Genomic DNA, 55,792 nt, shown 5'->3' on the forward strand with positions numbered 1-55,792 from the left:
GCGAACACGCGGCGTCCCTGCTGCTGCATCACCGCATCCGCCAGTGCCGACTCGAGCTCGCGCACGCGCACGCGCAGCTCGCGGTTCTCGTCGCTCATCTCGAGGATGCGGCGGATGCCCTCGAGCGAGACGCCCTCGCTCGAGAGCAGCTGCACCTGCTTGAGCCGCCCGATGTCGCGCATCGAGTAGCGGCGCGTGTTGCCGGCCGTGCGGGCGGGCTCGACGAGGCCGAGCCGGTCGTACTGGCGCAGCGTCTGCGCGTGCAGGCCGGCGAGCTCGGCGGCCGCCGCGATCGAGAAGATCGGCGACGTCTCGTCGAGGCCCCACGGCTGCGCGCGCATCAGGACGCCTTCGCCTTCGCGAGCAGCTCGGCGCGCGGCGACTCGTTCGGGCCCGCCGCGACGAAGGCCTCGAGGTGCTCGACCTGCGCCTTCGTGAGGTGGCTCGGCACCGCGACCTGGATGGTCGCGAGCAGATCGCCCGTGCCCTGCTTGCCCGCGACGCCGCGCCCCTTGACGCGCAGCACGCGCCCCGAGGGGGTGCCGGGCGCGACCTTGAGCCGCACGGGGCTGCCGCCGAGCGTCGGCACCTCGATCGTCGCGCCGAGCGCCGCCTCGGCGAACGTCACGGGCACGTCGACGCGCAGGTTGAGGCCGTCCATCGTGAACACCGGGTGCGGGCGCACCTGCACCGTGAGGATGAGGTCGCCCGGCTCGCCGCCGGAGGGCGACGGGTCGCCCTTGCCGCGCAGCTTGATCTTCTGGCCGTCGTGGACGCCCGCCGGCACCTTGACGGTCATCGTCTTGCCGCCGACCGTGAGCTTGAGCGTGTCGCCCTGCACCGCCGACGTGAAGTCGAGCGCCGCGCGCGCGGTGACGTCGCGGCCCTTCGCGGGCCGGCGGGCGCCGAAGCCCCCGCCGAACCCGCCCTGGCCGCCGAACATGCCGCCGAGCAGGTCCTCGAAGTCGCCTTGCGAGTACTGCACGCGCGGGCCGCCGCCACCGCCGCCGAAGCCGCCGAAGATGTCCTCGAAGCCGCCCGAGCCGCCGGGCGCGAAGCGCGGCCGGCCGCCCGCCATCGCGCGCACGGCGTCGTACTCCTGGCGCTGCTTCGGGTCCGAGAGCACGGCGTGCGCCTCGGAGATCTCCTTGAACCTCGCCTCGGCGGATGCGTCCCCCGGGTTGGAGTCGGGGTGGTACTGCCGAGCGAGCTTCCGGTAGGTCTTCTTGAGGTCGGCCTCGGAGACGTCCTTGGGCACGCCGAGCACGGCGTAGAAGTCCTTGTCGAACCAGTCGTTGCTAGCCATGCTCCACCTCCCTCGGTCGCTCGCGGCCCGCGCCGCTCCCCGCTTGCGCCGGCATCACTCCGCCGGGACGAACACCGCGACCTTGGCCGCGCGCAGCACGCGCTCGCCCACGCGGTAGCCCGCCTGCACGACGTCGGCGACGACCATCTCGGTCACCTCCGGGTTCGGCAGCTGGGCGACGGCCTCGTGCTTGTCGATGTCGAACGCCTCCCCGACCTCGCCGAGCTTGACGACGCCGAGCTGCTCGAACGAGGCGCGCAGCTTCTGCGCCACGATCGCGAGCGGGCCCTCGGCCAGATCGCCGTGCTTGTCGGCGAGGTCGAGGTCGTCGAGCGCCGGCAGCATCGTCGTGATGACGGATGCGACGGTCGCGTCGCGGTCGCCCGCGCGCTCCCGCTCGGTGCGGTTGCGGTAGTTGACGTAGTCGGCCTTGAGCCGCGCGAGCTCGTCCTGCTGCTGCTCGGACTTCGCCTGCAGCGCCGCGCGCTCGGCCTCGATCGCCGCGGCCTCGCCCTCGAGCAGGGCGCGGTCGGCCTCGCTCAGGTCGTCGGCCGGCGTGCCCTCGGCCGGAGCGGCCGCGGAAGCGTCGTCCGCCGACGCATCCGCGCCCGGTGACGGGGCGGCCCCGGAGGCGGCAGCGTCGGCTGCCGACTCGCGGGGCTCTCCCGTCACGGGGTCGATGCGGCGCTTGTCGTGCACCTTGGGCTCCTCGCGGCCCTCGGTCTCGTCGCGCTTGTCGTCCTCGTGACCCGTCATGGCTACTTCTTCTCGTCCTCGTCGTCGACGACCTCGGCGTCGACGACGTCGTCGTCCTCCGCCGGGGCGGCCTGCGGCTCGTCACCCGACGCATCCGACTGCGCCTGGGCCTGCGACTGCGCGTAGATCGCCTCGCCGAGCTTCGACTGCGACTGCTGCAGCTTCTCGACCGCGGTCCTGACCGCCTCGTCGTCGTCGCCCGCGAGCGCCGACTTCACGGCGTCGACATCGGCCTGCACGTCGTTCTTGACGTCGTCGGGCAGCTGCTCGGCGTTGTCGGTCAGCACCTTCTCGACCGAGTAGACGAGCGTCTCGCCGGTGTTGCGCAGCTCGGCGGCCTCGCGGCGCGCCTTGTCGGCCGCGGCGTTCGCCTCGGCGTCCTTCACCATGCGGTCGATGTCCTCCTTCGAGAGGCTCGAGCCGCCCGTGATGGTCATCGACTGCTCCTTGCCCGTGCCCTTGTCCTTCGCGGACACGTGCACGATGCCGTTCGCGTCGATGTCGAAGGTGACCTCGATCTGCGGCACGCCGCGCGGCGCCGGCGCGATGCCGGTGAGCTCGAACGTGCCGAGCGGCTTGTTGTCGCGCGTGAAGTCGCGCTCGCCCTGGAAGACCTGGATCGCGACCGAGGGCTGGTTGTCCTCGGCGGTCGTGAAGGTCTCGGAGCGCTTCGTCGGGATGGCGGTGTTGCGCTCGATGAGCTTCGTCATCATGCCGCCCTTGGTCTCGATGCCGAGCGAGAGCGGGGTGACGTCGATGAGCAGCACGTCCTTGCGCTCGCCGCGCAGCACGCCGGCCTGCAGGGCGGCGCCGACTGCGACGACCTCATCCGGGTTGACGCCCTTGTTGGGCTCCTTGCCGCCCGTGAGCTGCTTGACGAGCTCGGTGACGGCGGGCATGCGGGTCGAGCCGCCGACGAGCACGACGTGCGCGATGTCGCCGACCTGGATGCCGGCCTCGCGGATGACGTCCTCGAACGGCTTGCGGGTGCGCTCGAGCAGGTCCTTCGTCATGTTCTCGAACTGGGCGCGCGTGAGCGTCTCCTCGAGGTTGGCGGGGCCGTTCTCGGTGAGCGAGAAGTAGGGCAGCTGGATGCTCGTGGTCGACGACGACGAGAGCTCCTTCTTGGCCTGCTCGGCAGCCTCCTTGAGGCGGCGCATCGCGATCTTGTCGTTCGAGACGTCGACGCCCGACTGCTCCTTGAAGCGCTGCTTGAGCCACTCGACGACGCGGTCGTCCCAGTCGTCGCCGCCGAGGCGGTTGTCGCCCGCGGTCGCGCGCACCTGGATGGTGGAGAAGTCGTCGTCCTTGCCCACCTCGAGGAGGGACACGTCGAACGTGCCGCCACCGAGGTCGAAGACGAGGATGAGCTCGTCCTCCTTGCCCTTGTCGAGGCCGTACGCGAGCGCGGCGGCCGTGGGCTCGTTGATGATGCGGAGCACGTTGAGGCCCGCGATCTCGCCGGCCTCCTTCGTCGCCTGGCGCTCGGCGTCGTTGAAGTACGCGGGCACGGTGACGACCGCATCCGTCACCTTCTCGCCGAGGTAGGTCTCGGCGTCGCGCTTGAGCTTGCCGAGGATGCGGGCCGAGATCTCCTGGGGCGTGTACTGCTTGCCGTCGATCTCCTGCTTCCAGTCGGTGCCCATGTGGCGCTTGACCGACGTGATGGTGCGATCGACGTTCGTGACCGCCTGGCGCTTGGCCGGCTCGCCGACGAGGGTCTCGCCCTCCTTGACGAACGCGACGACCGAGGGGGTCGTGCGGAAGCCCTCGGCGTTCGCGATGACGGTGGGCTCGCCGCCGTCGAGGAACGCGACGACGGAGTTGGTGGTGCCGAGGTCGATGCCGACTGCTCGTGCCATGTGCTTGCCTCCTGTTCGCAGCTCGCGCTGCGCTCATTGCCTGATTCCGGCAGACGAGCCCGCCGACGTGCGTGGCGGTGGGTCCGTCTCCCGGAACCCCGGCTGCGACCGCGCCCGGCGGGCGCTGCTGACTTGAGTCGCGATGGCTCAAGTTTCTCACCTTGAGTCGAAGCGTGTCAACTTTCGCGGCTGTGCATCGGCCGAGAGTCTCGCCGGTAGCGTTGACGCCCGTGGCGAGAGGCAATCGACGGCTCCACCGCGAGAGCACCCGGCACACCCTGGCCTCGCTCATCGCGGGCTCCTTCGCCGCGCTCGCGGTGCTCGGCATGAGCGCGCTCGGCGGCGTCGACCTCTCGCTGCGCTCGTCGCTCGCAAGCGTGCTCACGATCGCGTTCGGCGCCTACGGCCCGGCGTTCCTGTTGCTCTCGCACCTCGCCTTCCGCTCCCTCTCGGGCGACCGGCTGCGCGCGCGGCTGCGCCGCTCGGAGGAGCTGAGCGCGCTCGTGCGCGTGCTCTACGGCGGCGGCCCGACCTCGTGGGCGGTGCTCATCGTCGTGGTGGGCGTCATCTCGGTCGTGCTGCTCGCGACGAGCGGCGACTCGGTCGACCTCTGGCTCATCGCCTCGTGCGTGCTCGGCGTCGCCGGCACGTGGGTGCTGCTCGTCGCGGTCTTCGCGGTCGAGCACATGCGCGGCTGGGCCGAGCGCGACGGGCTCGAGTTCCCCGGCGAGGACGAGCGCGACTTCGGCGACTTCGTCTACCTCTCGGTGCAGCTCTCGGCGACGTTCTCGTCGGCCGACGTCGCGCTCACCAACCGGCCGGCGCGGCGCCTCGTCATGGTGCAGTCGATCGTCGGCTTCGCCTACAGCACCGTCATCATCGCGGTCTTCGCGTCGCTGCTCATCTCGCTCGCGGCCTGACGCGCTCTCCACAGCGGTGGGCGGATGCGTCCCCGTCGGCACCCGCGACGGCGCACCATGCGCGCATGCCGCGCCCCCGCACCGCTGCCCGAACCGCTCGCGAGCGGCGCCTTCTCGACCGCCGAGGCGCTCCGGCTCGGCGTCTCGCGCCGCTGGCTCCGCGCGAGCGATCTCGCCCGCCCCTTCCACGGCGTGCGAGCCGGATCCGCACCCGACTCGGTGCTCGAAATGGCCCGCGCCTTCGCGCCGCGCATGCGGGACGGGCACGCCTTCGCGGGTCTCACGGCGGCCCGCTTGTGGGGGCTGCCGGTCGAGTCGACATGGCGCGCCGACGAGCCGCTCGTCATCGGCGTGCCGGACGGCATGGCGCGCACTCGAGCGACGGGGGTGCGGTTGCTCCGCTTCGCCACGTCGAGGCTCAGCGTCGGCGAGATCGACGGGCTGCCGACGCTCGGGCCGATCGGCGCCTTCGTGACGATGGGGCGCAGCGCCGAGCACGAGCAGCTCGTGCAGCTCGCTGACGCGCTCGTCACGCCCTCGGAGCGCTACCGCGACCTGCGCTTCGAGCGGCCGTACGCGACGCTCGGGGAGCTCTCGGCGGCGGTCGAGCAGTACAGGCGCGGCCCCGGCGCCGCCGCGCTGCTCGCCGCGATCGCGGCTGCGAGGGTCGGCGTCGACTCGCCGCGCGAGTCGCGCTCGCGCCTCGTGATCGTCGCGGCGGGGCTGCCGGAGCCTGTCGTGCAGCACCGGGTCTGGCACGAGGGCCGGCTCGTCGCCGAGCTCGACCTCGCCTACCCCGAGCTGCGGATCGCGATCGAGTACGAGGGCGAGCACCACCGCACCGACGCGGAGCAGTGGGCGAAGGACATCCGGCGTCAGGAGGAGCTCGAGGCGCTCGGCTGGCTCGTGATCCGCGTGACGAAGGCCGACCTGCGCGACGGCGGACGACCGCTCGTCGCCCGGGTGCGCGCCGCTCGCGCGCGCCGCCTCGGCGCCGCATGACGTCGGGTGGTACCGATCTGCCGCCCGAGCCCGACTCCAGGCGACGAATCGGTACCACCCTCGCGACAGGGTGGTACCGGATGGCCGCTCGAGCCCGGCTCCAGGCGACGGATCGGTACCACCCGCCCCGGTGACCGTGGCGCGACACCTCCCGTTCGCCCGGCTCGCCTACGCTCGGCCCCATGAGCGTGTCGCAGGAGCCCGCGGAGGCATCCGTCACCCCCAAGCCGTCGCCCGACGACCTCGTGCAGCCGTCGCAAGCGGGCGTCGCGCCCGTCTCGCGCCGCGAGCTCGGCCGCCGGGCCCGCGCCTGGGCGCTGTGGGACTGGGGCTCCGCGTCGTTCAACGCGGTCGTCACGACGTTCATCTTCAGCACCTACCTGGCCTCGAGCCTCTTCGTCGACGCCGACGTCGCCGAGGCCGGGGGCGCGCCGCTCACGCGCGCGCTCGCCGACAACGCCTCGATCGTCGCGTGGGCCGTCGCGATCGCCGGCGTGCTCGTCGCGCTGCTCGCGCCGATCGTCGGGCAGCGCTCCGACGGCGGCGGCCGCCGCAAGCTGTGGGTCGCGGTCAACACGGGCCTCACGATCCTCGCGATGATCGGGATGTTCTTCGTCACCCCGGTGCCGGGCGGCATCTGGCTCGGCGCCGCGCTGCTCGCGGCGGGCAACCTCTTCTTCGAGTTCGCGAGCGTCAACTACAACGCGATGCTCCACCAGGTCTCGACGAAGCAGGCGCTCGGGCGCACCTCGGGCTTCGGCTGGGGCATGGGCTACGTCGGCGGCATCGTGCTGCTCGGCCTGCTGCTCGTGCTGTTCATCTTCGACATGGGCGGCGAGGGCAACGGCGTCCTGAGCGTGCCCGCGGGTCGCGAGGGCGCCGGCCTCGACGTGCGGCTCGCGGTGCTCGCGAGCGCCGGGTGGTTCCTCGCGTTCGCGATCCCGCTGCTCGTGCGCGTGCCGGAGGTGCCGCCGACCGGCGCCGCGCCCAAGCGCGTCGGGATCCTCGCGTCGTACCGCATCCTCTTCCGCACGATCGGGCGCATCGGCCGCCGCGCGCCCAAGACGCTGCTGTTCCTGCTCGCCTCCGCCGTCTTCCGCGACGGGCTCTCGGGGGTGTTCACCTTCGGCGCGATCATCGCCGCGCAGGTGTTCGGCTTCAGCTCGACGGAGGTCATCCTCTTCGCGATCGCCGCGAACGTCACGGCGGGCATCGGCACGTTCGTCGGCGGCTGGGCCGACGACCGCTTCGGGCCCAAGCTCGTCATCATCGTCTCGCTCGCGGTGCTCGTCGTCTCGGGCTCGGCGGTCATCTTCGTCGACGGCAAGGGCATGTTCTGGCTCTGCGGGCTCGCGCTCGCGACCTTCGTCGGCCCGGTGCAGTCGGCATCGCGCAGCTTCATGGCGCGCATCACGCCCGAGGGGCGCGAGGGCGAGATGTTCGGCCTCTACGCGACGACCGGGCGCTCGGTCTCGTTCCTCACCGCGACCCTCTTCGGCGTCTTCGTCTCGATGACGGGCGACACCCGCTTCGGCATCCTCGGGATCATCCTCGTGCTGCTCGCCGGCCTGCTGCTCGTGCTGCCCGTGCACCCGAAGCCCACGACCATCGACGACCGCGACTGACGCGCCGTCCCCGCGGGGCGGGGAGTAGTCCCCATCGCGGGCTCAGAGTTGAGTGATTATCGTCAGAGGCGTCCCCGTTCCCCGACCCGGAAGCCCCATGGACGTCAAGGTCAACTACGCGATGCTCGAGCGCCTCGAGACGCGCGTCGCCGAGATCATCGAGGAGTTCGAGCAGGCCTCCTCCCGCCGCGCCGATCTCGTCCAGGCCGTCGGCCGCCCCGACGGGCACGGCGAGCTGCAGTCGCGCGTGCACGACTTCGAGAGCCAGTGGGACGACCGCCGCAAGCAGCTGCGCGAGGGGCTCGACGCCGTGCTCGAGAGCGCGACGAAGCTGCGCGAGGGATGGCAGACCGGCGACAAGGAGCTCGCCGACGGCATGCAGAGCAAGGAGCAGTGAGTGGCGGCGATGGAGCAGTCCCCGAAGCACCGTGACATCCACGTGCTCGAGGGCGACGCGATGGACATCTACGAGCGCGGCAGCGACATCGCGAGCCTCGGCGTCAAGATGACCCTCGCCGCCTCGACGATGGAGCAGCTCGTCGACAACGGCGCCGAGCAGGAGGGCCTGTGGGTCGACAAGCTCACGGAGGCCTCGAAGGAGGTCTACCAGGAGCTCGACCGCGCCGGCAGCCACTACATGCGCGTCGGCCCGTACGTCCGCGACTACGGCTCCGCGCTCTCGACGGCGCAGTCGAAGATGCGAGGCGTCGTGCCCGAGTGCGAGCGCCTCTGGACCATCTACGAGACGAAGCTCGAGGCCTACCAGGACGCGCTCGCGGCGCCGGTCGCCTACCCGACGGGCGAGGACGCCGACGATCCGACCGCTCGCTCGCAGGCGGAGTCGGCCAAGACCACCGCCGTCGAGACGGCGCGGGAGGCGAAGGACCTCGCCTACCGGAACTGGAAGGCGGAGGCGAAGGACTACGACACCGCGTACGACGCGTGGTGGGAGGAGTTCGAGGCCGCGTGCAACGGCATCGAGACCGCGAACGGCAAGGGCCTCGAGGACAGCTGGCTCGACAACCTCGACGGCCTCGTCGAGTTCGTGCAGACCGTGCTCTCGGTCGCCGGGCTCGTGCTCGCCGCCCTCGCGCTCATCGTCGGCGGCCCGATCGTCGGGCTCCTGGCGCTCATCGTCGGCGTCGTCGCGCTCGGCCTGACGATCTACCAGTTCGCGCGCGGCGACGCGAGCGGCTGGGACCTCGGCTTCGCGATCGTCGGCGTGCTGCCGATCGGCTCGCTCGGCGACTTCGCCTCCGGCGGCTTCAAGACCGGCATGAAGAGCTGGGTGGGCATGTCGGGCGGCATGTCGTTCGGCGACGACGCGGCGCGCTGGAGCCTGTCGGCGACCGGTTCCGGGTTGAACCCGAAGGCCTGGGTCGCCAACATGCGCGGCCTCGCGCCCGAGGCCGGGTACCTGGCCGGCGAGAGCTTCGAGATCGTCGGGGAGTTCCTGTCGACGCACGGCGACGACACGTGGGAGGCGCTCGGCAGCATCGACCACCTGCCGTGGACCCTGGCGCACATCGGCGACACGATGGGCAACTACTTCGGTGTCCTCCCGGGCGTCGTACGCGACACCGTCGGCCTCTTCACCGGCATCCCCGGCACGTACGAGCAGCTGCGCTGGCCGACGTATTGACCCCGATAGCCTGGCCGCGGAGGTGGCCGGATGAGTGATCTGCGCACGCTGCTGCGCGGCGACGGGGCGGTGCCCGCGTTCCGCATGCTGCTGCCGCAGGGGTGGGTCTCGTACCGGCCCGACGAGCAGTCGCAGGAGGAGCTGCTCGGCGCCGCGGCGAAGCGCCTCGCGACCGCCGGCCGGCCGGATCTGCTCGTGCAGCTGCGCCGGCACGCCGCGACCGCCTTCAGCCAGCTGCGCGAGCAGCGCGCGATCCTCGTGATGATGCCCGGGGAGGACACGCCCCAGTCGCTCTTCCTGCCCGCGACGATCACCGCCGTCGAGCGCGTCAGCACGCCCGACGCGCCCGTGCGCGAGGTCGTCGTCGACGCCATCCGGCGCAAGGGCGCGAAGCCGCTCGACGACAGGGGCGTCATCGTCCGCTGGCTCGAGCGCCGCGACGTCGAGCTCGACGGCGAGTCGAGCGCGACGACGTCGATCATCTACGTGATGGCCGTGCCCGGCACCGGGCGGCGCCGTGCCCTGCAGCTCACCGCCGTCATCACGCATCCGACCGACCTGCCCGCCGACGACGACGTGCTCGAGCAGTGGATCGCGCTCATCGACGCGCACGTCGCGACCTTCGCCTGGGAGCCCTGATGCACGGCATCGAAGTCGACTTCGACCCGACGCTCACCGTCGAGGTGCCGCGCGAGGAGCCGGCCCCCGGCTGGGCGCAGGCCGAGCTCGAGCGCCTCGGCGCCCACGATCCGGGGCTGCTCGACGACCGCGAGGGCGTCGTGCGCTGGCTCGACGCCGTGCGCGGCGGCGTCGCCCCGACCGCGACCTACACGCTCGCGGTGCGGTCGCCGCTCGTGAGCGCGCTCGCGGTGCTGCGCTTCGACGTGATCGAGGGAGCGCTGCCCGACGACGCGCAGCGCACGATCCTCGAGCCGCCCGCCACGCTGCCGCCACGCCATGACGTCGTCGAGCTCGCGGGCCTCGGCGAGGCGCTGCGCATGCAGGTGCTCGCCGAGCGCGCGGGCGAGCCGTACTCGCTCGTGCAGTGGCTCGCGGTGCGCGAGGGCGGCTCGGCGATCGTCTCGCTCGGCCCCCTCCCTCCCCAGGGCATCGAGGCGTTCCGGCCCTACGCCGAGGCCGTCGTCGGCAGCGCTCGCCCCGTCGGGCTCGACCTCGACGGCGTGCCGTGGCTCGAGCAGCCCTCGCGGCTCGTCGAGGTCGTGCCGCCCGTCGAGAGCTGGAACGCGTGAGCGCCGCTGGCTACGCCGCCCACCGCTCGAGCTTCGCGGCCGACGACTGGTGGCGGATGGAGGCGGCAGCGTTCCGCGGCGAGGACCGCGTGCGCGACGCGCTCGCGATGACGGCGCCGCGCCACCTCGCGCTCATGCTGCGGGGCGAGCGCCGCGGCGCGCCCGCCTGGCAGCGCGCCCTCAGCATCCCGAAGGTCGCGCTCATCATCGGCGGGCTCGCCCTCACGTTCGTCTGGGGACTGCCCGTCTTCGCGTGGATCTTCCTCGGCGAGGGCGGCGGGCTCGCGGTCGGCAGCTTCGGCATCATCGCGACCGTCTCGACGCTGCTCGGCATCCCCGCCCTCGTCGACGAGCTGCGCTCGCGCGGCGACGACCGCGGCGGCGCGGGCGTCTGGGTCGTGCGCGGCGTGCCCGCGGTGCTCGGCGCGATCGGCGCCGTCGCGTGGCTCTCCTCCGGCGCCGAGGTCGACGACTCGCTCGTCGGCTCCGGCATCCCCGTCTCGGGCGCGTGGGTCATCCCCATGCTCGCCGACGCCCTGCTGAGCGTCGCGCTCGTCGTGCTCGCCCGCCGCGGCTCGCGCTCGGCGCCGACGCTGCGCAGCGATCGCTCCGTCGCCCGCCTCGCCGAAGCCGTCGAGGCGCTGCCCGCGGCGCGCCGCGAGGAGATCGCGAGCGATCTGCTCGCGGCGATCGACACCCTCGAGCGGGCCGGCGCGATCGAGACGGCCGAGGCGCGCCGCGCGCGCGCCGCGCGGCTCGGCGAGCTCGCCGCCACGATGGCGCCGGAGCGCGCGTCGGCCTGAGCCGAGTCGGCCGGGCCGAGTAGATCGTGCCGCTCGCCTCTTGGCCTCAGTGACCGGTCGTCCCGGCCGGCCTCGGACGATGCCCCGCGAGGGGCGCGAAGGAGTGATCAGCATGAGTGGACAGTTCGCAGGCAAGACCGCCGTCGTGACGGGCGGCGGCTCCGGCATCGGCAAGGTCGTCGCCGTCGGGCTCGCGGCCGAGGGCGCCAACGTCGTCGTGAACGACCTGAAGCTCGAGGTCGCCCAGTCGGTCGTCGACGAGATCACCGCCGCCGGCGGCACCGCCGTCGCCATCGCCGGCGACGTCGGCGACCCCGACGACGTCAAGGCCGCCGTCGACAAGGCGGTCGAGGAGTACGGCGCGCTCCACCTCGCCTTCAACAACGCTGGCATCGGCGGCCCGCAGGGCCTCGCGGAGGACATCGACATCGAGGGCTACCAGCAGCTCATGGACGTCAACCTCCACTCCGTCTTCTACGGCCTGCACTTCCAGCTGCCGCAGATCGTCGCCGCGGGCGGCGGCGCGGTCGTCAACACGTCGTCGATCCTCGGCGTCACGGGCGACGCGAACGCGCTCCCCTACGTCGCCGCGAAGCACGGCGTCGCGGGCATGACGAAGGCGGCCGCGCTCAGCTACGCCGACAAGGGCGTGCGCATCAACTCGGTGCACCCGGGCTACATCGACACCCCGCTGCTGAGCGGGCTGCCGAAGGACCTCTACGACGGCCTCGTGAGCAAGCACCCCATCGGCCGCCTCGGGCAGGCCGAGGAGGTCGCCGAGCTCGTGCTCTTCCTGCTCTCGGACAAGGCGAGCTACATCACCGGCTCGCAGCACCTCGTCGACGGCGGCTACACCGCGCAGTAGCGCGGCCCGGCGCGCAGCGCCGCAGGCTCCGGGCCGGTCCGCGATCGCGGGCCGGCCCGCCTCGTGCAAGGCGGCGGATGCGCGAGGATGACCGCATGGAGCCGCGCGGGCCGAGCGAGCGGACGAAGGCGATCACGAGCCTCGAGCTGCTGCTCGACGACGACGCCGAGGCGGCCGTGCGCCGCGACTGGGAGGCGCTCGCCGCAGCCGGCCTCTCGAGCCTCGCGGGGCACACCGCGGCGAGCAACCGCCCGCACGTGACGCTCGCGGCGCGCTCGAGCCCCGTGCCGCATCCGCTCTCGATCGACGCTGACCTGCCGATCCCGATCGAGCTCGGGCCCCCGCTGCTGCTCGGCTCCGGCGAGCGGCGCGTGCTCGCGCGCGCCGTCGTGCCGTCGGCGGCGCTCCTCGTGCTGCACGCCGCGGTGCTGCGAGCGGCGGGCGAGGGCGACGACCCGCCGCACCTGCTGCCGGACCGCTGGATGCCGCACGTCACCCTCGCCCGCCGGTTGCGCACCGCCGACCTCGCGCCGGCGCTCGCGCTGCTCGGGCCGGCGATCGAGGGCACCGGGGTCGCGGTGCGGCGATGGGATGCGTCGACCCGGGTCGTGACGCTCGTCGCGCCCTGACGCGGGGCCGGAGCCGGGCCCGACCTACTCGCTCATCGCGCTCGGCTCCCACGTGCTCGCGCGCATGCGCCGCGCGGGCGCGAGCCCCGTCGGCATGTCGACCGAGGAGGCCGAGGCGCGGCTCCGCGCGACGCTCGAGCGGGTCGCCGTGTGGCCGGTGGCCGACGACTGGCGGGCCGCGATCGACGCCGAGCTCTCGGGGGCCGATCGCGCGGGCTCCGACCCCGACGCGTGGCGCGCGGCCGCGGCGGCCGCCGCTCGCGGCCGGCTGCCCGTGCGGCTGCACGTGCACACGCTGCGCCGGCTCGCCGAGGAGCTGCTGCTCGCGGGCCAGCGCGGCGAGGCCGAGACGGCGCTCCGCGACGCGCTCGCGATCGCCGAGCGCGCGGGGTTCGCGCACGCGACGCGGCTGCTCGAGGCGCTCGCGCAGCGCTCGCGGCTCGTGCTCCCGAGCGGTCGAGCCCGAGGCACGCATCCGCCCCTCCTGACCGCTCGCCGGCGCAGATCGTCGTGCGCTGACGGGCCGCTCCGCCCCGTCGCGGCTCACAGGCGGCGGGCCGGATGCGCGCGCCGAGCCGCGCTCAGACGAGCGGGTCGGTGGGCCGGATGCGCTCGGCCTCGAGCGCGGGATGCCCGAGCACTCGGCCGATGAGGTGCGCGCTGCCGCCGACGAGCGTCACGTCGAGGTCGACGTCGGTCGCGACGAACCACGCGGGGGCGCCGGGCGGCTCGGCGGGCCAGAGCGCGTTCGGCGTGCGGCCCTCGCCGCCGACGCCGGGTCGCCAGCCGAGGCCGGCCGCGCGCTCCCACGCCGGGTCGGCGAAGGCCTCGAGCCGACCCCGCAGCAGCACGTGGTCGCGCCCCGGGAGCTGCAGGAGCGCGCGCTCGGCCATCGCCGCGCGGACCTCGGGGTCGATCGACGCCTCGAACGCGGCTCGGTGCTCGGCCTCGAGCGCGCGCTCCTGCTGGGCGGTCAGGGGCGGCTCGCCCGGGCCGGGGAAGAACATCCAGCCGATGCCGCTCTGGTCGAGGCCGCTGCCCTCCCACACCGCCGCGAGCACCTCGGCGTCGCCGTGCTCGTCGACGAGCAGCGCCGCGAGGTGCGCGAGCGTGCCGACCGGGATGTCGCCGAGGTGCGGCTCGGTGATGCTGCGGCCGTCGGGCAGGTCGAGCGCTCCCGAGCCGAAGCGCGCCTCCCACGCGGTGAATGGCGACTCGCCCTGGCGCTCGCCCACGAGCGCCGCCGCCTCGTCCCACCGCAGGTCGCGAGCGTCGAGCTCGGGCCCGCCCCACGCATCCGTCCTCCCCGTCGGGGTCTGGAGCGTCGCGGGGTGCAGGATGCGCGCGTAGGCGTCGAAGATCGGCGGGACGATGACCGCGAGGGTGCTCTCCCACGACAGGGCGTCCGCGAGCCACGCCGCGACCGACACGTCGCGCTCGACCCGCAGCGGACCGGCCATCAGCGGCGGCTCACGGCTCCGCCTGCTCGACCTCGGCCGGCACGGCCGGCACGTCGCCGGCGCCGATCGGCGACTCGATGCGCGTGCGGTGGAACGACTGCGCCGAGCGCGACGCGGTCGGGCCGCGCTGGCCCTGGTAGCGGTTGAGGTTGCCGCCCTTGCCGTAGGGCGTCTCGGCGGGCGACGAGAGCTGGAAGTAGCAGACCTGGCCGATCTTCATGCCCGGCCACAGCTTGATCGGCAGCGTCGAGACGTTCGAGAGCTCGAGCGTCACGTGGCCCGAGAAGCCCGGGTCGATGAAGCCCGCCGTCGAGTGCGTCAGGAGGCCCAGGCGGCCGAGCGACGACTTGCCCTCGAGCCGCGCCGCGACGTCGTCGGGCAGCGTCACGCGCTCGTAGGTCGCGCCGAGCACGAACTCGCCCGGGTGGAGGATGAACGGCTCGTCGGGGCCGACCTCGACGAGCCGCGTGAGCTCGGGCTGGTCCTCGGCCGGGTCGATGAACGGGTACTTGTGGTTGTCGAAGAGCCGGAACGCCCGGTCGAGCCGCACGTCGACGCTCGAGGGCTGCACCATCTGCAGGTCGAGGGGGTCGAGGCCGAGGTCGCCCGATGCGAGCCGGGCGCGGATGTCGCGATCGCTGAGCAGCACGAGCCCGAGCGTATCGCCCGCGCCGCGCCGGGTCGGCGCGTGCGCTTCCCAGCAGAAGGGAGCACGATGGGGTGAAGGAGGTCGCCATGGCCGTGCACCGGGGTCGCCGGCTCGAGGACTGGGTCGAGCTCGCCGCAGCCGCCGTCGAGCGAGCCCGTCGCTCGCTCGGCGACGAGGAGGTCTCGCGGCGCGTCGAGCGCTCGGTCTCCGACGAGGACTACGAGACGACCGTGCGCGTGCTGCGCACCATGGGCCGCGACCTGCAGGCGACGAGCCCCGACCTCTCGGCGCTCGACGCGCGCCTGCGCGGCCACGTCGAGCCGCACCCGCACGTGCCCGAGGCGCCGGAGGACGCCGGGCGCGCCGAGCACGAGGCGGCGGATGCGTCGCGCGCGCGACGCGGGACGACCGGCTTCCCGCGCGAGGACGACGACGCATCCGACCGGAACCCCGAGCCGACGCTCGACGACCTGCCCGTGCGCGAGCGCGGCGGCAAGACCCCCGCCGAGATCGCGAAGGAGCTGCTGCGGCTGCGGAACCCGATCCTGCCGCACCCGCGCACGCGGCCCGGGCCGCGCTGAGGCGCTACGCGCCGCGGCAGCGGTCGCGGCGTTCGCCGAGCATCGCGAACCCTGCGCTGCGGTAGGTCGCGACCGCCGCGCCGTTCGAGATCGGGGTCGCCACGAGCGCGGCGCTCGAGCCGAGCTCGCGGAGCGCCGCGGCGCCCGCGACCGTGATCGCCCGACCGATGCCTCGACCTCTCTGGGCTGGGTGCACCGCGAGCGGCTCGATGAGCCCCGGCCGACCGGGGCCGGCCGACCACACCGTGATGGCGGCGGCCGCCTCGCCCCGCTCGTCGACGGCCAGGAGGCAGCGGGCGTCGGCGTAGAGGGGGCCCGAGGCCATCGCGTGCCAGCGCTCGACGGTGAAGCTCGCGCGCGCGAAGCCCTCGCGGTGCACCGCGGTGCGCTCGGGGGCGAGCTCCGGTCCGACAACGACGACGCGCAGGCCGTGCGGCTCGACCTGCGCCTCGAGGTCGCGGCGCAGGAGCGCCCACGGCTCGCCCTCGCCCCAGCCGAGCGCGCCGAGCTCGTCGAGCACGCACGCGCCGACGGGGGCCTCGACCGCGGCATCCGCGCGATCGGGCAGCACGCCGCGCGACGGATCGGCCGCGTCGGCCGCGATCGCGCGCGCGAGCGGCGCATCGCCCTGCAGCTCGGGGTCGATCGCGACGCGAAGCACCTCGCCGTCGAGCATGCCGACCGCCGCGAGCGCGCCGTCCCGCCGCCACGAGCGGAGCGCCGCGGCGGTCGCCGCCACGCCGAAGCGCCAGAGCCAGCCGACGTCGCCGGGGTGCAGCTGCAGCGGCGCGTCGTCGCGCTGCCAGCGGCGGAGCGCTTCGAGCGCCTCCGGCAGCGCGGCCTCGGTGGGGGTCTCGAGCTCGATCGCCATGCCCCCATCCCATCGCATGCGGGCAGGCGGGCTCGAGTCGACCCCTCCTCGCCGAGTCGACCCGCCGCAGCGGCGAGCGCGCGCCGGCGGTCAGCGCGACCAGGCGCCGCGCGCGAAGCAGTAGACGCCGTAGAGCATGAGGCCGAGCGCGATCGCGACGAGCAGGATGACGCCGCCCGGCACCGTCGTGAGCGACTGCAGCGCCCCGTCGAGGCCGCCCGCCTCCTCGGGGTCGCGCTGGAAGGCGGCGGTGACGAACAGCACGCCGACGATCGCGACCGCGCCGCCCTTCGCGATGTAGCCGGCGGTGCCGAGCACGTCGACGGCCTTCCGGTAGCGAGCGGGCGGCGACACGTCCTCGCGGAACTCGCGCTTCGCGCCCCGGACGACGAAGGCGACGCCGACCGCGACGATCGCGAGCCCGAGGAGCCCCACGAGCCACGGCCCGAAGGGCGTCGCGAGCAGCTGCGCCGAGACGGACTGCGCGCCCTGCTCGCTGTCGCTGCCACCGCCGAGCGCGAAGCTCAGGGCGGTCACCGACACGGCCGCGTAGGCGACCGCCCGACCGCCCGGCCGCACGGCCTCCTTCCAGCCGCTGCGCGACTCGGCGATCGCGGTGACGGCGGAGTGCACGGCGAGCGCCGCGAGCGCGATGCCGACGAACCAGATCGCGACCGCGCCGAGCGGGGTCTGCTGCAGCGCCCGCATCGCGCCCGACTGGTCGGCCGAGCCGCCCGCGCCGAACGCGATCCCGAGCGCGATGCCGCCGATGATGAGGTGCACGATGCCGTTCGCGACCTGGCCGACGCCCTGCGCGATCGAGGCGGCGGGGTGGCGCTTGGCCCGCCCGGCCGCATCCTGCGCCTTGTCGCCGGCGCGGCCCGCGGCGCCGAACGCCTTGGAGCGGTGGATGCGCGAGGTGTCTCCGTCTGCCATGGGGGCACCGTACGTGGCTGGGCTACCGTTTCCCTGGAGAGAGCGAAGGAGCGCAGCATGGCGATCGAGACGACCGACGACACCGCGACCCGCTGGTACGGCGCGGAGGGCGACCCCGTGGTGGTGCTCGCCCACGACTGGAACGGCCGGCTGCCGTGGATCGACGCGTTCGGCCGGCGCCTCGCGGACGAGGGCTTCCGCGTCGCCGTGCCCGACTTCTACGCGGGCCGCTCGACGCGCGAGGACGACGAGGCGGGCGAGCTGCTGCAGGAGCGCTACGCCGACCTCGAGGGCGCGCTGCACATCCTGAGCGAGACGATCGGCGAGGCGCGCGCGGGCGGCAGCCGTCGCGCGGGCGTCGTGGGCTTCTCGATGGGCTCGACGATCGCGCTCATGTACGCGGCGCAGCAGCCGACGCTCGACGCGATCGTCGCCTACTACGGCGCCCCCTTCCCCGGCATCGAGTCGGGCCCGCGCGTGCCGGTGCTCTTCCAGCTCGCCGAGAGCGACGACTGGAGCGGCCGCGAGGCGCCCGAGGACTACCGCGCGCGGCTCGAGGCCGAGGGCTACGACGACGTGCACGTGCGCTCGTACCCGGACTCGATCCACGGGTTCCAGAACGCCGATGTGTCGAAGTACAGCCGGGATGCGTCGGAGGCGGCGTGGGCGGAGACGAAGCAGTTCCTCCGCTCGCGCCTCAGCCGCGAGCCCTGACCCGAGCGCGAGGCAGCGCGGGATCGGCTTGAGCCGATCCTGCGCTGATCGATGCTCACGATGTCCTAGCCGTCGCGGCCCGCGCGCGGCAGGATGTGCCCATGACAGGGGCGCAACGGCCCGCGATCCGCACGCCCGACCAGCGGATCCGCGTGTTCGTGAGCTCGACGCTGCGCGAGCTCGCCGACGAGCGCCGCGCGGCGCGGGCCGCGATCGAGCGGCTGCGGCTTGCGCCCGTCATGTTCGAGCTCGGCGCGCGACCGCACCCGCCGCGCGCGCTCTACCGCTCCTACCTCGCGCAGAGCGACGTCTTCGTCGGGATCTACGGCGACAGCTACGGCTGGGTCGCGCCCGAGGAGCAGATCTCCGGGCTCGAGGACGAGTACCGCCTCGCGCCCGCGTCGATGCCGAAGCTCATCTACATCCGCGAGTCCGAGTCGCGCGAGCCGCGGCTGCGCGAGCTCATCGCGCGCATCCAGGCCGACGACACGGTCGCCTACCTCCCGTTCCGCACCGCCGAGCAGCTCGAGGAGCAGGTCGCGAACGACCTCGCGACGCTCCTCGCCGAGCGCTTCGACGAATCGCGCATGGCGCCGGAGGGCGGCGGGCCGGACGAGATCCCGCCCACCCCCGCCTCGCGCATCCCCGTCCCCTACTCCGCCACGATCGGCCGCGAGCGCGAGGTCGCCGAGGTGCTCGCGCTGCTCGAGCGCGGCGGCGACCCGATCGTGAGCCTCATCGGCCCCGGCGGCATCGGCAAGAGCCGGCTCGCGGCCGAGGTCGCGCGGGCCGCGGAGCACGTCTTCCCCGACGGTCGCTACTTCGTGCCGCTCGAGGGCGTGCTCGAGCCCGGGCTGCTGCTGCCGACGATCGCGTACGTGCTCGGCATCCGCGACACGGGCGAGGCGGCGCTCGAGGAGCGCATCGCGCGCGCGCTCGCCGACCGGCGGGTGCTGCTCGTGCTCGACAACTTCGAGCAGATCGTCGAGGCGGCGCCGATGCTCGCGCGCCTCTACGCCGGCGCGCCCGCGACGGCGCTGCTCGTGACGAGCCGCGTCGTGCTGCGCGTGCGGGGCGAGCGCGTCGTCGAGGTCGGCGCGCTGCCGGTGCCCGACGAGGCGGCGCGCGGCGGCGCGGCGCGCGTGGGCCGGGCCGCGGCGTGCGCGCTCTTCGTCGACCGGGCGCAGGCCGTCAAGCCCGGCTTCGAGCTCACCGACGCGAACGCGGCCGCGGTCGCCGACATCTGCCGCCGGCTCGACGGGCTGCCACTCGCGATCGAGCTCGCGGCGGCGAAGGTGCGGCTGCTCACGCCGCACGGCATCGCCGAGCGGCTCGAGCAGTCGCTGCCGCTCCTGACGGGCGCGCAGCGCGACCTGCCCGACCGGCACCGCACGATGCGCGCGACGATCGACTGGAGCGTGAGCCTGCTGCCCGACTGGCAGCGGGCGCTGCTCGAGGACCTCGGGGTCTTCGCGCGCCAGTTCTCGCTCGACGCGGTCGAGGCGCTCGGTGCGGGACGGCCGTGGGAGGGGCAGGCGATGGACGGCATCGCCGCGCTCATCGACGGCTCGCTCGTGCGGCAGACCGAGATCGGCGGCGACTCGGTGCTCTCGCTGCTCGCGATCGTGCGCGAGTACGCGCTCGGGCAGCTCAAGGCGAAGGGCGAGGCGGGGCGGATGCGCGCGGCGCACGCCGACTACTACAGCGCCCTCGTCGAGCGGGTCGCGCCGGGGCTGCGCGGGGCCGAGCAGGGTGCCGCGGTCGTGCAGCTCGGTGCGGAGCTGCCGAACCTGCGCGCCGCCGTGCGGCACCTCGTGCACACCGACCGGCTCGACGACGCGGGCGACTTCGCGTGGCGGCTGCTCATCTACTGGTGGGTCGCGGGCTTCTTCGGCGAGGTGCGGGTGTGGATGCTCGAGCTGCTCGGCAAGGAGCAGCCGATCACGCCGCACACGCGCGCGGTGGCGTGGTTCTTCGCCCTCTGGAGCGAGATGTGGCAGCGGCCGAACGAGGGCGTCGTCGCGGGCCTCGCCGAGTGCGTGCGGCTCTTCCGCGAGAGCGGCGACGACGACGCCGCGGCGATGGCGACGGCCGCGCGCGCGACCGCGCGCCTGCAGCTGCCGATGCCCGACCTCGCGACCGCCGAGCGCGAGCTCGCGGAGGCGGTCGAGCAGCTGCGCCGGCTCGGCAACACGTGGGCGGAGGCGATCACCGAGGTCTCGCGCGGCCGGCTCGCGTGGCTGCGCGGCGACACCGAGGAGGCGCAAGCGCGCTTCGATCGCGCGACCCAGGTCGCGGAGGCGGGCGGCGACCTCTTCACGCTCTCGGTCGCCGGCAACCACCAGGCGCGGCTGCAGCTCGTGCGCGGCGAGATCGACCAGGCGGAGGCCGGCTGCATCCGCACGCTGCTCGTCTCGGTGCGGCTGCACTTCGAGGAGGGCGTCGCCTACGGCCTCGAGGGGCTGTGCGCGGTCGCGGCGGCGCGCGGCGACGCCGAGCGGGCGGGTGCGCTCGCGGCCGCCGCCGACGGCATCCGCCACCGCATCGGCGTCTTCGACGCGGAGGCGTTCACGGTACACGTGCCGCAACTCGACGCCATCCGCGCCGCCGATCCCGACGGCATGGCGGCGGGCGAGCGGCGCGGGGCGGAGCTGAGCGTCGCCGAGGCGATCGAGCTCGCGCTCCCGGACGGCGAGCGCGAGCGGATCGCCCCGGAGCTGGCCCGCTGGTGAGCGGCGGCGCACCGGGCATCCGCACTCCCGACCAGCGGCTGCGCGTCTTCGTGTCGTCGACCCTGCGCGAGCTCGAGGCGGAGCGGCGCGCGGTGCGCGGCGCGATCGAGCGGCTGCGGCTCGCGCCCGTCATGTTCGAGCTCGGCGCCCGACCGCACCCGCCGCGCGAGCTCTACCGCGCCTACCTCGAGCAGAGCGACGTCTTCGTCGGCATCTACGGCGAGCGCTACGGCTGGATCGCCCCGGGCTCCGACGTGTCGGGCCTCGAGGACGAGTACCGGCTCGCGCCGCCCGGCATGCCGCGGCTCATCTACCTCCGCGAGGGCGCCGATCGCGAGCCGAGGCTCGACGAGCTCATCGGCCGCATCGAGCGGGACGACGCCGCCTCCTACCGCGGGTACTCGACGCCGACCGAGCTCGCGGAGCTCGTCGAGGCGGATCTCGCGACGCTCCTCGCCGAGCGGTTCGACGCGTCCCGCGCCCCCGCACCCCGCGGTGAACGCGTCGACCTGCTCGCCGCGCGCATCCCCTCGCCCTACACCCGGCTCGTGGGACGCGACCGGGAGGTCGCCGAGCTCGTCGCGCTGCTCGACGACCGCGACACCCGGCTCATCACGCTCGCGGGGCCGGGCGGCATCGGCAAGAGCAGGCTCGCGATCGCGGTCGCCGAAGCGGCCGCGCCGCGCTTCCCCGACGGCACCGCCTTCGTCGCGCTCGAGAACGTGCTCGAGCCGAGCCTGCTGCTGCCGACGATCGGCTACGCGATCGGCGTGCGCGACGCGGGCGAGCTGCCGCTCGAGGAGCGGCTCGCGATCGCGCTCGAGGGGCGGCGCATGCTGCTCGTGCTCGACAACTTCGAGCAGCTCGGCGCGGCGGCGCCGGTGCTCGTGCGGCTGTTCACGATCGCCCCGCTCGTCACGCTGTTCGTGACGAGCCGCGCGGTGCTGCGCGTGCGCGGCGAGCGCGTCTTCGAGGTGCCGCCGCTGCCGACGCACGACCCGGCCGCGCCCGAGTCGACGGCCCGCGCCCGCGAGGCGCCGGCGGTCGAGCTGTTCGTCGAGCGGGCGCGAGCCGTGAAGCCCGACTTCGAGGCCTCGAGCGCAAGCCTCGACACCATCGTCGACATCTGCCGAGCGCTCGACGGGCTGCCGCTCGCGATCGAGCTCGCCGCCGCGCGCATGCGCGTGCTGACCCCGGCAGCGATCCTGCAGCGGCTCGATCGGCAGCTGCCGCTGCTCGTCGACGCGTCGCGCGACCTGCCGCCGAGGCAGCGCACGCTCCGCGCGACGATCGACTGGTCGACCGGGCTGCTGACCGAGGCCGAGCGACGGGTGCTGCGCGACCTCGCGGTGTTCTCGCCCGGCTTCTCGCTCCCCTCGATCGAGGCGTTCGCCGAGCTCCGGGGGTGGGAGGTCGATATCTACGCCGCGCTCGAGACGCTCGTCGACAGCTCGCTCCTCGAGCAGTCGGACGTCGACGGGGAGGCCGTGTTCGGCATGCTCGCGACGGTGCGCGAGCACGGCGTCGAGCGGCTGCGGCTCGACGGCGAGGAGCCATCGGCGCGAGCCGCGCACGCGGCCGTCTACGTCGACCTCGCGCGGCGCGAGGGGCGCGGCCTCGGCGTCACGGGCCAGCGCCATGCCGTCTCGAGGCTCAACCTCGAGCGCGGCAACCTGCGCGCCGCGGTGCGGCAGCTCGTCGCGCTCGGCGACGCCGACACGGCCGCCGACGTCGCGTGGCGGCTCTTCCTCTACTGGTGGATCGGCGGCTACCTCGTCGAGGTGGCGCTGTGGATGGAGGAGGTGCTCGCTCGACCCGACGACGAGGTCGCGCGACGCACGCGCGCGATCGCGGCCTTCTTCGTCGGCTGGCGCGACCTCTGGACGGCCCCGTCGCTCGAGCTCGTGCGGGTGCTCGCCGATGCCGGTCGAGTGCTCGACGAGGAGGGCGACGAGCTGGGCGCGACGATGGTGACGGCGACAGCCGGACTCGCCGAGATCACCGCCCCGGAGCCCGACCTGGGGCGCGCCGCCGCGCGGCTCGAGGAGGGCGCGCGGCGGTTCCGCGAGTTGCGAGCGGGCTGGGGCGAGTCGCTGGCGCTCGTCGCGCTCGGCCGCATCGCGGTGCTCTCCGGCGACCTCGAGGGCGCGACGGCGCGCTTCCGCGGCGCGGTCGAGGCGGCCGCCTCGAGCGGGGACCGCTTCACCGCGAGCATCGCGACGCACCACCTCGGCCGCGCGCGCCTGTTCGCGGGCGCGCTCGACGAGGCGGAGCGGCTCTATCGCGACGCGCTCGAGACCTCGGTCGCGCTGCGGCACGACGAGGGCATCGCGTACGGGCTCGAGGGGCTCGCCGCTGCCGCCGCCGAGCGCGACGAGCTCGAGCGGGCGGGCGTGCTCGCCGGTGCCGCAGCCGCGATCCGGAAGCGCGCGGCCGTCTTCGACGCACCCGCGTTCGTCTTCCACACCCGGTACCTCGACGCCCTCGCGGAGCGCTCGGATGCCGCGGCGCTGCGCGCCGCCGAGGAGCGCGGCCGCGAGTACGGCGCGCTCGAGGCGGCCGCCTTCGCCCTCGCCGGCGGCGGCGCGGCTCCATCGGTCTGAGCCCGGCGGCGCCCGCCCCGCGCCTCAGCCCGCGAAGCTGTCGCGCAGCAGCGCCGCGAGCGCCGGCAGGCCCTCCGCGAGCGCCGCGCGCTGCCGGTCGGCGCCCGTGCCGGAGGCGCGCACCCGCTCGGCGAACGACGCGACCCGGGCGCGGTCGCCCGCCGCCTCGAGCGCGCTCGAGGCGACCTCGAGCATCCGCTCGATCGCGTCCCACGCGGGGACGACGGATGCGGTCGTCGGGTCGACGAGGTCGGCGGTCGTGCCGTGCCGGGCCGCGTGCCACACCGCGGCGTCGAGCAGCTCCTGGTGCGCGGCGGCGGGTGCGTGCGGCAGGTCGCCCGCCGCCGCGGCCGCGACGAGCGCGCGCGTCAGGAGGGCGAGCGCGACGGTGTCGTCGGCCGCGAGCTGCGCGTCGAACACCCGCACCTCGACCGTCGGGTAGGTCTCGGACAGCCGCGCCATCCAGAACAGCGAGTGCAGGTCGATCGTCGCGCCGAGCCCGACGATCGCCGCCGCGCGGCGGTCGTAGTCGGCGGCGTCGGCGAAGTCGGGCGGCACCGACGCGGTCGTGAAGCGGCGGCCGATGATCGTGCGCCAGCTCGCGAAGCCCGTGTCGCGCGCGCCGAAGCACGGCGAGTTCGCCGAGAGGGCGAGCAGCGGCGCGAGCCACGGCCGCAGCCCCCGCAGCACCGCGACGCCCTCGTCGCGCGAGCCGACCGCGACGTGCACGTGCAGCCCCTGGATGCGGTGGTCGGGCCGGGCGGCACCGAGCAGCGCGTCGAAGCGCGAGTAGCGCTCGTCGGGCGTGATCGCCGAGACGCGCGCTCCGATGGGCGTGCCGATGCTCGCCACGATGAGCCCGCGCCGCTCGGCGGCCGCGCCGATCGCGCGCCGGAACCCGCGCACCGCGCCGTCGGCCGCCGCCGCCGTCTCGAGCACGGGCGAGGCGAACTCGAGCTGCGACTGCAGGAACTCGTGGTCGACGCGGGCCGCCGGGTCGGCCGCGCGCACCTCGGCGACGACCTCCGCCGCGACGTCGACGGGATCGAGGGTCGCGGGGTCGAGCAGCACGACCTCCTCCTCGACCCCGAAGGAGCGGGGAGGCGGGCCTGCCGGCCGCGATGCCGTCATGGCGGGGATTGTCGCACGCACGCCTGCGGCCCCGTCGTACCTGACGCATCCCTCATTTCCTGAGAAGTCGCACATGGTGGGGGGCGCACCCATGGTGGAGAGTGTCGCCATGCGCGCGATCTGGAAGGGCTCGATCACCTTCGGGCTCGTGAACGTCCCGGTGAAGCTCTACTCGGCGACGGAGGAGCACGACCTGCAGCTCCACCAGGTGCACGACGCCGACGGCGGCCGCATCCGCTACCAGCGCAAGTGCGAGGTGTGCGGCAAGAAGGTCGAGTTCGCCCACATCGACAAGGCCTACGACGACGGCGACCAGACGGTCGTGCTCACCGAGGAGGACCTCGAGTCGCTGCCCGCGGAGCGCTCGCGCGAGATCGAGGTGCTCGAGTTCGTGCCGAACGAGCAGATCGACCCGATCCTGTTCGAGCGCTCCTACTACCTCGAGCCCGACTCGAAGAGCCCGAAGGCCTACGTGCTGCTGCGCCGCGTGCTCGAGGAGACCGAGCGCACCGCGGTCGTGCGCATCTCGCTGCGGCAGCGCACGCGGCTCGCGACGATGCGCGTGCGCGACGACGTGCTGCTCGTGCAGACGATCCGCTGGTCCGACGAGGTGCGCGCGGCGGAGTTCGACTCGCTCGGCGACGACGTCACGGTCGGCAAGCGCGAGATGGACCTCGCGCGCTCGATCGTGCGCGACCTCGAGGCCGACTTCGACCCCGAGCAGTACGTCGACGAGTACCAGGAGCAGCTGCACAAGCTCGTCGAGGCGAAGCTCGAGCAGGGCGACGCGCTCGACACCGCCGCGACCTTCGGCGAGACCGACGACGACGAGGGCGCCGAGGTCATCGACCTGCTCGAGGCGCTGCAGCGCTCGGTCGAGAAGCGGAAGGACTCGGGGTCGGATGCGTCGGAGGACTCGGGCGCGAAGGGCTCCGGCTCGAGGTCCTCGGGCTCGAAGACCGCCGCGTCCGCGTCTAAGAGCACGGCGAAGCGCACCGCGAGAAGCGGCACGTCGTCGAAGAGCACGGCGTCGAAGAGCACGGCGTCGAAGGGCACCGCGGCGAAGAAGCCCGCGACGAAGTCGAGCTCGTCGAAGTCGACGGCGAAGAAGCCGGCGGCGAAGTCGACGGGCTCGAAGTCGAAGACGACGGCGGCGAGCAAGCGGAAGTCCGCCTGACGTGGCGGCGGCGGATCGGATCGTCGTCGGCGGGCGGTCGCTGCGCTTCTCGAACCCCGACAAGGTGCTGTACCCGTCCACCGGGACGACGAAGCGCGACGTGCTCGAGTACGTGCTGCGCGCATCCGAGCCCATCATCGCCCACGCCGGCGGTCGCCCCGTCACCCGCAAGCGCTGGACGGAGGGCGTCGGCACCGAGCAGAAGCCCGGGCAGGTGTTCTTCCAGAAGACGCTCGAGAAGGGCGCGCCCGACTGGGTGCAGACCGTCGAGCTGCAGCACTCGACGGGGCCGAAGCAGTACCCGGTGCTGACCGAGCCCGCGGTGCTCGCGTGGATGGCGCAGATGGGGGCGCTCGAGCTGCACGTGCCGCAGTGGCGGATGCTCGATGGCGACCGTCAGAATCCGGACCGGCTCGTGCTCGACCTCGACCCGGGGCCCGGCGCCGACCTCGACGACTGCGCGCGCGTCGCGCTGTGGGTGCGCGAGCTGCTCGAGGACATCGGGCTCCACCCCGTGCCGCTCACGAGCGGCTCGAAGGGCATCCACCTCTACGCGCGACTCGACGGCACCGTCACGAGCGAGCAGGCGAGCGAGGTCGCGCACACGCTCGCGCGATCGCTCGAGCAGATGCATCCCGAGCTCATCGTGAGCGACATGAAGAAGGCGCTGCGCACGAACAAGGTGCTGCTCGACTGGAGCCAGAACTCCGGCTCGAAGACGACCGTCGCGCCCTACTCGCTGCGCGGGCGGCTGCGGCCGACCGTCGCCGCGCCGCGCACGTGGGACGAGGTCGAGGCGGGCGGGCTCGAGCAGCTCGAGTACACCGAGGTGCTCGAGCGGCTCGAGCGCGACGGCGACCTCATCGCCTCGCTCGACCCGCCGCCCGACCGGCTCGCGAAGTACCGCGGCATGCGCTCGGCGGCGCGCACCCCCGAGCCGGTGCCGGCCGAGCCGCCGACGTCGACCGACGGGCGATCGTTCGTGATCCAGAAGCACCGGGCGAGCCGGCTGCACTACGACTTCCGGCTCGAGCAGGACGGCGTGCTCGTCTCGTGGGCGGTGCCGAAGGGGTTGCCGTCGACGCCGAAGCAGAACCGGCTCGGCGTGCAGACCGAGGACCACCCGCTCGAGTACGGCTCGTTCGAGGGCACGATCCCGAAGGGCGAGTACGGCGCGGGCGTCGTGCAGATCTGGGATGCGGGCACCTACGAGCTCGAGAAGTGGCGCGACGACGAGGTGATCGCGACGCTCCATGGGCGGCCCGACGGCGGGCTCGGCGGCGAGCCGTACCGCTTCGCGCTCATCCGCACCGACGCCGAGAAGCGGCAGTGGCTCGTGCACCGCATGAAGGAGCAGGACGCCGAGCGCGACGCGCGGCTCAAGGGCTACGCGCCCTCGAAGGCCGCGGCGGCGCGCGCGGCGCGCGGCGAGGACGACGAGGCGGAGGCGCCCGCGCCGGCGGTGCCGCGGCGACGGCTCGGGAAGAAGCTGGGCCGGGCCGCTGCGCGCGAGCGCGATGACCGCCCGACCGACCTGCGCCCGATGCTCGCGACGCAGAGCGACGCATCCGCCATCGACGACGAGCGCGAGTGGTCGTTCGAGGTGAAGTGGGACGGCTGGCGCGTGCTCGTCGAGCGGCGCGGCGACGCCGTGCGGCTGCTGAGCCGCAACGGCCGCGACCTCTCGGGCGCGTTCCCCGAGCTCGTCGAGGCGGTGCCGGCCGCGATCGAGGTCGATGCCGTGCTCGACGGCGAGGTCGTCATGCTGAAGCGCGGGGCCGCGGACTTCGAGGCGCTCCAGGACCGCGGCGGGCTCTCCGGCCGCCAGGCCGCGCGAGCGGCGAAGGCGAGCCCCGCGACGCTCGTGCTGTTCGACCTGCTCGAGGAGGGCGGCGAGCGGCTCGTCGATGAGCGGCTCGACGATCGGCAGTCGCGGCTCGACGAGCTCGTGCACGAGAGCCGGCGCGTGAAGGTCTCGAAGCCGCTGCGCGGCTCGCTCACTCGCATCCTCGAGGTCACGCGCGAGCGCGGCCTCGAGGGCGTCATGGCGAAGCGGCACGACAGCCGCTACCGGCCCGGCAAGCGCAGCGACGACTGGCGCAAGCTCAAGCACCAGCAGTCGCAGGAGGTCGTGGTGGTCGGCTGGCTCGAGGGCAACGGGTCGCTCTCGGGCACCGTCGGATCGCTCGTGCTCGCGCTCCCGGGCGAAGGGGGTCGGATGCGCTACGCCGGCCGGGTGGGCACGGGCTTCTCGGGGCGCGAGCGCGACCGCTTGCGCGACGAGCTGCGGCCTCGCCGCACGGCGCCCGCGCTCGAGGGGCTCCCGAGCGACGTCGCGCGGAAGGTGCGCTGGGTGCGCGCGGCCGTCGCCGAGGTCGAGCACACCGAGCGGACGACGTCGGGCGCGCTGCGGCACCCGGTGTGGAAGGGCTTGCGCCCCGACAAGGCGCTCGCCGATCTCAACCCGTAGCGGCAGCCCCTGGCCGGACCACCGGGGCCGGGGGCATCCGGCATGCTGAGGAGCATGCCCGACCAGCCCGCCGCCGACGCGCCGCTCGCCGGGATCGTCGTCGCCGACCTCTCACGCGTGCTCGCCGGCCCGCTCGTCGGCGCGACGCTCGCCGACCTCGGCGCGCGCGTCATCAAGGTCGAGCAGCCGGGCAGCGGCGACGGCACGCGCGCGTGGTCCCCGCCCGCCTCCGCGACCGGATCGACCTACTTCGACAGCGCGAACCGCGGCAAGGAGTCGGTCGCGCTCGACCTCGCCGACCCGGGCGATGCCGCTCTCGCGCGCGAGCTCGTCGCGCGCGCCGACGTCGTGATCGAGAACTTCCGCCCGGGCGCCGCCGCCCGCCTCGGCCTCGATCGCGACGCGCTGCTCGCCGAGCACCCGCGGCTCGTGTGGTGCTCGATCACCGGCTACGGCGCCCAGCCGGGCGGCGCCGAGCGCGCCGGCTACGACTTCGTGCTGCAGGCGGCGAGCGGGCTCATGCACATCACCGGCGATGCCGACGGGCCGCCGACGAAGGCCGGCGTCGCGCTCGTCGACGTGCTCACCGCGAAGGACGCGCTCGCGGGCATCCTCGCGGCGCTCCTCCGCCGCGAGCGCAAGGGTCGCGGCGGCCTGGTCGAGGTCGCGCTGCTCTCGAGCGTCCAGGCGGCGCTCGTCAACCAGCTGCAATCGGTGCTCGGGCCGATCGCGCCGGAGTCGAGCGACGCCGAGGCGACGCCCGCCGAGTCGCCCGCGCGGCCGGTCGAACCCCGCCGGGCCGGCAGCGCGCATCCGTCGATCGTGCCCTATCAGCTGCTCGAGACCGCTGACGGGCCGCTCGCGGTCGCGATCGGCACCGACGCGCAGTTCCGCGCGTTCGCGGCGCTGCTGGGCGCGCCCGGGCTGGCCGACGACGCGCGCTTCACCACGAACGCGCGGCGCGTCGCGCATCGCGAGGGGCTCGTGCCGCTGCTCGAGGCGGCGCTCGCCGCCGGCGGCGCACTCGAATGGGAGCATCGGCTGCTGGATGCCGGCCTCGTCGCGAGCCGCGTGCGCACGATCGGCGAGGGCCTCGAGCTCGCCGCGGCGGTCGGCCTCGACCCGATCCGCGAGGTGCGCGGCGCCGCGGGCGTCGGCCGCCAGCTCGCCTCGCCGATCCGCATCGACGGCGTCGCCCGTACCGCGACGACCGCACCGCCCCTGCTCGGCGAGCACGACGCATCCGTGCGAGCCTGGCTCTCGCGCCCCGCGACCGACGAAGGAGCCCCATGACGACCGACCTGCTCGACATCGAGTCGCTGCTGACCGACGACGAGCGCGCGACGCGCGCGCGGGTGCGGACGCTCGTCGATCGCGAGATCCGGCCCCACATCGCCGAGTGGTTCGAGCGGGCCGTCTTCCCGCGCGAGCTCGTGCCGGTGCTCGGCGAGGCGGGCCTGCTCGGCATGCACCTGACCGGCTACGGCTGCGCCGGTCGCGGCGCGGTCGAGTACGGCATCGCGATGCAGGAGCTCGAGGCGGGCGACAGCGGCATCCGCACCTTCGTGTCGGTGCAGGGCTCGCTCGCGATGTCGGCGATCGCGAAGCACGGCTCCGAGGAGCAGCGCGAGGCGTGGCTGCCACGCATGGCGCGCGGCGAGGCGATCGGCTGCTTCGGCCTCACCGAGCCGGATGCGGGGAGCGATCCGGGCGCGATGCGCACCTTCGCGAGGCGCGACGGCGACGACTGGATCATCGACGGCGCGAAGCGCTGGATCGGGCTCGCCTCGATCGCCGACGTCGCCGTCATCTGGGCGCAGACGGACGAGGGCGTGCGCGGCTTCCTCGTCGAGACCTCCTCGCCCGGCTTCACCGCGACGCCGATCGAGCCGAAGCTGTCGATGCGGGCGTCGATCCAGTGCGACATCGCGCTCGAGGGCGTGCGGGTGCCGGAGGCGATGCGGCTGCCGGAGGCGCGCGGGCTGCGGGCGCCGTTCGAGTGCCTCAACGAGGCGCGGTTCGGGATCGCGTGGGGCGCGCTCGGCGCCGGCCGCGACGCGCTCGAGCAGGCGCTCGCCTACGCAGCGGAGCGCGAGGTGTTCGGCAGGCCGCTCGCGGCGATGCAGCTGACGCAGGCGCGGCTCGCCGAGATGGCGCTCGCGCTGCAGCAGGCGCAGCTGCTCGCGCTGCACCTCGGGCGGCGCAAGGAGGCCGGGGTGCTCCGCCCCCACGAGATCTCGATGGGCAAGCTCGCCTCGGTGCGCGCGGCGATCGACGTCGCGCGGGAGGCGCGGGCGCTCCTCGGCGGCAACGGCGTCTCGCTCGAGCACTCGCCGATGCGGCACGCCGCCAACCTCGAGAGCGTGCGCACCTACGAGGGCACCGACGAGGTGCACACGCTCGTGATCGGGCAGGCGCTCACGGGCATCAGCGCGTTCCGCGGCTGACGCCGCCTCAGGGCATCCAGAGGACCGTCCCGACGACGTCCTCGATCGGCACGGGGCCGAAGTCGCGCGAGTCGACGGAGACCGCGCGGTTGTCGCCGAGCACGTAGACGTGGCCGGCCGGCACCAGGACCTCCCGGAAGAACGTGCCGTCGACGGCGCGCGCGTCGACGTAGGGCTCGTCGAGCGCGACCTCGTCGACGAAGACGACGCCGTCCCGGACGACCACACGCTGGCCCGCGACCGCGACGACGCGCTTCAGCACGCCGCGCCCGTCGTCGGGGCTGCGGACGACCGCGAGCTGACCCGCGTCGACGCTCGCCGGCGACCACCGGGAGACGAGCACGGTGCTGCCTGCCGCGACCGTCGGCTCCATGCTGTCGGAGGCGACCACCACGGGCTCCACCACCCAGGCGCGGACGCCGACGACCGCAGCGACGAGCAGCAGCGCCGAGATGATCGCGAGCGCCGCGGGCCTGCTCAGCTGCCGTCGTCCCATACCGCCGGCGCCGCCGTCATCGGGTCGTTCGCGTCGACCGCGTCATCGGCGAGCCCGACGCTGAACTGCACCATCATGTCGTGGTCCTCGTGCGGCAGGTTGTGGCAGTGCATCATGTACTTGCCTCGATGCGGGCCGAAGCGCATGAGCAGCCGCACGGTCTCGCTCTCGCCGACGTAGACGGTGTCCTTCGGCCCGAGCTCGTAGGCGAACGGCGCGCGGCCGTTGCGGCTGAGCACCTGGAAGTCGACCAGGTGGATGTGCATGGGGTGGAACCATCCGCCCGAGCTGTTCTCGAACTCCCAGATCTCGGTCGCGTCGAGCGCGGGGTTCGCGACCACCTTCCGGAAGCCGCTCGCCACGACGTCCTGCCACGAGTCGGAGCCGATCGTGAACACGTTCGTCGAGTCGCTGTGCTTGAGCCGGAACCTGCGGGTCTTCCTCGATTGCGAGGCCGTGAGCGCCATGACGTCGCTGCTCGCGAGCGTCGTGGGGATCGTGTTCCACGTGGGGTCGCTCGAGTCGACCGGGGCGTCGATCACGTCGAACGCCATGATCTTGTTCGTGTGGTCGTAGTCGACGTTGTTGCGGTTCGAGAGGTTGCGCAGCTCGACGCGCTGGCCGGTCGCGTACTTGCGGAAGTCGATGAGCACCTCGTAGCGCTCGGCGCCGCCGTGCCGGTAGCTCGCGACCTGGCGCGCGACGGGCATGAGCCCGCCGTCGGTCGCCACGACGGTCATCGGGTCGCCGGTGCTGAGCGCCGGCCGCAGGGACCGCGAGATGCTCGCGTTCAGGATGCGGAACCGGTAGACGCGCTTCTGCACCTGCATGACGGGCCACGGCCTGCCGTTGACGAGCATCACGTCGCCCCAGAGGCCCGAGTGGTCGTGGTCGTCGTAGGCGAGCGCGCCGTTGGCGGCGAACATCGCGTCGTTGACCGTGAGCGCGACGTCGAACTCGCCCTGCGGCAGTAGCTGCCGCTCGGCCGGGTCGTGCACGTGGTACTGCGCCGCGAGCCCCGCGTAGACGTTGAGCGAGGTGCGGTGGACGCCGTGGTCGTGGTACCAGAGCGTCCTCGCCGGCTGGGCGTTGTCGTAGCGGTAGTACTTCTTGAACCCCTGGTACGTCACGTCGCTCGCGTAGCCGTCGAACTGCGGCAGCGACGCCGAGCCGTGCAGGTGCGTCGAGGTCGACAGCACGTGGCCGTCGATGGGATGCCTCGCGGGCAGCTGGTTCCGCACCCGCAGCACCGCCTTCGTGCCGCGCTCGAGGCTGATGGTCGGGCCGGGGAAGATCCCGTTGTAGGCCAGGATCGGCGTCATGAGCCGCGGCAGGATGGCCGCGCTCGACGCCATCTGCGTCACGGTGTAGTGGTGCACCGGGGCGCCGTCGACCGGATCGATCCCCGTCGACTCCGGTCGGAGGACGGGCGCCTGGGCGAAGGCCGTGCGGTAGGGCCGAGGCATGTCGCGATCGCTCAGCCGGCTGGCCGACTTCGCGTCGACGGTGCTGAGGGGGACGGTCACGGCAGCCGCCGCGCCGAGCACGCCCAGCCCGCCGTACACCAGGAACTGGCGTCGTGTGATGGTCATCGGTGCCTCCTCGCACCTCGAGCGCACCTCGCGCGGTGCGGCTCGCGGATCACTGGCTCAGGTCATCGGTCGGATGTGTGGTGCTCTGCTCCGAGCGCGAGCCGACCGCCGCGCTCACCCTCGAGCGTGAGCGCGATCGCGCGGTCGGGGATCTCGAAGACGAGCGTCGTGTCGAGCACCTCCCCGCGCCGCACGTCGGCCGCTGCGGGCGATGCCCACAGCACGCGGACGCGCTCCGCCCCGAGCCCGAGGATCGAGTAGTCGTCCGCGATGAACGCCGTCCCCTCGGCGTCGAGCGCGGCGAGCTGGAGCTCGACGCGCACGAGGTGCCTGCCCTCCGGCACGGGGTCCGTGAGCACCGCGGGCGGATCGGCCGGCAGCCAGCCGTCGCGCTCGAGCGGGATCACCCCGTTGACCCGGGCGACGCCGCCTGGGATGTCGGCCGCGGCCCCGAGCGGCGCGATCGGCTCGCTCCTCGCCGTCGCACCGGTGAACACCGCGATCCCGGCGCCGATGAGCACGAGCAGGACGAGGGCGAGCAGCGTCCGAGGCCGACGGAGGCGCTCCAGGAGCGCCCGGGGAGCCGGTGCGCCACTGCGTGCTGGCAGCACCGTCGGAGCGGAGAGCTCGAGGGGCGGAGCGGAGACGGCCACGGCGCAAGCCTGAACGATCAGGCTCAGCGTAACGTCGTCCGGGAAGTCACGCTTCTCGCAGGATGCTCCACGCGATGCCGCATGCCGTCCTCCGCCCTGCACGCGCGTTGAGCCGTCCCAGGGCCCGGGCTGAGCCCGGCTCAGCTCAGCCCGTGGACGCCGCGGAGCCGAGCAGGAGCACCGCCGCGACGAGCGCGACGAGGCCACCGGCGATCGTGCCGAGCAGCGCGGGCCACACGCGCTTCGCGCGGCCGCGGGCGTGCCGTCGGATGCCGAGCAGGCCCACGCCGACCGCCGCGAGCGCAGCCAGGAGCGAGACGACGTCGCCCACCATCGGCAGCGCGAGGCACGCGAGCGCGATGACGCCGAGCGCGAGCGCGCTCTCGCCGGAGGCGTCGTGCCCCGGTGGCTCGCCGCTCAGCGCCGCACGTCCTGGACGTGGTGCTCGAGGTCATGCAGGGCGTAGACGAGCAGCGACTCGACCGTGAACGCCGAGCCGTTCGACCGCGTGCCGGGGCGGTCCCACGCGTCGGAGGGCACCGCATCCGCCGCGTTCGCGAGCTCGGCCGCCGCGAGGTCGAGCTCGACCGCGACGTGCTCGGGCTCCTGGCTCGCGTAGTCGCCGTCGATCGCCGCCTGATCCTGATCCCAGCTCGCGAACTCCGGGCCGTCCTCGGTGAGCATCTGGTCGAGCCGCGAGCGCATCACCGTGCAGACGTCGCGCACGTGCGCCGCGTACTCGAGCGGCGACCACGTCGAGTCGTCGGGCCGCTCGGTCACCGCGTCGCCGTGCAGCCGCGCGTGCATCGCGGCCGCGGCGTCGCGGATGCGCGGGCCGAGCTCGCCGCGCTCGGCGAGCGCGGGGTCGAAGCCGCACTCGGGGCACCGCTCGCGCAGCACCCAGGTCCAGTCCTTCGTGTCGGGCTCGATCGGCATGGTCCCACTGTGGCACGCCGATGCCGCGGCGCGGCGGATCATCCCGAGGGATGACCATCCGTCGACCCCGGACGGACGCGGCGGATGCGCTCCGATTCCTAGCGTCGGAGCATGGAGATCTTCGACCTGCTGTTCGTCGCCGCCGACCTCGCGCTCGCCGCCCTCGCGATCGGCGCCGCCACGATCCTCGTCGTCGGCGGCGCCGTCATCGTCACCGCGTGGGGCGCGGGCGAGGTCGTGCGGCGCGCCCGCCGTCACTGACGCATCCGCACCGGTGTTGCGGGGCCAGGAGCGGGCCCGTAAGGTATTCCTGAACGATCGGTCACTAATTCACGACCGCATCCGGTGTCACGACGACGGAGTCAGGAGCCCCATTGCCCGAGGCCTTCCTCATCGGCGGAGCACGCACCCCGGTCGGCCGCTACGGCGGCACGCTCGCGGGCGTGCGGCCCGACGACCTCGCAGCGCTCGTCGTCGCCGAGGCGATCGCGCGCGCCGACATCCCCGCCCACGCGATCGACGAGGTCATCCTCGGCGCCGCGAACCAGGCCGGCGAGGACAACCGCAACGTCGCGCGCATGTCGGTGCTGCTCGCGGGCCTGCCCGACGACATCCCGGGCATCACCGTCAATCGCCTGTGCGCATCCGGCATGTCGGCCGTGATCATGGCCTCGCAGATGGTGAAGGCGGGCGACGCCGACATCGTCGTCGCCGGCGGCGTCGAGTCGATGACGCGCGCCCCGTGGGTGCAGGCGAAGCCCGAGCGCGCGTGGGCGAAGCCCGGCGAGGCGTACGACACGTCGATCGGCTGGCGCTTCCCCAACCCCAAGCTCGTCGCGCGCGACAAGGCGACGTTCGCGATGCCCGAGACGGCCGAGGAGGTGGCCCGCGTCGACGGCATCACGCGCGAGGAGGCCGACGCGTTCGCGCTCCGCTCGCAGCAGCGCGCGATCGCGGCGATCGACGAGGGCCGCTTCGAGGCCGAGATCGTCGCGGTGCCGACGCGCGGCGGCGAAGTCTCCGTGGACGAGCAGCCGCGCCGCGACACGAGCCTCGAGCGGCTCGCGGCCCTCAAGCCCGTCGTGGGCGGCGGCTCGGTCGTCACCGCCGGCAACAGCTCGTCGCTCAACGACGGCGCCTCGGCGATCGTGGTCGCGAGCGAGGCCGCGGTGGAGCGCTTCGGCCTCGCGCCCCGCGCGCGCATCGTGGGCGGCGCGAGCGCCGGCATCGCCCCCGAGATCATGGGCCTCGGTCCCGTGCCCGCGACCGAGAAGCTGCTCGCGCGCACGGGCTACTCGGTCGACGACATCGGCGCGATCGAGCTCAACGAGGCGTTCGCAACGCAGTCGATCGGCACCATCCGCCGGCTCGGCCTCGACGACGCCATCGTCAACGCCGACGGCGGCGCGATCGCGCTCGGTCACCCGCTCGGCTCCTCCGGCTCGCGCCTCATCGTGACGCTGCTCGGCCGCATGGAGCGCGAGCAGGCCGAGATCGGGCTCGCGACGATGTGCGTCGGCGTCGGCCAGGGCACCGCGATCCTGCTGGAGCGCGCGTGAGCGGCGCCGCGACTCGAGCCATCTTCAACCGGGCAGCCGGTTGGGCGAGCCGATATGCGTCGCGCTCCACCGGCTATCCGGTTGAAGATCCCTCGGTCGAGGGGGTGCGGCGATGAGCGAGTCGCTGCGCGTCGAGGACCGCGGCGCCTTCGTGCTCGCGACCCTCGACCGCCCCGAGAAGCGCAACGCGATCGACCAGGACCTCGTGGATGCGCTCCACGTGCTGTGCGCGCGGCTCGAGGTCGAGCGCCGCACCCTCGTCATCGCCGGCTCCGGCGGCACGTTCGCGGCGGGTGCCGACATCGCGCAGCTGCGCGAGCGGCGCGCGACCGACGCCCTCAAGGGCATCAACACCCGCTGCTTCCAGCGCATCCGGGCCCTGCCGATGCCGGTCATCGCCGTGCTCGACGGCTACGCGCTCGGCGGCGGCGCCGAGCTGGCCTACGCCGCCGACATCCGCATCGGCACCCCGAGCCTCAAGATCGGCAACCCCGAGACCGGCCTCGGCATCATCGCCGCGGCGGGCGCGACCTGGCGGCTCAAGGAGATCGTCGGCGACGCGCTCGCGAGCGAGATGCTGCTCACCGGCCGCATCCTCGGCGCCGACGAGGCGCTCGCCGCCGGGCTCGTGAGCACCGTCGTCGAGTCGCACGCGGCGCTCGAGCACGCCGCGACGATCGCCGAGCGCGTCGCGGCGCTCGATCCGGCCGCGACGCAAGCGACGAAGCGCGCGCTGCTCGCGCCGGCGAGCGCGCACCCCGAGATCGAGCTCGCCGAGCAGGCGGTGCTGTTCGAGAGCCCCGAGAAGCAGCGACGCATGACCGAGTTCCTCGAGCGCCGCGGCGCGAAGCGAGCGACGGAGGAGTCCCGATGACCGACGTGACCGAAGCCGGCGCCCCCGACGAGCGACCGCGGCCCGACGACACCGACGCGCAGGTGGGCGCCGGCGCGCCCGAGCGCGTCGGCGTGCTGGGCGGCGGCCGCATGGGCGCGGGCATCGCCCACGCGTTCGTGCTCGCCGGCAGCGACGTCGTCGTGGTCGAGCGCGACCCCGCCGCCGCGAGCGCCGCCCAGGACCGCGTCGCCCAGAGCCTGCGCAAGAGCGTCGAGCGCGGCTGGGCCGAGCCGCTGCAGGAGCTCGAGGGGCGCTTGCGCGTCGCGGTCGAAGCGAGCGCGTTCGTCGACTGCGACCTCGTGATCGAGGCCGTGCCCGAGGACGAGGCACTGAAGGCGGATGCGCTCGCGCGCGTCGAGGCGGTCCTGTCGCCTAGCGCCTCGCTCGCGAGCAACACGTCGTCGATCTCGATCGACCGCCTCGCGGCGGCGCTGTCGCGCCCCGAGCGGTTCCTCGGGCTCCACTTCTTCAACCCGGTGCCTGCGTCCGCCCTCGTCGAGATCGTGCTCGGCGAGCGCACCGACCCGGCGCTCGCGAACGACGCCCGCGCGTGGGTCGAGGCGATCGGCAAGACGCCCGTGACGGTGCACGACGCGCCGGGCTTCGCGTCGAGCCGGCTCGGCGTCGCGATCGGGCTCGAGGCGATCCGCATGGTCGAGGAGGGCGTCGCGAGCCCGGGCGACATCGACCTCGCGATGGAGCTCGGCTACAAGCACCCCGTGGGGCCGCTCCGCACGACCGACATCGTCGGGCTCGACGTGCGCCTCGGCATCGCCGAGCAGCTGCACCGCGAGCTCGGCGAGCGCTTCGCGCCGCCGCAGCTGCTGCGCGACATGGTCGCCGAGGGCCGGCTCGGCAAGAAGAGCGGCCGCGGCTTCTACGACTGGACCTGACCCCCGCTGGTCGAGCAGCCGCCGCAAGCGGCGCATCGAGACCACCCGCGACAACCGAACACACTGCACTCCGTCTCGATGCGGCCCTTCGGGCCTACTCGACGAACGGGGAGGAGAGGATCGACGATGACCGACACGATGACCCGCACCCGACTGCTGCCGAGCTACGTGCAGGACGCCTGGTGGGAGCCCGCGAGCGACGAGGGCGCCGCTGTCGTGCGCGACGCCTCGACCGGCGAGGAGGTCGCGCGCGTCTCGACCACCGGGCTCGACCTACCGGGCGCGCTCGAGCACGCCCGCACCGTCGGCCAGCACTCGCTCGCGCCGCTCACGTTCCACGAGCGCGCGATCCTGCTCAAGCAGATGGCGCTCGCGCTCACCGAGCGCAAGAGCGAGCTCTACGAGCTCTCGAGCCGCACGGGCGCGACGAAGCACGACTCCTGGGTCGACATCGACGGCGGCATCGGCGTGCTCTTCACCTACTCGTCGAAGGGCCGCCGCGAGATGCCGCAGTCGACGATCTACCTCGACGGCCCGGTCGAGCAGCTCTCGAAGGACGGCTCCTTCCTCGCCCGCCACATCTGCACGACCCTGCCGGGCGTCGCGGTGCAGATCAACGCGTTCAACTTCCCCGTCTGGGGGCCGCTCGAGAAGCTCGCGCCCGCGTTCCTCGCCGGCATGCCGACGCTCATCAAGCCCGCGACCCCGACCGGCTACGTCACCGAGCACATGGTGCGGATCCTCGTCGAGTCGGGGCTCATCCCCGCCGGCGCGATCCAGCTCGTCTCGGGCTCGGCGCGCGACCTGCTCGACCACCTCCGGCTCGGCGACACCGTGAGCTTCACCGGCTCGGCGGCGACGGCCGCGAGCCTGCGGCTGCACGACGCCGTGCAGACGGGCGGCGTGCGCTTCACGGTCGAGACCGACTCGATCAACGCATCCGTGCTCGGCCCCGACGCCGAGCCCGGCACCCCCGAGTTCGACGCCTTCGTGCGCGGCCTCGTGAGCGAGATGACGTCGAAGGCGGGCCAGAAGTGCACGGCGATCCGCCGCGCGCTCGTGCCATCGGGCATGACGGATGCGGTGGCCGAGGCCGTGCGCGAGCGGATCGTCGCGAAGGTGGTCGTCGGCGACCCGCGCGCCGAGGGCGTCACGATGGGCCCGCTCGCCTCGCTCGAGCAGCGCGACGAAGTGCTCGGGCAGGTCATGAAGCTGCGCGAGGGCGGGGGCCAGATCGTCGTCGGCGGCGACGCGGGCGAGGTGCGCCTCGCCGACGGCTCGATGGGCCTCGCCGAGGGCGGCGCGTTCGTCGCGCCGACGCTGCTCGCGTTCCGCGACGCCGAGGCCGATGCGCTGCACGACATCGAGGCGTTCGGCCCGGTCTCGTCGCTCGTCGAGTACGGCTCGCCCGAGCAAGCCGCCGAGATCGTCGCGCGCGGCGGCGGCTCGCTCGTCACCTCCGTCGCCTCGCACGACCCGGTGTTCGTCGCCGAGCTCACGCGCCGCATCGCGCCGCACAACGGCCGCGTGCTGCTGCTCGACCGCGACGACATGCGCGCCTCGACCGGGCACGGCTCGCCGCTGCCGATGCTCGTGCACGGCGGCCCCGGCCGCGCGGGCGGCGGCGAGGAGCTCGGCGGCATCCGCTCGGTGCTCCACTACATGCAGCGCACCGCGATCCAGGGCTCGCCGACGATGCTCACGGCGCTCACGGGCGTCTGGCACCAGGGGGCTCCGGCCTCGACCGAGGCGCCGCATCCGTTCCGGAAGTCGCTCGCCGAGCTCAAGGTCGGCGACCAGGTCGTCTCGGAGCGGCGCGAGATCTCGCTCGACGACATCGAGCACTTCGCCGAGTTCACGGGCGACAAGTTCTACGCGCACATGGACCAGGCGGCGGCCGAGGCGAACCCGTTCTTCCCCGGCCGGGTCGCGCACGGCTACCTGCTGCTGTCGTTCGCGGCGGGCCTGTTCGTCGAGCCGGCGCCGGGCCCCGTGCTCGCGAACACGGGCCTCGACAACCTGCGCTTCATGACGCCCGTCTCCCCCGGCGACTCGCTGCGCGTGACGCTCACGGCGAAGCAGATCACGCCGCGCGAGACCGACCCGTACGGCGAGGTGCGATGGGATGCTGTGCTCACGAACCAGGACGACGAGGTCGTCGCGCAGTACGACCTGCTCACCTACGTCGCCAAGACGCAGGAGAACGCCTCGAACCCGCCGGTCGCCTCAGCCTGATCGGCCGCCGACGCGGCGAGCGCCCCAGCACCTCGCGTGCTGGGGCGCTCGCCGCGTGGTGGCTACTCGGCGGGCAGCACGAGCTGCTGGCCGGCCATGATCAGGTCGGGGTCCGTCAGCGCGTCCTGGTTGACGGCGAAGATGCCGAGCCAGCCGCTCTCGACGCCCTGCGCCTCGGCGATCTCGAAGAGCGTGTCGCCGGGCACGACCTCGTAGGTCTCGTCGCCCGGCTGCACGTCGGGCAGCTGCAGGGCGGCGGGAGCCGCCTGCGCGGGAGCGGGCTGCTCGGCAGGCGCCTGCTGCGCCGGCGCCGCCTGGGCCTGCTGCTGGGCAGGCTGCGCCTGCTGCGCGGGCTGCGGGGCAGCCGCTCGCGGCTCGGCCGCCCCGCTCGCGCCGATGCGCGCCGAGCACGTCGGCCACGCGCCCCAGCCCTGGCCGGCGAGCGTGTTCTCGGCGACGCGGATCTGCTCCGCGCGCGACGCGTCGGCCGGGTTGCCCGTGCCGCCGTAGGCCTGCCAGGTCGAGAGCGAGAACTGCAGGCCGCCGTAGTAGCCGTTGCCCGTGTCGATCGACCAGTTGCCGCCCGACTCGCACTGCGCGAGGGCGTCCCAGGTGGAGTCGGATGCCGCGTTCGCCGCGGTGGGCACGAGGACGGCGCCCGCGACGGTCGCGATGCCGGTGGCGACGATCCCGCCGATGGCGCGCTTCGAACGGCGCGCGCGAGTGGTGGTGTGCTGCTTGGTCACGATGAACTCCGCGGTCCCGTCTGGCGGCGCTCAGCGCGCGCGACCGCCCGACCGGTGCAATTGGATTCGATGGCGCGAGGGCTCTCGGGGCGGACACGACGGCTGCCCTTCGCGGTTCGTCGGTCGACACTACGCGAAGATCACGGTTTGGTAACGAATTCCGCTGACCGCGAACGCCAGGGCTGCAGCTCGCGTCGCCGCGCTTGGGCCCGGTAGAGGCGGGCGGCACATTCACCGAGCGGTGAGTGCCGCGAAGAAGTTATCGCGCAGCGCTAGAGCGACGCGGGGTCGCGCAAGCCCGTCCGCACGAGCTCGAGCACCGAGTCGGCGAGCTGCTCGGGGGTGATCGAGCCACCGGGGCGGTACCACTCGACGATCGAGTTGACCATGCCGAACGTGAGCCGCTCGGCGATGCGCGGGTCCATGTCGGCGCGCAGCGTGCCCTCGTCGCGCGAGAGCTCGAAGAGCGCGCGCAGCTTGCGGTCGAACTCGCGCCGCCGGCGCATCGCCTCGAGCTCGATCGGGGTGTTGCCGCGCAGCCGCAGCAGCAGCGTCACGAACGGCATCTGCTCGCACAGCACGAGCACAGCGCCGCGCACGACGTGGCGGATGCGGCTGACGACCGGCCCCGTGGTCGCCTCCGGCGACTCGAAGACCGCCTCGAGCGCGTCGAGGGCGCGGCCGAGCGCGACCTCGAGCATCTGCTCCTTCGACGCGAAGTGGTGGTAGATCGCCGACTTCGACAGCCCGAGCTTCTCGGCGATCGAGCCGAGCGAGGCGGCGTCGTAGCCGCGCTCGTTGAAGACCTCGACGACGACCTCGAGCATCGAGTCGCGGTCGTAGCCGGGGCGGCCGCGGCGGGCGGGCTCGGTGGCGGTGGTCATCTCACCAGTCTTCCAGCGTCATCGGCGCTCCCCGAGGCCTGAGACGGGCCTCGGGGCTGGGGTCGCGGCGGAGGCCCGAAAGGGCCTCCGCTTCAAGCTCCACCGCGCAAGTCGTAGACGCGCTTGTACTTGCCCTCGGAGCGAGGCAGCGAGCCGGCCGGCACGACCTCGACGCCGACCGAGGTGCCGATGTGCTCCTTCACGCGCTCGCGCAGGATCGCCGCGGCGGCCTTCGACGCCTCCTCACCGACGTCGGGCATGCACTCGATCTTCACCGTCAGCGCATCCATCCGCCCGGCCTTCGTCAGCTCGAGCACGAAGTGCGGCGTGAGGTGCTCGATCGCGAGCACGATCTCCTCGATCTGCGTCGGGAAGAGGTTGACGCCGCGCAGGATGATCATGTCGTCGTTGCGGCCGGTGATCTTCTCGATGCGGCGCATCGTCGGCGACGCCGAGCCGGGCAGCAGCCGCGTGAGGTCGCGCGTGCGGTAGCGGATGACGGGGAACGCCGTCTTCGTGAGCGACGTGAAGACCAGCTCGCCCATCTCGCCGTCGGCGACCGGCTCGGCCGTCTCGGCGTCGATGATCTCGGGCAGGAAGTGGTCCTCCCAGATCGTCGGGCCGTCCTTCGTCGAGGCGAACTCGCTGCCGACGCCCGGTCCCATGACCTCCGAGAGGCCGTAGATGTCGACCGCGACGATGCCCATCCGCCGCTCGAGCTCGAGCCGCATCTCGTTCGTCCACGGCTCGGCGCCACAGATCGCGACCTTGAGCGTCGTCTCGCGCGGGTCGAGCCCGGCCTCCTCGAACGCATCCGCGATCGTCAGCAGGTAGGACGGCGTGCACATGATCGCGTCGGGCTCGAAGTCGCGGATGAGCTGCACCTGGCGCGCCGTCTGCCCGCCCGAGACCGGGATGACGGTGCAGCCGAGCCGCTCGATGCCCGAGTGCGCGCCGAGGCCGCCGGTGAAGAGGCCGTAGCCGTAGGCGTTGTGCACCTTCCAGCCCGGCTGCACGCCCGCGGCCCGCAGGCTCCGCGCGACGACCTCGGCCCAGTTGTCGAGGTCGTCCTGGGTGTAGCCGACGACCGTCGGCCGGCCGGTCGTGCCGGAGGAGGCGTGGATGCGCACCACCTGCGCCATCGGCACCGCGAACATGCCGAAGGGGTAGGCCTGCCGCAGGTCCTCCTTCGTCGTGAAGGGCAGCCGCGAGAGGTCGTCGAGCGAGCGGATGTCGTCGGGGCCGACCCCGGCCGCGTCGAGCTTCGCGCGGTAGGTCGGCACGTTGTCGTACGCGTGCCGCACGGTCTGCTGCAGCCGCTCGAGCTGCAGCGCGCGCAGCTCGTCGAGCGAGAGGCGCTCGCCGACGTCGCGGAGGTCGGCGGATGCGGTGGTCTGGTCGAGCATCGTTGCTCCTGTTCGTTCCTCGGACATCGAGTAGGCCCGAAGGGCCGTATCGAGCTGATCAGGGGGTCTGGTCTCGATGCGCCGGCCTGCGGCCGGCTGCTCGACCAGCGGGTCGGGTGGGCGGGGGTGGGTTCAGGCGGGGCCGCCGGCGCCCGCGGGCGTCGAGGGCGCGGGGCGGGAGGTGCCGAACGAGCGGCCGCGGAACTCGGCGACCGTCTCGCCCGTCTCGTCGACGATCGACACGTCGTAGAGGCCGTTGCGGCCCGAGCGCCAGCGGCGCTCGGCGGTCGCGATGAGGGTCTGGCCCGCGTGCGTCGCCTTCGCGAAGGTGATGTCGGCGCCGGAGGCGACCGTCACCGTCGCGTCCTCGTTGCACGCGTAGGCGAACGCGGTGTCGGCGAGGGTGAAGACGAGCCCGCCGTGGGTGATGCCGAAGCCGTTCACCATCGCTTCGGTGATCTGCATCGTGAGCACGGCGCGGCCGCGCTCGAGCTCGGCGATCTCGATGCCGAAGGCCTCCTTGGCGCGATCGGTCTCGGCCATGATCGTGGCGAGCCACGTCTCGTCCCGCGTGATCTCGGGGTTCCGCGTCTCCAGCATGCGCGCTCCATTGCGTCGTCCGGCGAGGTCCGGCGCACCCGTTGCAGGTCCGCCGCACCCGAGTCTATACTTACTGAACGTTCGGTCACTAATTCGGATCGAATCGGCCGGGAACGAACCGACGAGACGGAGTCGACGATGACGCTCACCGCACCCGACGCATCCGCCCTGCACCCCGACGACGACGTCGCGGAGCTGCAGGCCCGCTTCGACGCGATCATCGAGGCCGACCAGCGCATCGAGCCGCGCGACTGGATGCCCGAGGCGTACCGCAAGACGCTCATCCGGCAGATCTCGCAGCACGCGCACTCCGAGATCATCGGCATGCAGCCCGAGGGCAACTGGATCTCGCGCGCGCCGAGCCTCAAGCGCAAGGCGATCCTGATGGCGAAGGTGCAGGACGAGGCCGGGCACGGGCTCTACCTCTACTCCGCCGCGCAGACGCTCGGCATCAGCCGCGACGAGATGACCGAGCAGCTCATCACCTCGCGCGCCCGCTACTCGTCGATCTTCAACTACCCGACGCCGACGTGGGCCGACATGGGCGCGATCGGCTGGCTCGTCGACGGCGCCGCGATCTGCAACCAGGTGCCGCTGTGCCGCGCCTCGTACGGCCCCTACGGCCGCGCGATGGTGCGCATCTGCAAGGAGGAGTCGTTCCACCAGCGGCAGGGCTTCGAGATCCTGCTCGAGCTGAGCCAGGGCACCCCCGAGCAGCACGAGATGGCGCAGGACGCGGTGAACCGCTGGTACTGGCCCTCACTCATGATGTTCGGCCCGCCCGACGACGAGTCGCCCAACTCGGCGCAGTCGATGGCGTGGAAGATCAAGCGCTTCTCGAACGACGAGCTGCGCCAGCGCTTCGTCGGCATGCTCGTGCCGCAGGCCGAGGTGCTCGGGCTCACGCTGCCCGACCCGAACCTCCGCTGGAACGACGAGACCGGCCAGTGGGACATGTCGGAGATCGACTGGACCGAGTTCAACGAGGTGCTCGCGGGCCGCGGCCCGGCGAACGCGCAGCGCATCCAGCACCGCCGCGAGGCGCACGAGCAGGGCGCCTGGGTGCGCGAGGCCGCCGCGGCATACGCCGAGAAGCAGGCGGCGAAGCAGCGCCAGGCCGCCTGACCGCTTTCCGTTGGTCGAGCAGCCGGCCGCAGGCCGGCGCATCGAGACCACCCCGACTGACAGAGGAGACGACGATGTCCACCCCCGGAGACGTGGCAGGCGAGGGCTGGCCGCTGTACGAGGTGTTCGTGCGCGCCAACCGAGGCCTGAGCCACGTGCACGTCGGCTCGCTGCACGCGCCCGACGACGAGATGGCGCTGCGCAACGCGCGCGACCTCTACACGCGCCGCAACGAGGGCGTGTCGGTGTGGGTCGTGCGCTCGAGCGCGATCACGACGAGCGATCCCGACCTGAAGGGCGCGTTCTTCGAGAGCCCCGCGGGCAAGAACTACCGCCACGCGAAGTACTACGAGAAGAGCGCGGAGGTGCCGCACCTGTGAACGCCCAGCTCAACGACGCGGAGCTCGCCGAGTCCGCGAAGGCGGCCCAGCCCGCTCCCGCGACGACCAAGCGCGACGCCGCGTCGATCGCGGCGCTGCACGAGGCGGAGGCCGCCGACGTGCACGTCTCGGTCGACGACGTCGACCTCTCGGCCGAGCTGACGGGGGCGGATGCGTCCACGACGGCGAGCCCGGACGTCGCGGAGTACGCGATGCGGCTCGGCGACGACGCGCTCATCCTCTCGCAGCGGCTCGGCTGGTGGATCTCGCGCGCACCCGAGCTCGAGGAGGACATGGCGCTCGGCAACATCGCGCTCGACCTGCTCGGGCACGCCCGCAGCCTGCTGCACTACGCCGGCACCGCGACCGGTCGCTCCGAGGACGACCTCGCCTACTGGCGCGACGAGCACGAGTTCCGCTGCGCGTGGCTCTTCGAGCAGCCGAACGGCGACTTCGCGCACACGATCGCGCGCGGGCTCATCGCCGCGATCTACATGCAGGAGCTCTACACCGCGCTGTCGGCGTCGACGGATGCGTCGCTCGCGGCGATCGCGGCGAAGTCGGTCAAGGAGGTCGCCTACCACCGCGACCACGCCGTGCAGTGGACCCTGCGCCTCGCGGGCGGCACCGAGGAGTCCCGCGCGCGGATGCTCGTCGCCCTCACCGACACGTGGCCCTACATCGACGAGCTCTTCCGCGACGACGAGCTGCACGAGCGGCTCGGCGACGCCGCGCCGCTCCCCTCGAGCCTGCGCGCGGGATTCGACGAGATCTGGTCCGCCGTGCTTGCCGAGGCTGAGATCGCGGAGGCCGACTTCGTGAACCCGAAGATCGGGCAGTCCTCCGGCGGCGGCCGCTTCGGCAACCACTCGACGCACCTCGGCCCGCTGCTCGCCGAGATGCAGGTGCTCGCGCGCCGCCACCCGGGAGCGACGTGGTGATCGTGGCTGCTCCGAAGCTCCCGCCGACGCGGCCGAACCCGGGGCCCGAGACGGGCCCCGGCGCTGGCGTCGCGGCGGAGACCCGAAAGGGTCTCCGCTCTCAGCTCCAGCGCGCCCGCGAGGTCGCGGCCGCCGTCGTCGACCCCGAGGTGCCGGTCCTCACGATCGACGATCTCGGCGTGCTCCGCGAGGTGCGGCTCGAGGGCGGCACGATCGTCGTGACGCTCACGCCCACCTACTCCGGCTGCCCCGCGATCGACCAGATGCGCGACGACGTGCTGCTCGCGCTCACGGCGGAGGGCTTCGACGACGTGCGCGTCGACTTCACGCTCTCCCCCGCGTGGACGACGGATTGGATGAGCGAGGCCGGCAAGGCGAAGCTCGAGGAGTACGGCATCGCCCCGCCGACGCACCGCGCGGGCGAGCGCTCCGGCCCGATCCCGCTCTCGCTCGGCGTGAAGTGCCCCCGCTGCGGGAGCCTGCGCACCCGGGAGGTGTCGCGCTTCGGCTCGACCGCGTGCAAGAGCCACTTCGAGTGCCTCGCGTGCCTCGAGCCCTTCGACCACTTCAAGGTGCACTGACGTGGCGGCGATCAACCTGGGCTCGACGGGGCTCGGCTCGTCGACCTCGCGCAAGCGTGCCCGCTTCCACGAGCTCGAGGTCGCCGAGGTGCGACCGCTCACCGCCGACTCAGTCGAGGTGACCTTCGCGGTGCCCGAGGCCCTGCACGACGACTTCGGCTACGTCGCCGGCCAGCACCTCGCGCTGCGGAAGACGATCGACGGGCAGGAGCTGCGCCGCTCCTACTCGATCTGCCGACCGCCGACCCCCGGCTCGATCGCGGTCGCGATCAAGCGCGACCTCGGCGGCCGCTTCTCGACCTGGGCGAACAGCGAGCTGCGGCCCGGCGACCGCATCGACGTGATGGTGCCGCAGGGAACGTTCACCTCGGCGCTCGAGCGGGTCGACGGCGCGCACGTCGTCGGCATCGCGGCCGGCTCGGGCATCACCCCGATGATGGCGCTCGCGCACGAGGTGCTCGCGCGCTCCGAGACCTCGACGTTCTCGCTCGTGTACTCCAACCGCTCGACCCTCGACGTCATGTTCATCGAGGAGCTCGCCGACCTCAAGGACCGCTACCCCGCGCGGCTCGCGCTCCACCACGTGCTCTCGCGTGAGCAGCGCGCGGCGCCGCTCATGTCGGGCCGCATCGACCAGGAGCGGCTCGAGCGCATCCTCACCGACCTCATCCGCCCCGAGAGCGTCGACGAGTGGTTCCTGTGCGGGCCGTTCGAGCTCGTGCAGCTGTGCCGCGACGTGCTCGAGGCGAAGGGGGTCGAGCCGGCGCACGTGCGCTTCGAGCTGTTCACGACCGGTCGCCCGGACGACGCCGGCGGCGACCGCGGCCGGCCCGTGCAGGTCGAGGCGGGCGAGCAGACGTGGACGCTCGACTTCACGCTCGACGGGCAGTCGACGCAAGTCGAGAGCCCGATCGCGGCGCGCGAGTCGATCCTCAACGCGGCGCTGCGCGTGCGACCCGACGTGCCGTTCGCGTGCGCGGGCGGCGTGTGCGGCACGTGCCGCGCGAAGGTCGTCTCGGGCAGCGTGCACATGACGGAGAACTACGCGCTGGAACCGGACGAGCTCGAGCGCGGCTACGTGCTCACGTGCCAGTCGCACCCGCAGCCCGACACCGCGCGCGTCGTGGTCGACTACGACGTCTGAGCCTCCCCCGCTGGTCGAGTAGCGTCCGGAGGACGCGCATCGAGACCCCGCCGACACGTCTCGATACGGCCCTCCGGGCCTACTCGACGACCGAAGACCGGACGAAGGAGTCCCCATGATCGAGCTGACCATCGCCGACGGCATCGCCGAGGTGGTGCTGAACGCGCCCGAGAAGCGCAACGCCCTCGACCCATCCGCGCTCTCGGAGCTGTCGGATGCGTACGCCGAGGCCGAGCGCGCCGGCGTGCGCGCGCTCGTGCTGCGCGGCGAGGGCAAGGTGTTCTGCGCCGGCCGCGACATCTCGGGCGTCGACCCCCGCACCGACGACGTGACGGGCTTCCTGCACGAGCAGGTGCAGCCGCTGCTGCAGCGGATGTCGGCGTTCCCCGCCCCGACCTTCGCCGCCGCGCACGGCGCCGCGCTCGGTGTGGGCCTCGGCCTGCTCATCGCGACCGACGTCGTCTACGTGGCCGAGTCGACGAAGGTCGGCAGCCCCTTCGCCGCGCTCGGCGCAACGCTCGACTCGGGCGGGCACGCGCTCTTCTTCGAGCGGCTCGGCGCGCACCGCACGCTCGACCTCATCTACTCCGGCCGGCTCATGACGGGTGTCGAGGCCGTCGCCGCGGGCCTCTTCTCGCAGGCCTTCCCCGACGACGCCGTGCTCGAGGCGACCCGCGCCGCCGCGGCTCACGCGGCACAGGGCCCGACGCTCGCCTACATCGCCTCGAAGGAGCTCATCCGGGGGCTCCGCGACGAGCGGCTCGGGCTGTGGCAGTCGATGGGCGGCGAGAGCGCGGCGCAGGCGGCGCTCGCGCAGACCGCCGACTATCGCGAGGGATTCGCGGCGTTCCAGCAGAAGCGCACGCCGACGTTCACCGGCCGCGACTGAGCGCCCGCACCGGTCTCGCGGGCGGGTGGCGTAGCGTGCCGCCATGGACCACCTGAGCGCGCTCGCCGATCTGCAGGAGCACTTCCTCGAGACGACCCGGCGCGCCGACCCCGCGACGCCCGTGCCGTGGCTCGGGCGCTGGACGGTGGAGAAGCTCGTCGTGCACCTCGCCCGCATCCACCACTGGGCCGCGGGCCAGGCGCGGCGCGAGCAGGAGACGCCCCTCGGTCGCGGGCCCTTCGACCTGCCGGCGCTCTACGCCGAGTGCGCCACCGAGCTGCGCGAGACCCTCGCCGAGCTCGACCCCGACGCCCCTGCGTGGACGCTCCTCGACGACGGCGTGCCCCGCGCGGAGCGCACCGGCAGCACCGTGCGCTTCTGGCACCGGCGGCAGGCGCACGAGACGCTCGTGCACCTGTGGGACCTGCGCGCCGCGATCGGCGAGGACGTCGAGGCGCCCGCCGAGCGCTGGCTCGACTGCCTCCACGAGGTCGTCACCGTCATGCACCCGCGACAGGTGCGCCTCGAGCGGGTCGAGCCACCCTCGACGGCGATCGCCTTCCAGCCCGAGGGCGCGGGCGCCTCCCTGTCGCTCGCGGGCGCGCCCGACGGCGTCGAGGCTGTCACGATCGCCGGGCCGTCGAAGGCGCTCGCGCTGCTCGCGTGGGGCCGCCTGCCGCTCGACGCGCCCGGGATCGCCGTGGAGGGCGACCGGTCGATCGCGGCAGCCGTGCTCGAGCGAGGCCTCACGCCGTAGTCGCCCGCTCGGCCGACGTGCGCGATGATGGGCGGGTGACGACCACCTCGACGCTCCCCCCGGTGGGGCAGCCGCTGCGCGGCGCCTCCTTCGGGCAGGCGATCAAGCGCTTCTTCCAGGGCTACGTGAAGTTCTCGGGGCGCGCGAGCCGCAGCGAGTTCTGGTGGGCGATGCTCTTCGGCTTCCTCGTCTCGCTCGTCGCGCAGATCCCGTTCTGGATCGCGTACGTGCAGCTCATCGTGCGCACGATCGAGCTGCAGGATCGCGGCATGAGCGCGAGCGCCGACCAGGTCGCGGGACCGCTCGGCGCACTGCTCGGCTGGACCGCGCTCCTGCTCGTCGTCGGGCTCGCGCTGCTGCTGCCCACCTACGCGGCGATGTGGCGACGGCTGCAGGACGCGAACTTCCACGGCGCGTTCGCGCTGCTGAGCATCGTCGGCTTCGGCATCGTGCCGCTCATCCTGTGCATCTTCCCGCCGAACCCGGCTGGCGTGCAGTACGACCCCGACTACCGGGCGATGTACGGCCAGGCCTACGGCCAGCCGACCGGCTACGCGCCCGCCGCGCAGCCGTACGAGCAGCCGTACGGGCAGCACCCGCCCTACGGGCAGCAGTCGGGTCAGGGGTACGGCCAGCCGTACGGCGGACCGCAGCAGCCCTGATTCAGGCGGCCGGGTCGGCGGCTCGAGCCGCCGCATCCCGCGACCGCTCGGTGCCCTGCGTGATCCGCAGGCTCGAGAGCAGTCCGACGACGAGCGCCGCCGCGGCGATCCACGCCGCGAGCGCCGTGCCGTCGGTCATCGCCGCCCGCGCCGCGTCTGCGACGAACGCCGTCGCCGGGTCGGCCGCGAGCGCCCCGATGCTGCCGCCCGAGCTCGCCCGCACCGACTCGACGAGCGGCTCGAGCGCGGGGTTCGCGGCGAGCTGCTGGGCGAGCCGGCTCTCGGTCCCCGACGCGAGCGTCGAGAAGAACGCCGTGCCGAGCACCGCGATGCCGAGCGCCGAGCCCGTCTGGCGGGCGGTGCTCTGCGTCGCCGAGCCCTGACCGCTGCGTTCGACCGGCACGTCGGCGAGCACGACGCTCGTGAGCTGCGCCGTCGCGAGGCCGACGCCCATGCCGTAGACGAACAGCACGGGCGAGGTGAGCCACGCCGTCGAGTCGGGCCGGATGAGGAGCGCGAGCGCGGCGATGGCCGCGATCTCGAGCACGAGGCCGACGCGCACGACGACGACGGGCGAGAAGCGGCGCGCGAGCCCGGCGACCGCGCCGCTCGCGAGGAACGAGCCGGCCGCGAGCGGCACGAGCGCGAGCCCCGCCTCGAACGCGGTGTACCCGAGCACGTTCTGGAACCACAGCGGCAGCGACAGGATGAGGCCGAACTCGCCGAAGCTCACGATGAGCGCCGTGACGTTGCCGTTGGCGAACGAGGGGATGCGGAAGAGCGAGAGGTCGAGGATGACGCCCTTGCCGGCGCGGCCACGAGCGCGCTCGACGACGACGAAGGTCGCGAGCGCCGCGATCGCGACGAGGAACGCGATCGGCACCGGCGAGAGGCCGAGCACCTCGAACGGCGCCTCCTCGCTCGCGGTCCACCACCCGTAGCTGCGGCCCTCGATGAGCCCGAACACGAGCGCGCCGAAGCCGACGATCGACAGGGCCGCGCCGACGAGGTCGAGCCGGCCCCGCGCATCCGTCGCCCGCTCCTTCGACTCGGCGACGAACAGCAGGAGTCCCACGACGATGAGGATGCCGACCGGCACGTTGATGCCGAAGGCCCAGCGCCAGCTCGCGTGCTCGGTGAGCCAGCCGCCCGCGAGTGGGCCGATCGCGGCCATGCCGCCGATCGTCGATCCCCAGACGGCGAAGGCGATGCCGCGCTCGCGCCCGTGGAAGTTGGCGTTGAGGAGCGCGAGCGTCGTCGGCAGGATCATCGAGCCGCCGAGGCCCTGCAGCGCGCGGCCGGCGATGAGCACGGCGCCGCTGTCGGCGATCGCGCACAGCACGCTCGAGGCGACGAAGACGACGACGCCGATGAGCATGATGCGACGGCGCCCGACGCGGTCGGCGAGCCGCCCCCACGTGAGCAGCAGCGCCGCGAACAGCAGCGTGTAGATCTCCTGCACCCACTGGATCTCGGTGCTCGAGATCTCGAGATCGGCGACGATCGCGGGGATCGCGACCGAGACGATCGTCGAGTCCATGATGATGATCGCGACGCCGAGGCTGATGGCGACGAGGCCCCACCAGCGGTAGCGCACGTATCGGTCGGCGGGTGCGGTGGGATCGCTGCTGCGGGTCACGAGTGCTCCTTCGGAAGGGATGCACGGGCCGCTCATGCAGTCCGGAGGCACCTCGACCCGGGTATGTTAGCCAGGCTTCCTATGTGACCGGCGAATGAATCGTCCGCGTGTCGGCCCTCGTGCCGGCGGGCTCACTCGAGCAGCGCGGCGACGCGCTCGGCCGTGCCCCACGAGAGCGTCATGCCCGAGCCGCCGTGCCCGTAGGCGGCGATGCTGCGGAGCGCGCGACCGGGCACCTCCTCGATGCGCAGCCGCTCGCGGCCCGGACGCAGGCCCACGGCGCGCGACACGATCGGCGCTCCGGCGACGGCGGGCACGAGCCGCGCGCAGCGCTCGAGGATGCCCGCCTCGATCGCCGGGGCGGGCTCGAGCGAGGTCGCGCCGACCTCGTGCGTGCCGCCGAGCACGAGGCAATCACGGCGCGGCAGCACGTAGGTGAGGCCCGCGGGATCGTCGTCGTCGATCACGAACTCCGTCACGCCCGGGTTCTCGACCCGCACGACCTGGCCGCGGATGGGCACGACGCTCGCGTCGTCGCCGAGCAGCGAGCCGGACCGCACCCCGGCGGCGACGACCGCGACGTCGAAGGCGCGCGCGAGCGCATCCACGTCGTCGACCGCGCGGCGCTCGAACCGCACGCCGAGCCCGGCGCAGCGCTCGCGCAGCCACGGCAGGTAGAGCGACATCGTCGCGAGCGGCACAGTGGTGCGCAGACCCGTCGCGCCCGCAGGCAGCTCGATGGCCTCGAGCTCGGATGCGTCGACCGCCGTCGCGTCGACCCAGGCCGTCCACGAGCGGTCGGGCTCGGGCGAGCGCTCGACGATGACGCCGGTGCGGAGGTCGACGCCCGCCTCCGGGTGGTCGGCGACGATGCGGCGGAAGCGCTCGAGGGTCGTCGCGAGCATCGCGTCGACGGCGGCCGAGCGCTCGGCCGCGTACGGGAACCAGACGGCGCCGGCGACCGCGGAGGTCGACTCGAGCGAGTCGGCATCGGCGAGCACGGTGACGTCGCGGCCCTTGGCCGCGAGCTCGAGCGCGGTCGAGAGGCCGATGACGCCCGCGCCGATGACCGCGACGCGATCGCTCATGCTGCGCTCCCCGAGGCCCTCCGACGGATCCGGGTCGACGATACCCCGGCCCGCTCGCGTCACGCGGCCGGAGCGGGCTCGCTGTGGAGCGCGATCTGCTCGAGCGGGTCGCCGCGGTCGATGAAGAGGGAGGCGCCGGGCACCGTCGCGGCGCGGAGCCGCTCCATCGCGGCCGCCTCGAGCTCGGGGTGGCGACCGTCGAGCGCGCCGACCCGGATGGCGACGACGAGGTCGAAGGGCTCCTCCCCCGCCTTCAGGCGGAAGCCCTCGGCGTTGACGACGCGGAACTTCAGGTTGCCCGCATCGGACTGCCGCTCGGCGGCCTGCACGGCCATCATCGAGCGGTCGACGCCGAGCACGAAGCCCTCGGGCCCGACGCGCTCGGCGATCGCGCGCGCGAGCGCGCCGGGGCCGCAGCCGAGCTCGAGCACGCGCATGCCGGGGCGCAGCGGCAGCGCGTCGAGCACCGCGGCGAGCCGGGCGGAGAGAGCGGCCATGGCGCCTCCTTCGTGTCAGGAGAGCATGGCGGGGGACACGCCGGGTGGCAAGCCCCCTCCGCCCGGGGGTGCGGCTCAGGCCGGGGTCACCGCGAGTGCATCGCCCTCGACGTCGACGCGCACCGTGCCGCGCTCGAGGCCGCCGACGATGAGGTCGGCAACGCGGTCCTCGACCTCGCGCTGGATGAGCCGGCGCAGCGGCCGCGCACCGAACTCGGGCTCGTACCCGTGCTCCGCGAGCCAGCCGAGGGCCGCATCCGTCACCTCGAGCTCGAGCTCCTGCGCCGCGAGCCGCTCGCGCACGCGGCCGAGCAGCAGCGACACGATCTGCCGCAGCTCCTCCGGCTCGAGCTTCTGGAACAGCACGATCTCGTCGATGCGGTTGATGAGCTCGGGGCGCATCTGCTCGCGCAGCCGCCCCATGACCTTCGCGCGCAGCTCGTCGGCCGAGCCGGTGCCGTCGCCGGCCTGGAAGCCGATCGGGCCGGCCTTCGACGCGAGGAACTCGCTGCCGAGGTTGGAGGTCATGATGACGACCGTGTTGCGGAAGTCGACCGTGCGGCCTTGGCCGTCGGTGAGCCGGCCGTCCTCGAGCACCTGCAGCAGCAGGTTGAAGACGTCCGGATGCGCCTTCTCGATCTCGTCGAGCAGCACGACCGAGTACGGCTGGCGCCGCACCTTCTCGGTGAGCTGGCCGGCCTCGTCGTAGCCGACGTACCCGGGAGGGGCGCCGATGAGGCGCGCGACCGTGTGCCGCTCGCCGAACTCCGACATGTCGAAGCGCACGAGCGCGCCCTCCGAGCCGAACAGGCTCGACGCGAGCGCCTTCGCGAGCTCGGTCTTGCCGACGCCCGTCGGGCCGAGGAAGAGGAACGAGCCGATGGGCCGCGACGCGTCGCCGAGCCCCGAGCGCGACCGGCGGACGGCCTTCGCGATCGCGCTCACCGCATCCGTCTGCCCGACGACCCGCTCGTGCAGCTCCTGCTCGAGGCGGGCGAGCCGCTCGCGGTCGCCCTCGGTGAGCCGCGACGCGGGGATGCCCGTCGCTCGCGCGACGACCTCGGCGATCTCCTCCTCGTCGACCGTGCCGTCCTCGCCCGAGCCGGAGTCGATCGCGGCCTGGATCGCCGCGATGCGGTCGCGGATGCGGGTCGCCTCCTCGAACTCCTCGGCCTCGACGGCCTGCCGCTTCTCGTCCTCGAGGTGCTCGCGCTCCTTGACGAGCGCATCGACGTCGACCTTCGTGCCGAGCCGCAGCCGCAGCCGCGCGCCCGCCTGGTCGATGAGGTCGATCGCCTTGTCGGGCAGGAAGCGGTCGCTGATGTAGCGGTGCGAGAGCTCGACCGCGGCGCGGATCGCCTCGGGCGTGTACGTCACGCGGTGGTGCTCCGCGTAGGCGGGCGCGAGCCCCTCGAGGATCCGGACGGCGTCCTCGACGCTCGGCTCGGCGACGAGCACGGGCTGGAAGCGGCGGGTGAGCGCCGCGTCCTTCTCGATGCGGCGGAACTCCGCGAGGGTCGTCGCGCCGATCATGTGCAGCTCGCCGCGCGCGAGGCGGGGCTTCAAGATGTTCGCGGCGTCCATGCCGCCCTCACCGCCGCCGCCCGCGCCGAGGATCGAGTGCAGCTCGTCGATGAAGACGATGAGCTCGTCCTTGTGCGCGCTGATCTCCTCCATCGCCTTCGTGATGCGCTCCTCGAAGTCGCCGCGGTAGCGCGTGCCGGCGACCATCGCGGTCATGTCGAGGGCGACGACGCGCTTGCCGAGCAGCGACTTCGGCACGGTGCCGGCCTCGGTCTCGCCCTCGACGATCGCGCGCGCGAGCCCCTCGACGATCGCCGTCTTGCCGACGCCCGCCTCGCCGATGAGCACGGGGTTGTTCTTCGTGCGGCGCGAGAGGATCTCGATCGTCTGCTCGATCTCGTCGGCGCGACCGATCACGGGGTCGAGCTCGCCCGCGCGGGCGCGCTCCGTGAGGTCGGTGCCGAACTCGTCGAGCGTCGGCGTGGTCGAGCTCGGGTCGACCGCCTTCGACGGCCGCGCCTGCTGGGCCTCGATCGCGTCGCGCTGCGCCTGCGCGGCGGCGCGCTGCAGCGCATCGGGCGTGATGCCCGTCTCCTGCAGGAGCGCGCCGACGGCGCTGTCGCCCGCGACGATGAAGGCGAAGAAGAGGTGCTCGGGGTCGATGTAGCTCGAGCCGTTGGCGCGCGCGATCTGGTAGGCGTCGCGCAGTGCGCGTTGGGCGGATGCGGTGAGCGACGGCGGAGTGGGCATCTCACGATCCCCGTCGGCCGGCATCCGCTCCTCGACCGTCGTGCGCAGCGCATCCGTGTCGACGCCGACGCCCGCGACGGTCGCGCCGACCTGCGGCAGCTCGAGGAGCGCGTGCAGCAGGTGCAGCGCGTCGACCTCGGCGTGCCGGTGCTCGCGCGCGTACTCGACGGCGCTCGCCATGACCGAGCTCATGCGCCGCGAGACGAGGCGCGAGAGGTCGACCGAGCGCTGCGCCGGGACGCGCTGTCCTTGCAGGATCCGCGCGATGAAGTCATCGAAGGACCCGTCGCCGCCGAACCCGTAGCTCGGCCCGTAGATCGCGGCCATGTGCATCTCCCTGAAGTCGTCGTGTCGGACTTGAGTGTGCCCGACTCAAGTTTAGACAACGCTGCTGGGCGATGCGCATTCCCGACCGACCGGGATCAGCTGACCGCCTTCGCGACCAGCTCGGCGATCTGCTTGCGCACCTTCGGGGTGTCGGCCACGACC

At 73.5% G+C, this 55,792-nt stretch carries 55 protein-coding genes (1 of these 55 cut by a window edge); 32 read left to right on the plus strand and 23 right to left on the minus strand.

Annotated features, from left to right (window positions below):
- The 4 genes from JQT67_RS07365 to dnaK all read right to left on the minus strand — a co-directional run.
- Positions 1–341 (minus strand): heat shock protein transcriptional repressor HspR (locus tag JQT67_RS07365; RefSeq protein ID WP_208064128.1); only part of this gene is annotated, 341 nt, incomplete at its 3' end.
- On the minus strand, positions 341–1,306 hold the full coding sequence (locus JQT67_RS07370; protein ID WP_021009615.1) for a DnaJ C-terminal domain-containing protein: 966 nt from the start codon (positions 1,304–1,306) through the stop codon (positions 341–343). The genes JQT67_RS07370 and JQT67_RS07365, both read right to left, overlap by 1 nt.
- Before the next feature lie 54 nt (positions 1,307–1,360).
- Positions 1,361–2,062, minus strand: a complete 702-nt coding sequence (locus tag JQT67_RS07375) for a nucleotide exchange factor GrpE (RefSeq protein ID WP_208064129.1) — start codon at positions 2,060–2,062, stop codon at positions 1,361–1,363.
- Between the two features lie 2 nt (positions 2,063–2,064).
- Positions 2,065–3,924: a molecular chaperone DnaK gene (dnaK, locus tag JQT67_RS07380; protein ID WP_208064130.1), complete on the minus strand. Its 1,860-nt coding sequence runs from the start codon at positions 3,922–3,924 to the stop codon at positions 2,065–2,067.
- 230 nt (positions 3,925–4,154) lie between these two features.
- Here dnaK and JQT67_RS07385 point away from each other — a divergent pair, with 230 nt between their 5' ends.
- The 11 genes from JQT67_RS07385 (at position 4,155) to JQT67_RS07435 (ending at position 13,312) form a co-directional block, all read left to right on the plus strand.
- Positions 4,155–4,844, plus strand: coding sequence for a DUF1345 domain-containing protein (locus JQT67_RS07385; protein WP_208064131.1), 690 nt, complete (start codon positions 4,155–4,157; stop codon positions 4,842–4,844).
- A 57-nt stretch (positions 4,845–4,901) separates the two neighbouring features.
- Positions 4,902–5,846 carry an endonuclease domain-containing protein gene (locus JQT67_RS07390; protein ID WP_208064132.1) on the plus strand — a complete coding sequence of 315 codons (945 nt, stop codon included), beginning with the start codon at positions 4,902–4,904 and terminating at the stop codon, positions 5,844–5,846.
- Positions 5,847–6,028: 182 nt separating this feature from the next.
- Entirely contained in the window at positions 6,029–7,471 is a 1,443-nt protein-coding gene (locus tag JQT67_RS07395; RefSeq protein WP_208064133.1) for an MFS transporter, read from the plus strand.
- A gap of 97 nt (positions 7,472–7,568) precedes the next feature.
- The gene (locus JQT67_RS07400; protein WP_021009608.1) at positions 7,569–7,868 is read left to right on the plus strand and encodes a hypothetical protein; all 300 of its coding nucleotides are present in this window, start codon (positions 7,569–7,571) and stop codon (positions 7,866–7,868) included.
- Positions 7,869–7,877: 9 nt separating this feature from the next.
- Positions 7,878–9,113 carry a hypothetical protein gene (locus JQT67_RS07405; RefSeq protein WP_208064134.1) on the plus strand — a complete coding sequence of 412 codons (1,236 nt, stop codon included), beginning with the start codon at positions 7,878–7,880 and terminating at the stop codon, positions 9,111–9,113.
- A gap of 30 nt (positions 9,114–9,143) precedes the next feature.
- Positions 9,144–9,752: a hypothetical protein gene (locus JQT67_RS07410; RefSeq protein WP_208064135.1), complete on the plus strand. Its 609-nt coding sequence runs from the start codon at positions 9,144–9,146 to the stop codon at positions 9,750–9,752.
- On the plus strand, positions 9,752–10,363 hold the full coding sequence (locus JQT67_RS07415) for a hypothetical protein (protein WP_208064136.1): 612 nt from the start codon (positions 9,752–9,754) through the stop codon (positions 10,361–10,363). The genes JQT67_RS07410 and JQT67_RS07415 overlap by 1 nt, the downstream gene beginning before the upstream one ends.
- On the plus strand, positions 10,360–11,166 hold the full coding sequence (locus tag JQT67_RS07420) for a hypothetical protein (protein WP_208064137.1): 807 nt from the start codon (positions 10,360–10,362) through the stop codon (positions 11,164–11,166). Before JQT67_RS07415 ends, JQT67_RS07420 begins: the two co-directional genes overlap by 4 nt.
- A gap of 112 nt (positions 11,167–11,278) precedes the next feature.
- Positions 11,279–12,031 carry an SDR family NAD(P)-dependent oxidoreductase gene (locus tag JQT67_RS07425; protein WP_208064138.1) on the plus strand — a complete coding sequence of 251 codons (753 nt, stop codon included), beginning with the start codon at positions 11,279–11,281 and terminating at the stop codon, positions 12,029–12,031.
- 95 nt (positions 12,032–12,126) lie between these two features.
- Positions 12,127–12,660, plus strand: coding sequence for a 2'-5' RNA ligase family protein (locus tag JQT67_RS07430; RefSeq protein WP_021009602.1), 534 nt, complete (start codon positions 12,127–12,129; stop codon positions 12,658–12,660).
- Positions 12,661–12,712: 52 nt separating this feature from the next.
- The gene (locus JQT67_RS07435) at positions 12,713–13,312 is read left to right on the plus strand and encodes a hypothetical protein (RefSeq protein ID WP_021009601.1); all 600 of its coding nucleotides are present in this window, start codon (positions 12,713–12,715) and stop codon (positions 13,310–13,312) included.
- Here JQT67_RS07435 and JQT67_RS07440 read toward each other — a convergent pair.
- Positions 13,242–14,120, minus strand: a complete 879-nt coding sequence (locus JQT67_RS07440) for a hypothetical protein (protein ID WP_021009600.1) — start codon at positions 14,118–14,120, stop codon at positions 13,242–13,244. The two genes, JQT67_RS07435 and JQT67_RS07440, sit on opposite strands and share 71 nt — an antisense overlap.
- A 10-nt stretch (positions 14,121–14,130) precedes the next feature.
- On the minus strand, positions 14,131–14,769 hold the full coding sequence (gene dcd, locus JQT67_RS07445) for a dCTP deaminase (protein WP_021009599.1): 639 nt from the start codon (positions 14,767–14,769) through the stop codon (positions 14,131–14,133).
- Positions 14,770–14,855: 86 nt separating this feature from the next.
- On the opposite strand from dcd, the gene JQT67_RS07450 reads away from it, so the two are divergent.
- Complete coding sequence (locus JQT67_RS07450) at positions 14,856–15,350, plus strand: hypothetical protein (protein ID WP_021009598.1); 495 nt, start codon at positions 14,856–14,858, stop codon at positions 15,348–15,350.
- A 4-nt stretch (positions 15,351–15,354) separates the two neighbouring features.
- On the opposite strand, the gene JQT67_RS07455 is transcribed toward JQT67_RS07450, so the two are convergent.
- Entirely contained in the window at positions 15,355–16,221 is an 867-nt protein-coding gene (locus JQT67_RS07455; protein ID WP_021009597.1) for a GNAT family N-acetyltransferase, read from the minus strand.
- Positions 16,222–16,311: 90 nt separating this feature from the next.
- Positions 16,312–17,157 carry a DUF1206 domain-containing protein gene (locus JQT67_RS07460; RefSeq protein ID WP_021009596.1) on the minus strand — a complete coding sequence of 282 codons (846 nt, stop codon included), beginning with the start codon at positions 17,155–17,157 and terminating at the stop codon, positions 16,312–16,314.
- Between the two features lie 57 nt (positions 17,158–17,214).
- Between JQT67_RS07460 and JQT67_RS07465 the strand changes: the two genes are divergently transcribed.
- From JQT67_RS07465 to JQT67_RS07475, 3 genes are all read left to right on the plus strand, one after another.
- A complete protein-coding gene (locus JQT67_RS07465) occupies positions 17,215–17,871 on the plus strand; it encodes a dienelactone hydrolase family protein (protein WP_208064139.1) in 657 nt (218 codons plus the stop codon).
- 101 nt (positions 17,872–17,972) lie between these two features.
- Positions 17,973–20,603 (plus strand): DUF4062 domain-containing protein, encoded by a 2,631-nt coding sequence (locus JQT67_RS07470; RefSeq protein ID WP_208064140.1) that lies wholly within the window; start codon positions 17,973–17,975, stop codon positions 20,601–20,603.
- On the plus strand, positions 20,600–23,206 hold the full coding sequence (locus tag JQT67_RS07475) for a DUF4062 domain-containing protein (RefSeq protein WP_208064141.1): 2,607 nt from the start codon (positions 20,600–20,602) through the stop codon (positions 23,204–23,206). Before JQT67_RS07470 ends, JQT67_RS07475 begins: the two co-directional genes overlap by 4 nt.
- Before the next feature lie 24 nt (positions 23,207–23,230).
- Here the strand turns inward: JQT67_RS07475 and JQT67_RS07480 are convergent, their stop codons facing one another.
- Positions 23,231–24,337, minus strand: a complete 1,107-nt coding sequence (locus tag JQT67_RS07480) for a YbdK family carboxylate-amine ligase (protein ID WP_208064142.1) — start codon at positions 24,335–24,337, stop codon at positions 23,231–23,233.
- 109 nt (positions 24,338–24,446) lie between these two features.
- Here JQT67_RS07480 and JQT67_RS07485 point away from each other — a divergent pair, with 109 nt between their 5' ends.
- From JQT67_RS07485 to JQT67_RS07500, 4 genes are read left to right on the plus strand one after another with little or no spacing between them, the layout of a single operon-like run.
- Positions 24,447–25,514 (plus strand): Ku protein, encoded by a 1,068-nt coding sequence (locus JQT67_RS07485; protein WP_208064143.1) that lies wholly within the window; start codon positions 24,447–24,449, stop codon positions 25,512–25,514.
- A gap of 1 nt (position 25,515) precedes the next feature.
- Complete coding sequence (locus JQT67_RS07490; protein WP_307864257.1) at positions 25,516–27,984, plus strand: ATP-dependent DNA ligase; 2,469 nt, start codon at positions 25,516–25,518, stop codon at positions 27,982–27,984.
- A gap of 54 nt (positions 27,985–28,038) precedes the next feature.
- Positions 28,039–29,277: a CaiB/BaiF CoA-transferase family protein gene (locus tag JQT67_RS07495; protein ID WP_243755804.1), complete on the plus strand. Its 1,239-nt coding sequence runs from the start codon at positions 28,039–28,041 to the stop codon at positions 29,275–29,277.
- Positions 29,274–30,431, plus strand: a complete 1,158-nt coding sequence (locus tag JQT67_RS07500; RefSeq protein ID WP_208064145.1) for an acyl-CoA dehydrogenase family protein — start codon at positions 29,274–29,276, stop codon at positions 30,429–30,431. Before JQT67_RS07495 ends, JQT67_RS07500 begins: the two co-directional genes overlap by 4 nt.
- A 7-nt stretch (positions 30,432–30,438) precedes the next feature.
- Here JQT67_RS07500 and lepB read toward each other — a convergent pair whose 3' ends face one another.
- From lepB to JQT67_RS07525, 5 genes are all read right to left on the minus strand, one after another.
- Entirely contained in the window at positions 30,439–30,927 is a 489-nt protein-coding gene (gene lepB / locus JQT67_RS07505) for a signal peptidase I (RefSeq protein WP_208064146.1), read from the minus strand.
- On the minus strand, positions 30,909–32,519 hold the full coding sequence (locus tag JQT67_RS07510) for a multicopper oxidase family protein (protein WP_208064147.1): 1,611 nt from the start codon (positions 32,517–32,519) through the stop codon (positions 30,909–30,911). Before JQT67_RS07510 ends, lepB begins: the two co-directional genes overlap by 19 nt.
- A gap of 62 nt (positions 32,520–32,581) precedes the next feature.
- Positions 32,582–33,172, minus strand: coding sequence for a hypothetical protein (locus JQT67_RS07515; protein ID WP_208064148.1), 591 nt, complete (start codon positions 33,170–33,172; stop codon positions 32,582–32,584).
- 145 nt (positions 33,173–33,317) lie between these two features.
- Positions 33,318–33,506 carry a hypothetical protein gene (locus tag JQT67_RS07520; protein WP_208064149.1) on the minus strand — a complete coding sequence of 63 codons (189 nt, stop codon included), beginning with the start codon at positions 33,504–33,506 and terminating at the stop codon, positions 33,318–33,320.
- A gap of 83 nt (positions 33,507–33,589) precedes the next feature.
- Positions 33,590–34,108 (minus strand): DinB family protein, encoded by a 519-nt coding sequence (locus tag JQT67_RS07525; RefSeq protein WP_208064150.1) that lies wholly within the window; start codon positions 34,106–34,108, stop codon positions 33,590–33,592.
- A gap of 111 nt (positions 34,109–34,219) precedes the next feature.
- Here JQT67_RS07525 and JQT67_RS07530 point away from each other — a divergent pair, with 111 nt between their 5' ends.
- The 5 genes from JQT67_RS07530 to paaZ all read left to right on the plus strand — a co-directional run bounded on the left by JQT67_RS07530 (position 34,220) and on the right by paaZ (position 39,690).
- On the plus strand, positions 34,220–34,369 hold the full coding sequence (locus JQT67_RS07530; RefSeq protein WP_208064151.1) for a hypothetical protein: 150 nt from the start codon (positions 34,220–34,222) through the stop codon (positions 34,367–34,369).
- A 113-nt stretch (positions 34,370–34,482) separates the two neighbouring features.
- Entirely contained in the window at positions 34,483–35,667 is a 1,185-nt protein-coding gene (locus tag JQT67_RS07535) for an acetyl-CoA C-acyltransferase (RefSeq protein WP_208064152.1), read from the plus strand.
- A 112-nt stretch (positions 35,668–35,779) separates the two neighbouring features.
- Entirely contained in the window at positions 35,780–36,541 is a 762-nt protein-coding gene (locus tag JQT67_RS07540) for an enoyl-CoA hydratase/isomerase family protein (protein ID WP_208064153.1), read from the plus strand.
- Entirely contained in the window at positions 36,538–37,455 is a 918-nt protein-coding gene (locus JQT67_RS07545) for a 3-hydroxyacyl-CoA dehydrogenase family protein (protein ID WP_208064154.1), read from the plus strand. The genes JQT67_RS07540 and JQT67_RS07545 overlap by 4 nt, the downstream gene beginning before the upstream one ends.
- A gap of 126 nt (positions 37,456–37,581) precedes the next feature.
- Positions 37,582–39,690, plus strand: a complete 2,109-nt coding sequence (paaZ, locus tag JQT67_RS07550) for a phenylacetic acid degradation bifunctional protein PaaZ (RefSeq protein WP_243755805.1) — start codon at positions 37,582–37,584, stop codon at positions 39,688–39,690.
- Between the two features lie 62 nt (positions 39,691–39,752).
- Here paaZ and JQT67_RS13760 read toward each other — a convergent pair whose 3' ends face one another.
- The 4 genes from JQT67_RS13760 to paaI all read right to left on the minus strand — a co-directional run bounded on the left by JQT67_RS13760 (position 39,753) and on the right by paaI (position 43,326).
- Positions 39,753–40,436 carry a transglycosylase family protein gene (locus tag JQT67_RS13760; RefSeq protein WP_307864258.1) on the minus strand — a complete coding sequence of 228 codons (684 nt, stop codon included), beginning with the start codon at positions 40,434–40,436 and terminating at the stop codon, positions 39,753–39,755.
- A 272-nt stretch (positions 40,437–40,708) separates the two neighbouring features.
- Complete coding sequence (locus JQT67_RS07560) at positions 40,709–41,320, minus strand: TetR/AcrR family transcriptional regulator (protein ID WP_021009576.1); 612 nt, start codon at positions 41,318–41,320, stop codon at positions 40,709–40,711.
- Between the two features lie 92 nt (positions 41,321–41,412).
- Positions 41,413–42,726, minus strand: coding sequence for a phenylacetate--CoA ligase PaaK (paaK, locus tag JQT67_RS07565; RefSeq protein WP_208064155.1), 1,314 nt, complete (start codon positions 42,724–42,726; stop codon positions 41,413–41,415).
- Between the two features lie 132 nt (positions 42,727–42,858).
- Positions 42,859–43,326 carry a hydroxyphenylacetyl-CoA thioesterase PaaI gene (paaI, locus tag JQT67_RS07570; RefSeq protein ID WP_243755806.1) on the minus strand — a complete coding sequence of 156 codons (468 nt, stop codon included), beginning with the start codon at positions 43,324–43,326 and terminating at the stop codon, positions 42,859–42,861.
- A gap of 138 nt (positions 43,327–43,464) precedes the next feature.
- On the opposite strand from paaI, the gene paaA reads away from it, so the two are divergent.
- The 8 genes from paaA to JQT67_RS07610 all read left to right on the plus strand — a co-directional run bounded on the left by paaA (position 43,465) and on the right by JQT67_RS07610 (position 49,805).
- A complete protein-coding gene (gene paaA, locus JQT67_RS07575; RefSeq protein ID WP_021009573.1) occupies positions 43,465–44,451 on the plus strand; it encodes a 1,2-phenylacetyl-CoA epoxidase subunit PaaA in 987 nt (328 codons plus the stop codon).
- A gap of 74 nt (positions 44,452–44,525) precedes the next feature.
- On the plus strand, positions 44,526–44,831 hold the full coding sequence (gene paaB / locus JQT67_RS07580; protein WP_031223242.1) for a 1,2-phenylacetyl-CoA epoxidase subunit PaaB: 306 nt from the start codon (positions 44,526–44,528) through the stop codon (positions 44,829–44,831).
- A gap of 86 nt (positions 44,832–44,917) precedes the next feature.
- The gene (gene paaC, locus JQT67_RS07585) at positions 44,918–45,772 is read left to right on the plus strand and encodes a 1,2-phenylacetyl-CoA epoxidase subunit PaaC (protein WP_208064349.1); all 855 of its coding nucleotides are present in this window, start codon (positions 44,918–44,920) and stop codon (positions 45,770–45,772) included.
- 2 nt (positions 45,773–45,774) lie between these two features.
- Positions 45,775–46,353, plus strand: a complete 579-nt coding sequence (gene paaD / locus JQT67_RS07590; protein ID WP_208064156.1) for a 1,2-phenylacetyl-CoA epoxidase subunit PaaD — start codon at positions 45,775–45,777, stop codon at positions 46,351–46,353.
- A gap of 1 nt (position 46,354) precedes the next feature.
- The gene (gene paaE / locus JQT67_RS07595) at positions 46,355–47,497 is read left to right on the plus strand and encodes a 1,2-phenylacetyl-CoA epoxidase subunit PaaE (RefSeq protein WP_307864259.1); all 1,143 of its coding nucleotides are present in this window, start codon (positions 46,355–46,357) and stop codon (positions 47,495–47,497) included.
- 115 nt (positions 47,498–47,612) lie between these two features.
- Positions 47,613–48,386, plus strand: a complete 774-nt coding sequence (locus JQT67_RS07600) for an enoyl-CoA hydratase/isomerase family protein (RefSeq protein ID WP_208064157.1) — start codon at positions 47,613–47,615, stop codon at positions 48,384–48,386.
- A gap of 43 nt (positions 48,387–48,429) precedes the next feature.
- Positions 48,430–49,143 (plus strand): maleylpyruvate isomerase family mycothiol-dependent enzyme, encoded by a 714-nt coding sequence (locus JQT67_RS07605; protein WP_208064158.1) that lies wholly within the window; start codon positions 48,430–48,432, stop codon positions 49,141–49,143.
- Between the two features lie 35 nt (positions 49,144–49,178).
- Positions 49,179–49,805 (plus strand): DUF805 domain-containing protein, encoded by a 627-nt coding sequence (locus JQT67_RS07610; RefSeq protein ID WP_208064159.1) that lies wholly within the window; start codon positions 49,179–49,181, stop codon positions 49,803–49,805.
- A 1-nt stretch (position 49,806) separates the two neighbouring features.
- On the opposite strand, the gene JQT67_RS07615 is transcribed toward JQT67_RS07610, so the two are convergent.
- The 5 genes from JQT67_RS07615 to JQT67_RS07635 all read right to left on the minus strand — a co-directional run.
- Positions 49,807–51,444 (minus strand): DHA2 family efflux MFS transporter permease subunit, encoded by a 1,638-nt coding sequence (locus JQT67_RS07615; RefSeq protein WP_307864260.1) that lies wholly within the window; start codon positions 51,442–51,444, stop codon positions 49,807–49,809.
- A gap of 131 nt (positions 51,445–51,575) precedes the next feature.
- Complete coding sequence (locus JQT67_RS07620) at positions 51,576–52,532, minus strand: FAD-binding oxidoreductase (RefSeq protein WP_208064161.1); 957 nt, start codon at positions 52,530–52,532, stop codon at positions 51,576–51,578.
- 59 nt (positions 52,533–52,591) lie between these two features.
- A complete protein-coding gene (locus JQT67_RS07625) occupies positions 52,592–53,029 on the minus strand; it encodes a cyclopropane-fatty-acyl-phospholipid synthase family protein (RefSeq protein WP_208064162.1) in 438 nt (145 codons plus the stop codon).
- Between the two features lie 75 nt (positions 53,030–53,104).
- Positions 53,105–55,630, minus strand: a complete 2,526-nt coding sequence (locus JQT67_RS07630) for an ATP-dependent Clp protease ATP-binding subunit (protein WP_208064163.1) — start codon at positions 55,628–55,630, stop codon at positions 53,105–53,107.
- Positions 55,631–55,725: 95 nt separating this feature from the next.
- On the minus strand, positions 55,726–55,792 hold the 3' end of the coding sequence (locus JQT67_RS07635; RefSeq protein ID WP_021009522.1) for an iron chaperone. 443 nt of this gene lie beyond the right edge of the window; 67 of the gene's 510 nt are visible here — the last part of the coding sequence; its start codon lies beyond the right edge, outside the window; it ends in the stop codon at positions 55,726–55,728.

The sequence above is a fragment of the Agrococcus sp. TF02-05 genome (assembly GCF_017565345.1).
Taxonomy (GTDB): domain Bacteria; phylum Actinomycetota; class Actinomycetes; order Actinomycetales; family Microbacteriaceae; genus Agrococcus; species Agrococcus pavilionensis.

What these genes read in the sequence shown, in the direction of transcription:
- JQT67_RS07370 (WP_021009615.1), bottom strand. Translation starts at nt 1,306, where the DNA reads ATGGCTAGCAACGACTGGTTCGACAAGGACTTCTACGCCGTGCTCGGC.
- JQT67_RS07375 (WP_208064129.1), bottom strand. Translation starts at nt 2,062, where the DNA reads ATGACGGGTCACGAGGACGACAAGCGCGACGAGACCGAGGGCCGCGAG.
- dnaK (WP_208064130.1), bottom strand. Translation starts at nt 3,924, where the DNA reads ATGGCACGAGCAGTCGGCATCGACCTCGGCACCACCAACTCCGTCGTC.
- JQT67_RS07390 (WP_208064132.1), top strand. Translation starts at nt 4,902, where the DNA reads ATGCGCGCATGCCGCGCCCCCGCACCGCTGCCCGAACCGCTCGCGAGC.
- JQT67_RS07395 (WP_208064133.1), top strand. Translation starts at nt 6,029, where the DNA reads ATGAGCGTGTCGCAGGAGCCCGCGGAGGCATCCGTCACCCCCAAGCCG.
- JQT67_RS07400 (WP_021009608.1), top strand. Translation starts at nt 7,569, where the DNA reads ATGGACGTCAAGGTCAACTACGCGATGCTCGAGCGCCTCGAGACGCGC.
- JQT67_RS07405 (WP_208064134.1), top strand. Translation starts at nt 7,878, where the DNA reads ATGGAGCAGTCCCCGAAGCACCGTGACATCCACGTGCTCGAGGGCGAC.
- JQT67_RS07410 (WP_208064135.1), top strand. Translation starts at nt 9,144, where the DNA reads ATGAGTGATCTGCGCACGCTGCTGCGCGGCGACGGGGCGGTGCCCGCG.
- JQT67_RS07415 (WP_208064136.1), top strand. Translation starts at nt 9,752, where the DNA reads ATGCACGGCATCGAAGTCGACTTCGACCCGACGCTCACCGTCGAGGTG.
- JQT67_RS07425 (WP_208064138.1), top strand. Translation starts at nt 11,279, where the DNA reads ATGAGTGGACAGTTCGCAGGCAAGACCGCCGTCGTGACGGGCGGCGGC.
- JQT67_RS07430 (WP_021009602.1), top strand. Translation starts at nt 12,127, where the DNA reads ATGGAGCCGCGCGGGCCGAGCGAGCGGACGAAGGCGATCACGAGCCTC.
- JQT67_RS07440 (WP_021009600.1), bottom strand. Translation starts at nt 14,120, where the DNA reads ATGGCCGGTCCGCTGCGGGTCGAGCGCGACGTGTCGGTCGCGGCGTGG.
- JQT67_RS07450 (WP_021009598.1), top strand. Translation starts at nt 14,856, where the DNA reads ATGGCCGTGCACCGGGGTCGCCGGCTCGAGGACTGGGTCGAGCTCGCC.
- JQT67_RS07455 (WP_021009597.1), bottom strand. Translation starts at nt 16,221, where the DNA reads ATGGCGATCGAGCTCGAGACCCCCACCGAGGCCGCGCTGCCGGAGGCG.
- JQT67_RS07460 (WP_021009596.1), bottom strand. Translation starts at nt 17,157, where the DNA reads ATGGCAGACGGAGACACCTCGCGCATCCACCGCTCCAAGGCGTTCGGC.
- JQT67_RS07465 (WP_208064139.1), top strand. Translation starts at nt 17,215, where the DNA reads ATGGCGATCGAGACGACCGACGACACCGCGACCCGCTGGTACGGCGCG.
- JQT67_RS07470 (WP_208064140.1), top strand. Translation starts at nt 17,973, where the DNA reads ATGACAGGGGCGCAACGGCCCGCGATCCGCACGCCCGACCAGCGGATC.
- JQT67_RS07480 (WP_208064142.1), bottom strand. Translation starts at nt 24,337, where the DNA reads ATGACGGCATCGCGGCCGGCAGGCCCGCCTCCCCGCTCCTTCGGGGTC.
- JQT67_RS07485 (WP_208064143.1), top strand. Translation starts at nt 24,447, where the DNA reads ATGCGCGCGATCTGGAAGGGCTCGATCACCTTCGGGCTCGTGAACGTC.
- JQT67_RS07495 (WP_243755804.1), top strand. Translation starts at nt 28,039, where the DNA reads ATGCCCGACCAGCCCGCCGCCGACGCGCCGCTCGCCGGGATCGTCGTC.
- JQT67_RS07500 (WP_208064145.1), top strand. Translation starts at nt 29,274, where the DNA reads ATGACGACCGACCTGCTCGACATCGAGTCGCTGCTGACCGACGACGAG.
- lepB (WP_208064146.1), bottom strand. Translation starts at nt 30,927, where the DNA reads ATGGGACGACGGCAGCTGAGCAGGCCCGCGGCGCTCGCGATCATCTCG.
- JQT67_RS07510 (WP_208064147.1), bottom strand. Translation starts at nt 32,519, where the DNA reads ATGACCATCACACGACGCCAGTTCCTGGTGTACGGCGGGCTGGGCGTG.
- JQT67_RS07520 (WP_208064149.1), bottom strand. Translation starts at nt 33,506, where the DNA reads ATGGTGGGCGACGTCGTCTCGCTCCTGGCTGCGCTCGCGGCGGTCGGC.
- JQT67_RS07525 (WP_208064150.1), bottom strand. Translation starts at nt 34,108, where the DNA reads ATGCCGATCGAGCCCGACACGAAGGACTGGACCTGGGTGCTGCGCGAG.
- JQT67_RS07530 (WP_208064151.1), top strand. Translation starts at nt 34,220, where the DNA reads ATGGAGATCTTCGACCTGCTGTTCGTCGCCGCCGACCTCGCGCTCGCC.
- JQT67_RS07540 (WP_208064153.1), top strand. Translation starts at nt 35,780, where the DNA reads ATGAGCGAGTCGCTGCGCGTCGAGGACCGCGGCGCCTTCGTGCTCGCG.
- JQT67_RS07545 (WP_208064154.1), top strand. Translation starts at nt 36,538, where the DNA reads ATGACCGACGTGACCGAAGCCGGCGCCCCCGACGAGCGACCGCGGCCC.
- paaZ (WP_243755805.1), top strand. Translation starts at nt 37,582, where the DNA reads ATGACCGACACGATGACCCGCACCCGACTGCTGCCGAGCTACGTGCAG.
- JQT67_RS07560 (WP_021009576.1), bottom strand. Translation starts at nt 41,320, where the DNA reads ATGACCACCGCCACCGAGCCCGCCCGCCGCGGCCGCCCCGGCTACGAC.
- paaK (WP_208064155.1), bottom strand. Translation starts at nt 42,726, where the DNA reads ATGCTCGACCAGACCACCGCATCCGCCGACCTCCGCGACGTCGGCGAG.
- paaI (WP_243755806.1), bottom strand. Translation starts at nt 43,326, where the DNA reads ATGCTGGAGACGCGGAACCCCGAGATCACGCGGGACGAGACGTGGCTC.
- paaA (WP_021009573.1), top strand. Translation starts at nt 43,465, where the DNA reads ATGACGCTCACCGCACCCGACGCATCCGCCCTGCACCCCGACGACGAC.
- paaB (WP_031223242.1), top strand. Translation starts at nt 44,526, where the DNA reads ATGTCCACCCCCGGAGACGTGGCAGGCGAGGGCTGGCCGCTGTACGAG.
- JQT67_RS07600 (WP_208064157.1), top strand. Translation starts at nt 47,613, where the DNA reads ATGATCGAGCTGACCATCGCCGACGGCATCGCCGAGGTGGTGCTGAAC.
- JQT67_RS07605 (WP_208064158.1), top strand. Translation starts at nt 48,430, where the DNA reads ATGGACCACCTGAGCGCGCTCGCCGATCTGCAGGAGCACTTCCTCGAG.
- JQT67_RS07620 (WP_208064161.1), bottom strand. Translation starts at nt 52,532, where the DNA reads ATGAGCGATCGCGTCGCGGTCATCGGCGCGGGCGTCATCGGCCTCTCG.
- JQT67_RS07625 (WP_208064162.1), bottom strand. Translation starts at nt 53,029, where the DNA reads ATGGCCGCTCTCTCCGCCCGGCTCGCCGCGGTGCTCGACGCGCTGCCG.
- JQT67_RS07630 (WP_208064163.1), bottom strand. Translation starts at nt 55,630, where the DNA reads ATGGCCGCGATCTACGGGCCGAGCTACGGGTTCGGCGGCGACGGGTCC.